Raw genomic sequence first — 52,098 nt, 5'->3', positions numbered from 1 at the left:
TGCCGGCCACGTCATCCATGGCAAAACGGACGAACTTCACGGCGCTCCACGCGCTCGCATCGGACCGCATCCGTTTGCGACTGTGGCACGAATATAGAAAGGAGTGAGAGAAATGAAAGCTCGCATCACTGTATTGACGCTCGGCGTCGACGATCTGGAGGCCTCCCTCAAATTCTATCGCGACGGGCTCGGCCTGCCGACCGAAGGCATCATCGGCCGCGAATTCGAGCACGGCGCGGTCGCCTTCTTCGAGCTTGCCGGCGGCTTGAAATTCGCAATCTTCGAACGTTCCAGCATCGCCCACGATGCGACGGTGCCGCAAAGCGGCCGCAGCCCGACCGAATTGACCATCGGCCATAATGTCGGCAGCGAGGCCGAGGTGGACGCCGTGATGGCCGAGGCCGTCAAGGCCGGCGCGCGTGTGGTCAAGCCGGCGCAAAAGACCTTCTGGGGCGGATATGCCGGCTACTTCCAGGATCCCGACGATCACCTGTGGGAGGTCGTCTACAACCCGGCCTTCGTCCCCGAGGACTGAGTTGAGGCGAAGTAGATCATCGCGAGGAGGCCGCCATGCCTGTTCAAACCGTTCAAGCGCTTGGCGCTCTCCTCATCGGCGGCGTGTTCGTCTTCGCCGGCATCGAGCATTTCGTGAAATTCGCGGCGATGCGCGACTATCTGGCCGCCCGGAAATTCCCGGCTCCGGCCTTGATGCTGGCCGCCGGTTCGGCGGTCGAGGTCGTTGCCGGTTTCCTGCTTGCCGTTGGCGTGGCTAAGCCCTTCGCCGCCGGCGCGCTGATCCTCTTCACGCTGGCGACGAACCTCATGCTGCTGCGTTTTTGGGCGAGCGAGGAACCGGAGCGCCAGGTGCTGCGCAATGCGTTCCTGATCAACGTTGCCGTCATCGGCGGGCTGCTGCTTGCCGGCACGTTTTGATGAGCTGGCGATGAGGGAACGAAGTTTTGCGGAAACCATTGTTTTCGCAACCGCTTGACCGCCGCCAAGCGAATCCGCACAGTGCGCGGAACCGACCTTGAGAGGCTGTCATGACTCGCTTCGCCCATTCCGCCCTTGCCGCCCTTGCCGCGCTCGTTGCGCTATCCACTCCCTTTGCCGCTCCGCTGGGCTTCAGCCAGGCGGCGCATGCCGCCGACCTGTCCATCTACACCGAGGATGACGGCAGCGTCTGCGGCGAGGCCTGGGTGCTGAACAAGATCACCGACCGCTTCTCCTACCAGGTGCATCACGTGCCGCATCTGCCGGACGTGGCGATCACCGATTTCCGCAACATCCGTCAGCATCGCTACGAGCCGGCGAGCGACGAATGGCCGATCGGCCGCCATTATTGCCGCGCCACCGTCAACCTGTCGGACGGCCGCGACCGCTCGATCTTCTACCTTATCGAGGAAGGCCAAGGCTTTGCCTCGATCGGCGACAATGTCGAGTTCTGCGTCTCGGGCTTCGATCGCTGGCTGGTCTATAACGGCCGCTGCCGGGTGCTGCGGTAAGTTCGTCGGCCCCATAGACCGTTGAGGTTGGCGCTCTACGGCGCCCCCTCTATCCTGCCGGACATCTCTTCCACTTGGGGGGAGATGTCGGCTTCGACGTCCAGCTCATTCTCAGCGCTGGCGATTGGCGAAAGCCTGCATGGCATCCGATCTCCTCCCTTTGTGGGGGAGATGTCCGGCAGGACAGAGGAGGGCGCTGTCCCTCCCTATCCTACGCTGGGCTGCTGGCCTCCAGGAGGCTCCGCCGGCGGCCCGCGCAAACAGGCCTCGCTCATGCCTGCTCCGCTTCCGCTGACTCACGCGGCCTTGCCGCCCGATATGTAAGCTTGGATCAGCTCGCCGAGCTGCTTCTGCAGTTCCGGCGCGTCGAGCATGTTGCGCCGTGCCGCGTTGTGGATCACGCCCTCGACCGCCGAGGAGAGCACGCGCGCCATCGTCTCGGTATCCTTGCGGCGCTTGCGGTACTGCGCGACGGCCGCGGCGTAATGTTCGAGATAGCGCGCCTGGAACGAGGCGTGCGCGGCGCGTGAGCCGCGATCGCCGGGCACCTCGTCGAGCAGCACCTGGTGCAGCGTCGGATGGATCGAGTGCGCGCCGATCATGCCGCGCACCAGCTCGCGCGCGAATTGCTTGAGCGGCTTCTCCTCCGCCGACGCTTCGCGAATCACCGACAGCACATGATCGAAGTGACGGCGCCGGATCGCTTCGACCAGGGCCAGCTTGTCGGGGAAATATTGATAGAGCGAGCCGATGCTGACGCCCGCGGCCTCCGCCACCTTGTTGGTGGAGAACCCCGCCCAGCCGAGCTCGCTCAGCACGTGAGCCCCGGCTTCGATGATCGCCTCGACGGTAGCGATCGAACGCGCCTGGCGCGGCAGCTTGCGCATGCGTGCGGCCGGCTTTGCAATGCGAGTAGACATGCTGGCCCGTCTCCCGAGAATATAAACAGGATACTCACATTCATTTCACCAACGCAAATGGGTCGCAACGATGAGTGCCAAGACCTTGCTGAAGGGCATGCTCGCCTACCAGGCCTGGGCGAACGATGAGCTGATAGAGAAGCTTGCCGGGACGGATCCGGCGAGTGACGCCGCACTACGCCACGCCGCGCTCCGCCTGATGAACCATATCCATGTCGTGTCGCGGATCTTTGCCGCGCACCTGAAGGGCGTCACCCACCCATGGCTATGCGAGCGACAATACGCCAGGCACGCCCGAGCCGCGCGAGCTGCGCGGCGCCTTGGCCGAGGTCGATCGCTGGTACCTCGACTACCTGGAAACCGTTTCGGAGCAAGGGCTTGCCGACCGGGTCGCCTTCGTCTTCACCGATGGCGACAAGGGCTGCATGGCGAGGCAGGAGATGCTGACCCATGTCGTCCTGCACGGCAGCTACCATCGGGGTGAGATCGGCCGCATACTGGCCGGGATCGCGGTCTCGCCGCCCTTGGATACCTATGCCGTCCATCTGCATCGCTCCGAACCGGCGCGCCGCCTGCAGAGCGAACGCAAAGCCGGCGGAGATTGATGGCACCGAATATGAGCTTTTAACTCACTTTCAAATGAGTAAGCTTTGATCGTCTCGCCTGGCCGGCTCATCTGTAGATGTTTCGGCTGGACAAGATGAAGCCGGCGTTCGGCGGCGTGTTCTCTATTGTGAGCACTTTGCTCGCATTGTGATATAAGGTTATGGCGCGGACGGATGGATTATCGGGCGATAGAAGCGGGGCGAAAATCTGTGGGCTGGGCCGTCACTTCGAAAGTGAGAGATTCGCTCACAATTTGCATGAGGTGCATCTTCGTGTAACCAAAATTCAATAACTGAAAATCATTGTGTTGCTTCGCTGGCTAGACAGTCGCGAGTCAGATATGCATAGACACGCCGGGTCACTCACGACCATTGGCAAAACGCAAGGGGCATCGCATGGCAAAGACGACAACCAAGGCGCCGGCGGCGAAAGCGCCGGCAAAGAAGCCGGCAGCTAAGGCTGCCGCGAAACCTGCAGCAGTGAAGAAGGCAGCGGCGCCGAAGGCAGCCGCCAAGGCTCCGGCCAAGGCAGCAGCCAAGCCGGCAGCCAAGGCCGCGGCCAAGCCCGCCGCCAAGGCCGCGACCAAGCCCGCCGCCAAGGCAGCGGCCAAGCCGGCTGCAAAGGCAGCAGCCAAGCCCGCCGCCGCCAAGAAGCCGGCAGCGAAGGCCGCGGCCAAGCCCGCCGCCAAGGCTCCGCTGAAGGCCGCCGCCGCCAAGGCGCCGGCAGCCGTGAAGAAGGCAGCTCCGGCGAAGAAGCCGGCCGCCAAGAAGTAATCGCGTAGCTTCGCTTGGCCGGCGCAAACGGGTGACGGTGGGTGCCACCCAGGCACCCCTCTCGCCAATTCGGTGTCAGAGCGAAGTCGGAGCGGACGCTCCTCCTAAAGCTCTCGGAAATTTTGCTGCCAGCAAAACTTCCGGGAGCTTTTTTGTTGCGCTCCGGCGCCGGCAAAGAACATTGGCTAATCCGGATCGGCCTGCTGGCCGTTGCCCTTCGGACGCTGATCGGTCAACAGTGCCGCAAACAACCGGGAACCCAATCATGCCGAAACTGCTCTATGCTTCCACGTCCCCCTACAGTTCGAAGGTCCGCATGGCGGCCGTCTATTCCGGCATCGCCATCGACCTCGTGCCGGTCAAGACGGACGACAGGCCCGCCGACCTGATCTCGGCCAATCCGCTCGGCAAGATCCCGGTGCTGGTGCTGGAGGACGGCCGCTCGATTTATGACAGCCGCGCCATCACCCAGCATCTCAACCGCCTGTCGAAGAACGCGCTGTTTCCGCGCAATCCCGACAAGCGGCTCGACGCGGAGGTTCTGGAGGCGCTTGCCGACGGCATCTGCGACTGTGCGCTGTCGATGGTCTATGAGCGGCGCACGCGGCCGGAGGCGATGGTCTATCAGCCTTGGCTCGACCGGCAATGGACGAAGATCGCCACCGCGCTCGACCTGATCAACGCCAACCCGCCGAAGCTGCCGAAGAAGATCACCGCCGGCCACATGGCGCTGCGCGCAACGCTTGGCTATCTCGCACTGCGCTTTTCCGGCCAATGGGAAAAGGGCCGCGGCCGGCTCGTGCGCTGGGCCGCTAGGTTCGATGAGAAGTTTCCCGAGTTGAAAGCAAGCGTGCCGGGGTAGATACAGCTAATCTCCGCCACGTGGCGGAGATTGGCAGCTTCGGCCTCGCGCACCAACCTTGAACCCCGTGCGCTTCCATGCTTGCCTGACATCACCCAAGTCGGAGTGCTGAGCATGGCAAAGCCCTCAACCAATGTCGCGCCGGACCCGATGGTCGCACGCCTGCGCGCCGCCCTCGGGCAACGCGCCTTCACCGAACAAAAAATGTTCGGCGGCACCTGTTTCATGATCAACGGCAACATGCTGATCGGCACCTCGAAGCGCGGGCTTCTGGTTCGTGTCGGCAAGGACGCGCATGCGGCTGCCGCAGCACTTCCTCATGCGAGCACGATGGAGATGGGTGGGCGCCCGATGGAAGGCTATATCCGCGTCGCGCCGGAAGGCACGACGACGGATGCCGATCTTGCCGGGTGGCTCGATCGCGCTTTGGCCTTCGTCGACACGCTGCCGGCGAAGGTGAAGGCCAAGCCGCCGAACGGGTCGACATGATGGCTGACTGAGGGGCGCACCTTTGTCGGTTTTGCGGGCACAAAAAAAGCCGGGCGCAAGGCCCGGCTTTTCCGTGTCGTGGCTTCTACGACTTAGAACTTCATACCGACGCCGAACGTGACGCGGTTGTCTTTCGACTTGACGCTGCCGATGTTGTCGAAGTCCTTGCGGCCGTAATCGGTATAGCGGTACTCGACACGACCGAACACATTGTCGGTGATCTTGATGTCGGTGCCGACACCGGCCGTCCAGCCCCACATGCCCTTGCTGTCGCTACCGATCGGAGTCGAGATCTTCTGATCCTTGGCGGCGAGACCGCCGGTACCATAAAGCAGGATTTCCGGGGTCACGGCATAGCCGAGGCGAGCGCGCAGCGACCCTTCGAGGCCGCCCTTGGCATTGATGCCAGCGCTGTCGCCTTTGACGCCGTTGTAGCCGAGATCGGCTTCAGCGCCGTAGACGAAGTTCTCCTGCTGCCAGTTGTAGCCGCCGAACACGCCGCCGATGAAGCCCTTGGTCTTCACATTGACGCCGACGTCACGAGCATCTGCATGGCCGCCGAAGCCGTAGCCGAGGCTGATACCGGCATAGGGGCCAGCCCAGGAAGCGACCGGAAGCTCGGCAACCGGAGCGGGAGCCGGCGGCTCTTCGGAAACGACGTCGGCTGCAAAGGCGGTACCACCAAAGGCGAACAGCCCGAGCGCAGCGGCAAGCGGCGCGAATTTGAGATTGGTCTTCATTGTTCTACTCTCCTTAAGCCACAAGACACTTAGGCTTTTTTTGTTTATGAAACGCCCCGGCCCGCCCGGGGGGATAAACGGGCTCGGCGCTCAACGGTTCCAAATGTCGTGCTGAAATGCGGCTGAAGCGAACCTGAACTTGGGTCATTCCCAGGCACGAATAAGGCCGAAAGGTGACGTTGCATCTTCGCAACAGCGAATGTCAGCAGGCTAATCATGTTGCGCTGCACGCCGCTTGGTTCAAGGGGTCCAGCGACATATATTGCCATGGACGGTGCCCCATATCCAGCGGGGCGCAAATGCATCCGGGCCGCTTCGCCACATTCCTGCCCCAGGTGGAAATGGCATTTAACGCTTGGCCCGTCACATTGTGCCGGCTTCCCGGAATCGTGAAGCCGATTGAGGATTGACACCATGAGACAAGCCACAGCCGTCGCGCTGGTGACGGGTGGAGCAAGGCGGATCGGCAAGGCGATCGTCGAGGATCTGGCCGCCAATGGCTTCGCCGTCGCCATCCATGCCAACCGGTCGAGCGGCAAGGCCGAGGTGCTGGCGGATAAGATTACGGGCGAGGGCGGCCACGCCGCCGTGGTCCCCGCCGACCTCACCGACATGGATGCCGTCGGCGATCTTGTCGGCAGGGCGCAAGCCGAACTCGGCCCCGTCACGCTGCTGGTCAACAACGCGTCCTTGTTCGTCGACGACCGCGTGGAGGATTTCGACTGGCGGGCCTGGGACCGCCACTTCGCGATCCATGTGAAGGCGCCGGCGCTGCTGGCGCAGAATTTTGCCCGTGCTTTGCCCGAAGGCGAGGAGGGGCTGATCGTCAACATCGTCGACCAGCGCGTCTGGCGCCCGACGCCGCGCTATTTCTCCTACGCGCTGTCGAAATCGGCGCTCTGGACGCAAACGCAGATGCTGGCGCAGGCGCTCGGGCCGCGCATCCGTGTCAATGCCATAGGCCCCGGGCCGACCTTGAAGAACAAGCGTCAGGATGACGATGATTTCGGCAAACAGGTCAAGGGCCTGATCCTGAAGCGCGGCCCGCAATTGCCCGAATTCGGCGCCACGATCCGCTATCTCTGGCAGGCGCGCTCGGTGACGGGCCAGATGATCGCGCTGGACGGCGGCCAGCATCTTGCGTGGCAGACGCCCGATGTGACAGGCATGGTGGAATGAGTCCCGCAGCCCAAAGACATAAAAGCAACGGAACCGCCGATGATGTGCCGCCCGATGTCGATCTCGACATCGAGGACGAGGCGGCGGAGGAGATTGTCGAGCCGGAGTCAGTCCCGACCGGCCCCGATGTCGCCTTCACGGCCATAGACTGGACGCCGCACGCCGGCGACGCCGACGGCATGATCGGCGCTGAGGTGATCCAGACCTTCGTCAAGCGGCTGCCCAACCAGCCCGGCGTCTATCGCATGATGAACGCGGCCGGCGACGTGCTCTATGTCGGCAAGGCGCGCAGCCTGAAGAAGCGCGTCACCAACTATGCGCAGGGACGTTTCCACACTGCCCGCATCGGCCGCATGGTGCGCGAGACGGCGACGATGGAATTCGTCGTCACCCGCACCGAGATCGAGGCGCTGCTGCTCGAGGCCAACCTCATCAAGCGGCTGAGGCCGCGCTTCAACGTCTTGATGCGGGACGACAAATCGTTCCCCTATATCTTGCTCACCGGCGACCATGTCTCGCCCGGGATCTATAAGCATCGCGGCGCGCGCTCGCGAAAAGGGGACTATTTCGGTCCCTTCGCCTCGGCCGGCGCGGTCGGCCGCACCATCAATTCGCTACAGCGAGCTTTCCTGCTGCGGAGCTGCACGGATTCTTTCTACGAAAACCGCACGCGGCCCTGCCTGCTCTACCAGATCAAGCGCTGCGCCGGTCCCTGCACCGGCGAGATATCGCATCAGGGCTATGCCGAGCTCGTCGCCGAGGCCAAGGATTTCCTCTCCGGCCGCAGCCAGAAGGTGAAGACCGAGATTTCCGCCGCCATGCAGCAGGCTGCGGAAGAACTCGATTTCGAGCGCGCCGCGATCTATCGAGACCGCCTTGCGGCCCTCTCGCATGTGCAGGCGCATCAGGGCATCAATCCGCAGACGGTGGAGGAGGCGGACGTCTTCGCCATCCACCAGGAAGGCGGCCAGACCTGCATTCAGGTGTTCTTCTTCCGCACCGGCCAGAACTGGGGCAACCGCGCCTATTTCCCCAAGGCCGATCCGGCGCTGGAGCCGGCCGAGGTGCTGGGCTCGTTCCTGGCGCAATTCTATGACGACAAGCTGCCGGCGCGTACGCTGCTGCTCTCGCAGACCGCGCAGGAGCAGGAACTACTCGCCGAGGCGCTCTCCACCCATGCCGGCCGCAAGATCACGATCTCGGTGCCGCAGCGCGGCGAGAAGAAGGACCTGACCGATCACGCGCTGCAGAATGCGCGCGAGGCGCTCGGCCGCAGGCTGGCCGAGACCTCGACCCAGGCCCGGCTGCTCAAGGGTTTTGCGGACACCTTCGGCCTGGAAAAGCCGCCGGTGCGCATCGAGGTCTATGACAACTCGCACATCATGGGCACCAACGCGGTCGGCGCCATGGTCGTCGCCGGCCCCGAAGGTTTCGTGAAGAACCAGTACCGGAAATTCAACATCCGCTCGACCGAGATCACGCCCGGCGACGATTTCGGCATGATGCGCGAGGTGATGCAGCGGCGTTTCTCGCGGCTTCTGCGCGAACATGGCGACGAGCAGAAATCACCGGCCTCGGAAGACGCGGAAGCCCAGGACGCCGGCGAGGAGGATCTGGTCACCGGTAATGGCAGCTTCCCAGCCTGGCCCGACGTCATCCTGATCGACGGCGGTCAGGGCCAGATGACGGCGGTGCGCCAGATCCTGGCCGATCTCGGCGTCGAGGACAGGGTCGTCGCTATCGGCATCGCCAAGGGCCCGGATCGCGATGCCGGCCGCGAGCGCTTCTTCGTCAAGGGCCGGGACTCCTTCATGCTGCCGGTGCGCGACCCCGTGCTCTATTTCGTCCAGCGCCTGCGCGACGAGGTGCACCGCTTCGCCATCGGCTCGCATCGGGCGCGGCGCAAGAAGGAGATGGTGAAAAGCCCGCTCGACGAGATCGCCGGCATCGGCCCCGGCCGCAAGCGGGCCCTGCTTCACGCCTTCGGCACCGCCAAGGCGGTCAGCCGCGCCGCGGTCGAAGATCTGGTCAAGGTCGACGGTATTTCCGAACACGTGGCGAAGCTGGTCTACAATCATTTTCATGAGAGCTGACGCGCTCGCGCGCAGGGACGTCCCAAAGGGTGTACCTTACTCCGACCTTCACGCCATTTTTCCCTGTCCAATCGAATCTCGACAGTTGACCCCCTACATTGGCTTCTGATTTGAGTACGACTGGCGGAGGAGATTTCCCGAGACGACATGGCACAACGCGCGTTCAACCTGCCGAACATCCTCACCTATGCCCGCATCGTGGCGGTGCCGCTGGTCGTGCTGTGCTTTTTTCTCGAAGGTCATCTGAAGTCGTCCGACTTCGCCCGCTGGTCGGCGCTGGTCATTTTCCTGCTCGCCTCCATCACCGATTACTTCGACGGCTATTTCGCACGCGCCTGGCAGCAGACCTCCAACATCGGCAAGATGCTCGACCCAATCGCCGACAAATTGCTGGTCGCCACCTGCCTGCTTCTGCTTGCCGCCGACACCGACCGCCATGGCGGCATCGCCGGCTGGTCGCTCTGGGCGGCAATCATCATCCTGTGCCGCGAGATCCTGGTGTCGGGCTTGCGTGAATATCTGGCCGCCTTGAAAGTCTCGGTGCCGGTGACCCAACTCGCCAAATGGAAGACCACCATCCAGATGGTCGCCATCGCCTTCCTGCTGGTCGGTCCGGCCGGCGACAAGATATTTCCGCTGACCACCCAGATCGGCCTCGTGCTTTTGTGGGTTGCGGCCCTCGTCACGCTCTACACCGGCTATGATTATTTCCGCGCCGGCCTCAAGCACATCATGGACGAGTGAAGACAATGTCCACGAAGCTCATCTATTTCGCCTGGGTACGCGAGCGGATCGGCAAGCCGGAAGAGCATGTCGAATTGCCTGCCGGCATCGAGACGGTCGCCGACCTGCTGCGCTGGCTGAAGTCGCGCGGCGAGGAGTATGAGAACGCGCTGCAGTATCCGGACGTCATACGCGTCGCCATCAACCAGGAACATGTCGGCCATCGCGAGAAGATTGCCGGCGCGCGCGAGATAGCGCTGTTTCCACCGATGACCGGGGGCTGAGATGGCCGGCGCGATCGTGCCCGCCATCCGCATCCAGCGCGAGGACTTCGACGTCGCCGCCGAGATCGCCGGCCTGACCGCGGGGCGCGCCGATATCGGCGCCGTGGTCACATTTTCCGGCCTTTGCCGCGACGAACAGGGCGCGCTGTCGGCGCTCGAACTCGAGCACTATCCCGGCATGGCGGAGGCCGAGATCGGCCGCATCGCCGCGCAAGCCCTCGAGCGCTGGCCGCTGCAGGGGCTTACCGTCATCCATCGCCACGGCAAGATCGCGCCGGGCGAGAACATCGTGCTGGTGGTCGCGGCCTCGTCGCACCGCCAGGCGGCCTTCGAGGCGGCGAATTTCCTGATGGATTATCTGAAGTCGCGCGCACCCTTCTGGAAGAAGGAGCACCGCGCCGACGGCTCCGAGGGCGGCTGGGTCGAGGCCAAGGAAGCCGACGATCGCGCCGCGGACCGCTGGAAGAAACAGCGCGAATAATGCATGTCGCCCAGAAGTGTGCAGCGGTTCTGGGGCAACGACATTCATCAGAAAAAACTGCCGTTCGGCCATCGAACGACCGCAATCCTTCCTAAGCCTGCCGGTTGGTTTGATTTGCTTGGCGGAGCAATCTCATGCTGGACCGGATCGCGGAGTTCTTCATCTTCGGGCTGGTGCCGCTGGTCGTCGGCGTGCTTGCCGTGCCGGAAGTGACCAAGGCCGGCGAGAGGGCAATCGCGGGCGAGCTGACCTATCGCGAGCGCATCGCCCTGCCGCCCGATGCCGTTCTCATGGTCGAGCTCGCCGACGTCTCGCTGGCCGATGCGCCGGCGACCGTGATCGCCAAGCGCAGGATAGCGCCCGCCGGCCAGGTGCCGATCAAATTCGAGATCGGTTTCGACCCCAAGGCGATCCGGAAGGGCCGGACCTACGCTCTGCAGGCGCGTATCACGGTCGGCGAACGGCTGATGTTCATCACCGATACAAGCCACCAGCTCGATCCGCTGGCCGGTGGTCGTCAAGGCATCGTGTTGAAACGGGCTGGTTGACCGCGCCGCTGCAACCGCCTAGCCTCGCTTGAAAATGGGGATGGGGTTCCCCCGAAACCGCCCTTGTGGCTGATGACTCCTGCCAGGCGTGCTGTTGCGCGGCAGGTTTGTTTTCCCGCTCGCATCATGCCTGATCTCGTGAAGTGATTCCGGTGCGGAATCGCGTTGGAAAGGCATTGAAGCGATGACCCTTGCGGCTTGCGCCCTGGTCCTGATCGGCGGTTTCCTCGGCGGCGTCTCCCGCTTTTTCCTGTCCGGCGTGGTAGGCCGCGGCGTCGGCGAGACCTTTCCCTGGGGCACGCTGGCGGTCAACGTTTCCGGCGCCCTTGCCATTGGTGCCTTCGCCGGCGCGGCGCGCTCGGTCGGCGGGGTCTTCGCCAGCGATCTCGTGCGCGATCTGGTCGTGGTCGGCCTGTTCGGCGGCTACACCACGGTGTCGTCCTTCTGCCTGCAGACGCTGAACCTCGCGCTCGACGGCGAGGCCCGGCTCGCCGCCTTCAACGTCGCCGCTTCGGCGGCGCTGTGCGTGCTGTTCGTCGCCCTCGGCTTCTGGGCGGTAGTATGGGCTGCGGGCTGAGCAATGGTGGATAGACAGATGGCAATGCGGCTTTATCTGGCGGTCGGCTGCGGCGCGGCGATCGGCTCGCTGGCCCGCTTCCTGTCGGGCTACGTCATCGTCTCGCTGCTCGGTCTGAACGCGCTGTGGTCGACCGCCTTCGTCAATGTCGTCGGCTCCTGGGTGATCATGACCTTCGCCACGCTGACCGGGCCGGATGGCCGCCTGATGGTCGGCCAGTCCGGACGCAATTTCGTCATGGCCGGCTTCTGCGGCGGGCTCACCACGTTTTCGGCGATGAGCCTCGACACCTTCCTGCTGTTCGAGGACGACTGGCCGCTGGCCGCGGCCTATCTCGTCAGTGTGGTCGCTCTGTCGCTGGCTGCCGCATGGCTGGGCTATCTCGTGGCGTCCAGGCTCAACCGTTTGCCGGTCGGCAGGCGATCGGGCTAAAACGTGATCAGGGAGAAGAACATGGAACTTCCCGCGCAATGCGCGCTGCTCAGGATCTTCTTCGGCGAGGACGACAGGGCCGCTGACGGCAAGCCGCTGCACGAGGCGATCGTCATCAAGGCGCGCGAGGCGGGCATGGCCGGCGCCACGGTGCTGAGAGGTCCGCTTGGCTTCGGCCGTTCCAGCGTGCTTCACACCGCCAAGATCCTGCGCCTGTCGCAGGACCTGCCGATCGTCGTCGAGATCGTCGACGCGCCGGAGAAGATCGATGCGCTGATCCCGGCGATCAAGGCGCTGACCAGTGAAAAGAGCTGCCTGATTACCAGGGAGAAGGTGGAGGTCATCCGCTACGGCGACGGGGATTGAACCCGCCGTCTCCCATCACCCGCCACGAAGCCTGCGGCCGATCGTCGTTTCGTCGAAGATACCGGCCGAAAAGAGTTTCATGGCCTCTATCGCCAGGTCCGACGCCTCAGAACTGCCTATGACGATGCCGCGCTCCTCGCAGACCTCGTCATAGATACGCTTCAACAGGGCGAGGTCGTCCGGATAGGCAAGGCCACTTTCAGAAACATGAGGCTTGATCATGCTTCGCTCCCTCGGTTCGGCGGAAGCGCGGCCCACAGCCGCCCAGCGCTATTTTGTCGCCGATTTCGCTGAACCTAGGGCAGGCGGCGGACGTGACCACCCGTCTTAAACAAAAACGGCCCGCCTGGTCGGGCCGTTCCGTAAAACTTGAACTTAAGCCTCAGCCGACGATCTCGGTATCCGAGAACCAGTACTTGATTTCCTGCGCGGCGGTTTCCGGCGCGTCCGAGCCATGCACCGAGTTCTCGCCGATCGACAGCGCGTGCACCTTGCGGATGGTGCCTTCGGCGGCGTTGGCCGGGTTGGTGGCACCCATCACTTCGCGGTTCCTGGCGATGGCGTTCTCGCCTTCCAGCACCTGCACGATGGTCGGCGCCGACGACATGAATTCCACCAGCTCGCCGAAGAACGGGCGATCCTTGTGAACGGCGTAGAAACCTTCGGCCTCGCGGCGGCTCATCCACACACGGCGCGATGCGATGACGCGCAGGCCGGCGTCCTCGAGCATCTTGGTGATGGCACCCGTCAGGTTGCGCCTGGTCGCGTCGGGCTTGATCATGGAGAAGGTGCGTTCGATCGCCATAGAGTCGTCCTTGTTCTGGGAATGGAAATTAGGGTGGCGGGCTCTATACAAGCCGCCCGGCGGCTTGCCAAGGGGAGGCGGGGGTTCTGGTCAAGGAGAACCCTTTGCGGGATAAATAGGCGGCTGCGAAAATCCTTCACATGGAAATCCGGGACGTTGCGGCAGCGGAGTGAAGGCGATGAACTGGCCTTATCTCAGGCGGGGGGATATCCGCGGTATCATCATCATGGCCGCGGTTCTTGCCGCGATCGTCTTCGGCGAGCTGCTCTTTCCACGGCTCGGGCAGCAGAATTTCGGCTTTGGTCCGGAGTGGCAATGCATCCGGATGGAAAAGGGCGACCCGATCTGCGTCAAGCTGGTGGAGAAGGACGGGCCGGCCAACGAGCGCGGGAAGTAGCCGCTAAAACTCAACCTCTATGGTCAATGTCGGCGTATCGCCGGCCTTGAGACCTTCGCGCTGGCGCACCGGGGCCTTGACCGGCAACAGCAGGCTGCCGGAGGTCTTGTCGGGGAAGAGCGATGTCTGCCACCTGGTCTCGCCGATGCTGGCCGTGACGCCGAGCGAGCCCCAAGGGCGCGCCAGTCCCGCCATCGCCGCCTTGATCCGCGCCGCGACGTCCGCCGGCAGCGTCACGAAATGCCAGCCGCCCTTGCCGGGGTAAACCCAGATCTTGGCCCGCATCTCATAGCGCAACATGGCAGTCCGGTGCTCGCCGCGTTCACGCCGCGGCCGCGACCTGCCGGCCGATCCCGCCATGCAGGTCGAGGCAGCGCTCGAACCAGCGGACGATGTTGTCGCTGTCGTCAAGCAGCTGGAAAGGCGAGGCGATGCGCCCCCATTGCAGCGCGCCGAAGACGATGTAGTCGGCAAATAGCGGCGAGGCTCCGCCGATGAAGGGCTGGTAGGTGAGCATCGAGCGCAGCGGCTCCAGCGAGGCGCGGAAGCCGGCGAGCCCGGCATCGCGTCCGGCCACCACCTCTTCCAGCCGCTTGCCATAGCGCCGTTCACGATCCTCGCGGAAGTAGCGGCCATTCGTCTCGTCCTGCATCTCATGCAGGTCGGTAAGGGCCACGGTTGCGATGTAAGGATGGATGGTGAACTGCGACCAGCGTTCGATGAAGCGCGCCATCGCCTTGCCGCCTTCGCCGCCGAACAGCGTCGGCCGCTCCGGATAGGCTTCGTCGAGATAGAGCGCTATAGCGAAGGAATCGGCCAACACGCGCTCCCCGTCGCGGATCACCGGCACCGTCTTCGACACGCCGCCTTCCACCTTGGGCACTTCGAGGAAGCGCGTCGGCACCTTGGTCGCGGTGAGCCCCTTGTGGGCCAGCGCCATCTTCGTCTTCCAGCAATGCGGGCTGAACGGGCGTTCGGTGTCGTGGCCGACGAGGTCATAGAACAGAATGGCCATTACGGTTCCTGCGGGTTACGAAGAGCCGGGATTCATTGTGACCCGGATGGAAGAATGAAACAGCATTTCATGATGTTTGCGGCCTACAATCAATGGGCCAACACGCGCATCTATGATGCCGCCGCCGATCTCGACGAAGAGGAACTCGGCCGCGACATCGGCGCCTTCTTCGGCTCGATGCTCGGAACGCTCAACCATCTGCTCGTCACCGACCGCGTCTGGATGAAGCGCTTTACGGGCGAGGGTGACGCGCCCTCGAATCTTGCGACGATCCTCTATCGCGCCTTCCCGGGCTTGCGCCTGGCACGCGAGGCCGAGGATAGGAGGATCGCCGACTGGGTGGGCGGCATGACCGACAAAGCGTTCACCGGACGTTTTGCCTATATGACGACCGACATGCGCACCGTCTCGCAGCGGCTGGCGCCGGCGCTCAGCCATCTTTTCAACCACCAGACCCATCATCGCGGCCAGGCGCATATGTGTCTTACCGTCCTCGGCCGGCCATCGGTGCCGCTCGACCTGATGCTGTTTCAGCGCTCGGAGGAAGGCCGCGCCTACGCTTGATCGCGGCGATCGCCTACGGCTTTCCGATCGCCGATTGTCGATCACACTCAAACATCAGGGAAAACTTGTATATCCTTTTGAAACAACGAATTTTTCCCTGAAAAAGTGGAACCCTGACCGGGCCCGTTCGTATTCCCCTTGTTCCCTCTCGCACAGTCATCCGCCCGGACACGGCGCTCCGGCGATGCGTTGCGGAAAAATGTGGCAACGAAGGAGAAATACCATGAATGGTATCGTAGAAAAAATCGCCGGCACGTTGGTCGGCGGCATCGCCATTCTAGCCGTGCCGGCCAATGCTGCCGGTCTCGACATCGGCTTTGGCATCGACAACACCGGCGTCGCCGCGGGCAGCCCGAGTGGCGCGGGGGCCGGAGCGGGCTCCTCGATCGGCGGTTCAACCGGTCTCGGCACGGGCTTTGGCAGCAATATCGGTGGCGTCGGTGTCGGCGGCACCGGCACCGGCGGCTTGAACGCCGGCAGCACCGGGTCGATCGGCGCCACCGGCACGACCACCGGCACTTCGTTCGGTGCGACGGGCGGCATCGGCGGCACCGGCACCGTGGCCGGCACCGGCGGCTTGAACGCCGGCACCACCGGGTCGATCGGGGCTACCGGAACGACGGCGACCGGCACCTCGTTCGGTGCGACGGGCGGTATCGGCGGCACCGGCACCATGGGCGGCACCGGCGGCTTGAACGCCGGCGCCAGCGGCTCGATCGGCGGCGCCACCAGCACGACCACCACCGGCACTTCGTTCGGTGCGACGGGCGGCATCGGCGGCACCGGAACCGTGGGCGGCCCCGGCGGCTTGAACGCCGGCACCAGCGGCTCGATCGGCGGCACCACCGGCACGACCAGCGGCACCTCGCTCGGTGCAACAGGTAGCGTCGGCGGCACCGGCACCGTGGGCGGCGCTGGCGGCTTGAACGCCGGCACCAGCGGGTCGATCGGGGGCGTCACCGGCACGACCACCACCGGCACCTCGTTCGGCACGACGGGCGGCATCGGCGGCGCGGGTGGCATCGGCGGCGCGGGCGGCATGACGGCTCACTGAAGCGCTCTCAGGAAGAGGCAGCCCCCGCCAGGGCGGAAGCTGCCTCCGCTTCGCGCCATCGTCGTGCCCTTCGAGCTTGCATCGAGGCCAATCACACGCTCCCCTTCCACATGGGCCGGTCATAGTGGAGCAACTCTATGCGCGCAGCGATGCCGAACGAGCGCGTCGCGACTCGCTAAGCAGGCTCAAATCTCGATCTCATTTACCCATATGGTACTAAATAAAAAACTTAAGAAAATTATTATATAGTCCTAAGTGACGAATATAGATTTTGAAAACCACAACGTGTCAGCGGGAGCGCCTTGGCGAAACCGGGCGAAACTTCGCGCGTAACTCATCCGTGTATTCAGTGTTGGTGTGCAGGCAATGCTTGCATACCCAGTGCTGAATGTGCTGTCGTGAAAAAGGAGAATGTCATGCGCGATATTATTGAAAAAGCCGCCGTTACCCTGACCTTTGGCACGATCGTGGCCATTTTGGCCATGCCTGCGAACGCCGCGGGTCTTGGTGTTGGGGTAGGCGCATCTGTCGGTGGATCCGGCGGTGCCAATGCTGGGGTTGGCGCGTCTGTCGGTGGTGGTGGCGGCATCAACGCCGGCCTTGGCGCCTCGGTCGGTGGCTCAGGTGGCGTCAACGCCGGGGCCGGCGCATCTGTGGGCGGCTCGGGCGGCACCCACGCCGGCGCCACAGCCTCGGTCGGCGGCGCAAACGGCGTCAACGCCGGCGTCGGCGCCAATGTCGGAAACGGCATCAACGCCGGTCTGGGCGCTAGTGTTGGAAGCGGCATCAACGCCGGCGTCGGCGCCAACGTCGGCAACGGCGTCAATGTTGGTCTGGGGCTCGGTATTGGCAGCAACCCATCCAATCCAGGCAACCCCAGTAACCCGTCCAATCCCAGCACCTCCACCAAACCGGGCTTGCCTGGCGCCGCCGCCAGCATGTCCGGCAATCAGTTGGCGCGCATGAAGAAGCGCTGCGTCGATGTGCTTTCGAGCGAGGGGTCTTATGACAGCGACCTCAAGGCTCTCTGCCTGATGATCGCGCGCCGCTGAGACATGTCGCCCGAAAGCGCGGCGGTTTTGGGTGACCCACATGCATCGACAACATTGGCGCACGATCTGAGCCGAAGGTTCGGCAGGATCGTGCGCCAAGTCACAGCGCCATACCGTTCCCGGTGCCGGCGCAACGAGTTCAACCAGGAGTGTCGACCAGCCGTGAGGCTCTGCGGCCCACCGCGTCGCCGGCCGCAGTGGCACGCTGACGAGAAACCTCTGGGCAGTCGAAGAGTCTTTGGTGTGGGCTCCCTGCTTGCCCGTCACCACAGGCGGTCCGACCGCCCATTAACCACACTTGAATTGAAGCTAATATATTAGGACTTCCTTGGCGCCTGCGCTCCACAATAAGCCAGTTGCAGTGGGAGCAATGACATGCGCATCGATTTGTCCCCCACGAGTTGGGGCAGGATCGTGGTGGTCACCGTCGCCGGCACCGCCTTTTTCATTGCGGCCGCCTTCTTCGTCGATTCCTTCAATTTTCCGTCGCTGTCGCCGCAGGCTTTGCTCTGGGCCAAGCTCACCGACCTTTTCCTGCCGCTCGTCCTCGGCGGCTCGTTCCTGTTCTTCTTGATGTGGAAGATGCGCCAGCTGGCGATCGCCCAGAAGGAGCTCAGCATCGTCGCCGCGACCGACAGCCTGACGGCCGTCTTCAATCGCGGCGCCTTCTCGATGCTGGTGGAGGCTTATCTGGAGCAGGCGCGCAGCCATGACGTCGCCGATTCCGGCGCGCTGCTGATCGTCGACGCCGACCATTTCAAATCGATCAACGACCGTCTCGGCCATGACTGCGGCGACCAGGCCCTGAAGCTGATCGCCAGCACGATTCAAGGGCAATTGCGCGGCGCCGACATTGTCGGCCGCATCGGCGGCGAGGAATTCGCGGTCTTCCTGCCGGGCGCCGACGCGACGCGCTCCTTCCTGGTCGCGGAATCGATCCGTCTGCGCATCCGCGAGGCCAGGTTCGCGCCCGGCGGTCAGCCATGGCCGCTCTCGGTCAGCATCGGCGGCATCGCCTTCAGCGGTCCAACCACCTATCACGACATGTTCCAGGTCGCCGACAAGCATCTCTACAAGGCAAAATCGAACGGACGCGACCAGGTGAGCTTCGAAAGCCCGCGCGGTGTGCCGTCGGGCGACATCGCCGGCACGATCCACTGAACGGCTCTTCGCGGCAGGAGCTTGGCTGAACCGCTCTCAGCGGCGGCTGCTGTTGAATCGGCGGCACCTTGTTCATGCCGCAGAAATACGGGGTCGACGAGCCGGTGCCGCAGCTCTGTCACCGGCAGCTCATCATCCCTTCGTCAACGCGGCCGAGCCGGCCGTGCCGATCACCGAAGCTTCGCCGGCGGCCGCCAAGCCGGATGACGGCACGGAAATTCCGCCATCGGGCGAACTGACCTGCGGGTCGGTTCATAGATGGCAGGCTTCCTGAAAAGGAAGTGTCTTGCTGTCAGGCGGCGAAGCCGCCATGGCCGCGCGCCACGGGCTTGGCCGAGACGATCGGCTGCTCCGAGGGCCAGAGCACGCCGGCCGTCACCGCGAAGGTGATCAGCGCGTCGCGCGCGGCCTCGACCGACACTTCTCCGCTCCGCGCGGCCTCGCAGGCCTTCACCGCGGCGCCGTAGCTGAGGCGCCGGCGCGACGGCGGAAACTCGGTCAGGAAGTCATGCATGTCGAACAGCGAGGCGATCATGCGCTTGTGGCCGGCGCCGACGCTGAGGGCGACCGGGGTGAAGAACGTCCTGTCGTACATTCGGACCTCTCGAGATGGAAGGATCGTGGCAGGGCCGCCACCGCTCCGGTTGGGGTAAGACGCTCGACAACGCGGCTCGCGCCAACAGGTTCCAGGACGGTCGCCAGGTGGCCGCTGGTCAACGTGCAACAAGACATGCGTGGGTTGCCGACGAGAAGGTGTCCGGCATGATCATTGTGATCAGTTCGGGACGTCGTCGAGGCGATCGACGAGATAGTCTGTCGAGGTTGCACCGGATCCGTTGCCCCTGATCACTCGCACCAAGGCGACCCGATTACCCGGAGCGACGCCCGTCACAGGCTCGCATCTGCCGATGAACATGGTGCCTTGCAGGCGGGCGGGCAGGGCGGCCGTGCACTGGTCCATCCCGGCATAGATGGCTGGCCGCGTGTCCACCACATGGCAGGCCTGCAATTGCGCGCCGCAGGTAAGCAGGATCATGGCCACAGTTGCTGGTTCCATCCTCACGCCCGTCTAAAGTGCGTCGCGCTGAAAGGGATTCGGGCGACGCGCTTTAAGTCTTTGTTTTGATGCATGTCGTTCTCCCAAAACCGCTCCGCACTTTTGGGCGACATGCATTAAGCGATCTCACAGAAACGTCCTTTAAGCGGCCTGGCGAACCCGCCGTTTCCGAAACGCCGATCCTGGGTCTTGGTTGCAGCCGCGCCGACGGCTATTTCCACATGCCGCGCATGCGGGCGCCGAGATCGACTTTGACGCCCGGCCGCTGGCGCGGGTCGTCCTTGAGCGCAGCACTTGCCCAGGACGATTGCTCGAAAACCGAAAGCATCGAGGCCGGGATGAAGCGGGTGCGCGAGGCATAGACATGGCGGTCGCCGCGCGCCGCCTGGTTGTGCGGATAAAAGCGCTGCGGCACCACCAGATGCAGGCTGTCCTTGGCCCTGGTCATCGCGACATAGAGCAGGCGCCGCTCCTCCTCGATGTCCTCCTTGGTGCCGACGCCGAGATCGGCGGGGATGCAGCCGTCTACCGTGTTGAGCACGAAGACGTTCTTCCATTCCTGGCCCTTGGCCGAGTGGATGGTCGACAGGATGAGATAATCCTCGTCGCGATGCGGCGGACCGGCCTGGTCGCTTGTGGTGTTGGGCGGATCGAGGGTGAGCTCGGTCAGGAAGCGCTCGCGTGACGGATAGGTCGATGCGATCTGCTCGAGCTGGATGAGATCGGCGCGGCGCGTGACCGCGTCCTCGTGGATGCGCTCCATATGCGGCTCGTACCAGAGCCTGATCCGTTCCAGATCCGCCGGCCATTTGGCGCCAGCGCGCAGCCCGTTATAGATGTCGAGGAACACCGGCCAGTCCTGCGCGGCACGCTGCGGCGGCCGGTAGCGGGCAAGGCCGAGGGTCTCGTCCAGCGACGTCGTCATGGCGTCAACGATCTGCGATGCGGCGGACGGGCCGATCCCCGGCATGAGCTGCAGCACGCGGAAACCGGCGACGCGGTCGCGCGGGTTCTCGGCGAAGCGCAGCATCGCCAGCATGTCCTTCACATGCGCGGCGTCGAGGAACTTCAAGCCGCCGAACTTGACGAAGGGGATGTTGCGGCGCGCCAGCTCCACCTCCAGCGGTCCACTGTGGCTCGAGGTGCGGAACAGCACCGCCTGCGCCTTCAGCGCCGTGCCGGCCTCGCGTTCGGCCAGGATCGTCTGGCAGACATAGTTGGCCTGCTCGGGCTCGTCGCGCACGCTGACCAGCTGCGGCTTGTGCGAGGAGCGGCGCTCGGTCCATAAATTCTTGGTGAAGCGCTCGCTGGCTTCCCCGATCACCTTGTTGGCGGCGGCCAGGATCGTCTCGGTCGAGCGGTAGTTGCGCTCCAGCATGACGATCTCGGCGCCTTGCGCGAATTGGTTCGGGAAATCGAGGATGTTGCGCACTTCCGCGGCGCGGAAGGAGTAGATCGACTGCGCGTCGTCGCCCACCACGGTGAGCCCCGCGCCGTCCGGCTTCAGCGCCAAAAGGATCGAGGCCTGAAGCCGGTTGGTATCTTGATACTCGTCGACCAGCACGTGGTCGAAGCGGTTGCCGAGATGCGCGGCGATCTCCGGCTCGGCCGCCATCTGTGCCCAATAGAGCAGGAGGTCGTCGTAATCGAGCACGTTCTGCGCCTGCTTGGCCTCGACATAGGCCGCGAACAGTTCCTTCAACTGGTCCGCCCATGCCGCGCACCAGGGGAAGGCGGAGCCCAGCACCTCCCCGAGCGGCGCCTGCGCGTTCACCGCCCGTGAATAGATCTGCAGGCAGGTGCCTTTGGTCGGGAAACGGCTTTCGGTTTTCGAGAATCCCAGCTCGTGCCGGGCAAGGTTCATCAGGTCGGCGGAATCCTCGCGATCATGGATGGTGAAGGGGGGATCGAGGCCGATCTGCTCGGCATAGTCGCGCAAGAGCCTTGCGCCGATGCCGTGGAACGTGCCGGCCCAGGCGAGCGCGTCGGCGATGATCGTCGCGTCGCGGCCCAGCACCTCGCCGGCGATGCGCTCGACGCGCTTGGCCATCTCGGCGGCGGCGCGGCGCGAGAAGGTCATCAGCAGGATGCGGCGCGGATCGGCGCCCTTGACGATGAGATGCGCGACGCGATGCGCCAGCGTGTTGGTCTTGCCGGAGCCTGCGCCGGCGATCACCAGCAGCGGCGTCGCCACCTTGCCGTCGCCATGCACCACCGCCAGCCGCTGCTCGTCGTTCAGCCGGGCAAGATAGGCAGGTGTCTCGAAGGACGAATCACGGGCGGCGATGTTCATCGCCCATCAAGCATCGTTTCCGCTTTGTTCGCAATAATTTCCTCGCTCCGCGCCGGCAGGGAGAGGTGGCCGGAAAAGGACTGCGCTGTCGTTCTCGCTTCACCGGAATGGGTTATTTTCACCCCAAAAGAGCCGCTACCGCTTCGGCTCGACTCCCATCGCGGCCGACTGTCGCCGCAGCCTGCGCCTTTCGTCGCCCGGCATGTCCAGTGGCGCGACGTCGCCGGGCACCTCGTCGATGATCCTCACGGCGACGCGATAGGCGGTGTAGGCAAAGAGGCCGGCAAGCAGAAGGCGGACCATGATCAATTCCTCATGCGTTCGATTGGCTCGGGATTTCAACCGGACGCGGGCCAGTTGGTTCCGGCTGTCCACGCAACCAAACCGCCACCGCCTCGTTTGCCTTTCATGAAAGGGGCGAACGAGAGGAGGTCGTCATGAAGAAGCTTCCTGTGCTGCTGGCTCTTGCGGCAGGACTCGTCCTCGCCGCCTGCGACAACAACGTGCAGCCCACCAAGGCGCCGGGCGATGAAGTCAACCAGAACCCGCAGGTCGACAAGAACCCGGTGCCGAAATCGACCACCGGCGGAGACCAGCCGGGCACGCCGCCGAAGCAATAGGGCGAGGTAGGTCGAGTGATCGTCGGGCCAAAACGAAGAAGGCCGGCGCTGCTTGGGAGGAAGCTGGGTAGCGCCGGCCAAGCGGGAAATCAGGCCCGCCGCACGATCCAACATAGCTGAGTCTCGACCCTGCGTCATGGCGTGATCGCGGTAGCCGGCTATGCAACTCCGAAGAAATCGCCCAAAATCCTGAAATTCTGCCGGGGTCCAGATGACTTACCTCATCGAAGGGACGCCGAAGCCGAAATACTATCTGCGCGAGTGGCGATCGATGCCGACGGCCGGATACTGGAGGCCGGGCATCGAGCAAGACATACGCGAACGCTGGTAGCCGGCAATCCGACCCCTCACGCCAGCGCCGCGCGGCCCTGTTGTCCGCCGGCGATCTCGATGTCCAGCTGGCGCTGCGTCAGCGCCGCCTCGGCCATGATCCACTGCTTGAACAGCTCCACCTTGCGGGCACCGAGCGCCTTGATGGGGCTGACGAAATACCAGCCCGCGGTGTTGGGATGGTGGACCGCGAAGGGAGCCACCAGCCTTTCGGCGCGGATGTCGCTTGCCATATAGGCGCGGTTGGCGACGGCGAAGCCCATTCCGGCATTGGCCGCTTCGTAGGACATCATGCAGCTATCGAAATAGACGCTTCTCGTCTCGCCCAGCACGAAGCTCGCGCCGGCGAAGCCCAGCCACGACTGCCAGTTCTGCGTGCAGGTGTCGGAGTGCAGCAGCGTGAAGTGGCGCAGGTCCTCCGGCACCACCTTCGACAGCGGCTTGTCGCCCAGCACCTCATGGAAGAGCTTGCGGCTGCACACCGGGGTCAAGTCTTCCTTGAACAGCAGCTCCGAGATGAGGCCGGGGAAATTGCCGTCGCCATAACGGATTTCGAGATCGTATTCGGAGGTCGAGAATTCATGCGTGGCGTAAGAGGTCGACACCCGCATCTCGATCTCGGGACATTGCTGCTGGAACGCCGAAAGCCGTGGAAACAGCCAGCGCGCCGCGAAGGTCGGCAGCACGCAGATCCTGAGCACATGCGCCTGCGATTGCCCGGTGGCCTCCATGCTGGCCGCCACGATGCGCTCCAGCGCCTCGCGCACGCGCGCCACATAGGTCTCGCCTTCCGGCGTCAGCGACACCGCATTGCCGCCGCGCTCGAAGATCTTGAAGCGCAGCTGGTCCTCCAGGCTTTTCACGCGCTGGCTCACGGCGGAAGCGGTGATGAACTGCTCCTCGCCGGCGCGCGTGAAATTCCTGTGCCGCGCGGCGCTCTCCACGATTTTCAGCGAGTTGAGGTTGACCTGACTGAGTTGGCGCACGGCGTTTCGACCTTAAGCTGGGCTTAAGCTACCACTAGCATTCCTAAATTTACAGGGGTAGGCGTTTAAATGACTGTTAACCAAGTGTTGCCCCCACCTTGGAGAAAGTAGAATGAACGCCCATACAATTCCCGAACTGCGCTGTGCAATGAGCCGCGAGGCCATCATTGGTCACGAGACCTCCTGGAAAGTGTCGGGGTTCGGTGTCGCCCAGTATCGCCACGGTTACGACCCCGCTCTGCTTGCCGCCATCGAGGAAGCCGCCCTGAAATTGAAGGCCAGCCATGCTGTGCACAAGCATCTCGACCTCACCTTCATCACCGGCGCCGACCGCTATATTCCGGAGATCAAGGAACTTTTGCACGACAAGCTGCGCCTGGAAAGACTGTCGGACATGATGGGAACCAAGCTTGAGCCCTATCCGCTGTCGATCGTCGGCTCGACCGTCACCTTCATGAATCCGAAGGACGGCGCGGTCGAATGGCATTGCGACGGCGTTCCGGTGACGGAGCTCATTCCGCTGTCGATCAGCGATCCGCTCATCGGCGGCCATCTCGAGATCTATTGCGACGATTCCGAGACCGGCCGCTCGATCCTGGAATCCGGCCGCGACCTGCCGCGCAACAAGATCATGCGCATTGACCACAAGATGAACTACGCCACGCTCGGCCAGTTCCTCGGCGTGCTCCACCGCACGGCGCCGATCCAGCTCGGCGAACGCGTCACGCTGGTGCTCAACCAGCGTTCGGCGACCAAACCCTATGTCGATGACAACCGCATGTTCTACCTCGCCGCCGATAACGACCATGACCGTGCCTGGGTGAACGAGCTGGCTGAGGATGTCTGGACCAACCAGCTGCCCGCCTATCGCCGCCATGCCGATGAGCATCCCGTGCCGCAGCCGACGGCGGAAGCGGTTCCTGGCGGGGCGAGGGAGTCTTGGTAATGACCGACGATCCGATCGAGTGTCAGCCGCCCTCAGTGTCGCTGAGCCTCGGTCCGGTCGTGTCGGAAAGCCAAAGCCGTTCCGGCGCCGTGGGGTCGGCGCTTGCCTTTGCTCTGGGTGCCGTGGCGCTGTGGGCGACCAACGCCCTGGTCGGCAAGACGCTGCTTGCCCTCTACCCGGTATCGCAAGTGCAGTTCCTGCAATTTTGCGGCGCGACCCTGGTCTTCGCGCTGATCCGGCTCTTTCCCTCCCCCTTTGTGGGGGAAGGTGGCCGAGCGAAGCTCGGTCGAATGAGGGGCGCTGGAGGGGTAGCCGACGCTGGAGTTTCTTCCAGCACCCCTCATCCGTCTCGGCGCTTTGCGCCGATCCACCTTCTCCCACAAGGGGAGAAGGGAAAAGCCGCGTTCGCCTACACCGTCGGCTTCCTGGGCCTGGTCGGCACTATGGTGCTGCAATATATCGGCTTCGCCTCGATGTCGGTTATCGAGGCGAACCTCGTCGCCTACACCTGGCCGCTGATGATCGCCGCGGCGGTCATCCTGCTTGGCCGCCCGCGCCGTCCGCTGCTGCTCGGGCTGGCTGCGGCGCTTGGCTTCGTCGGTGTGGTGCTGGTGATTTCCGGCGGCCGCGCGCAGAGCTGGTTCGATGGTAGCCTTGTCGGCTATCTCGCCGCTTTCGGCTCGGCGCTCTGCATGGCCTTCTACTCGCTCACCGTCGGCCGCCTTGCCGTGTCGCCGGAGCGTCTGCTTTTGCCCTCGGCGCTGATCGGCGTCGCACTCACCTTCGCTTGGTGTCTGCATGACGGCATCGTGCGCCCGAGTGGCGCGCACCTTCTGCTCGGCCTCTATCTCGGCGCCGGTCCGATGGGGCTCGGCTACTATTTCTGGTCGCGCGCGGCAAAGCTCGACCACGGCGGCAGGATAGCGGTCGTCGCCTATCTGACGCCGATCGCTTCCACGTTTCTGCTGACGCTCTCGGGCGAAAGCCTATCGATGACAGCAATTGCCGGCGCCGTCCTCGTCATTGGCAGCTGCCTCGCGGTCGGTATCGAGGGCACGGAGACCAGGCACAATGTCCAAAATGGCCGTTGACGAGGACGAACGCCGCGCCAGGCAGGAGGCGCATTGGCTGGTCAGGGAGTTTGGCGCGGAGGCGCCCCTCTATGCGGCCATGAAGGCGGAAAAGGCCATCGAGCAGAAGGATTTCGGCCGCTGCGCCCGCTGGAAGCGCGTGCTGGAGATCCTCGCTGACAAGCCGGCCGCGGATGTCAGGCGCGATGTCGCCGGCAGATGAGTGATTTGCCACGAGACCGCCGAATCGCACATCGTTGACTGTCCGGCCGGCGGATTTTCGCTGCCGTGCCAGAACTTGGCGTGAACTTCGATTTTTCAGCAACTACTACCGCAAGTCGAAGTGCTATAGCCCTTTTTACGCATCAAGGCGGGCAGCCGGTGCTATAAAGCGTTGGCTATAGCTATTAGAATTCCTAACTTGCACGTTTCCAGTCCGTGTAGAAACATCGCCCGGTATTGAGTCTCGTAGCTTTACTGACTCTGGACGGTCCGTTGGGGGACAGGTCCAATTCGATACACCGACGAAAGTCTTGAAAAAGAGCTGGCGATTTGAGGCCAGCAGAAGGTGAAAAAATTGTCCAACATCGACGACAAGACTGCAATCGAACTGACCGCCGACATTGTCTCGGCCTATGTCGGCAACAATCCGCTCCCTGCCTCTGGCCTGCCTGACCTGATCGCCAGCGTCAGCGCCTCGGTGCGCAAGCTCGCCAGCAGCAGCGTTGTCAAGGAGGCGGTGGCGCTGACGCCCGCCGTCAATCCGAAGCGCTCGGTTTTCCCCGACCACATCGTGTGCCTCGAGGACGGAAAGAAGTTCAAGTCGTTGAAGCGCCACCTTGCGACGGATCATGGCCTGACGCCGGATGAATACCGCGCGAAATGGGGCCTGCCCGCCGACTATCCGATGGTGGCGCCGAGCTATTCGGCGACCCGCTCGGCGTTGGCCAAATCGTCCGGCCTCGGCCGCAAGCCGGCCGGCGGCGATGCAGGCAAGGGCAAGCGCAAGACCAAGGCCTGAGGCATGGTGCTTGCAACGGGGGACGTCGCGCCAACGCCATGGCGCGACCGTCAGGCTGCCCTCGGCGATTTGCGCCGCAGGGTGGCCATCCAGTCCTCGGTAGATGCGGCCGACGGCGTCAGGGCGCGGCGCATCCTGTTTGCCTTGGGCGAGCCGCCCGCCGACCTGCTTGCCGCGCTCGATGCGCTCGACCGGTTCGAGCGCGCGATCGTCGAATGCGACGATCCGTCGGTTATCGAGGCGCGCAGGCTGAACTGCCTGGCCGTTCTGGACCGCCTTGCGGCAAACGGCCAGCCACGCGCAAGCTGTTAGGCAATTCAGGAGAGCGTGAAACACTACAGCCGGAACGCTATCGCGAAGGCGCCGATCCTAAGCGCTCACGCTTTCCTGGGATCTAGCGGCTGGCCTGAGATGGCTTGACCGGCCGGGTGCGTTTGGGATCCTGCTCGCCGGCAAGGCTCTCCGCCTCCACCGCTGTCATTTCAAGAAGATAGACAAGCATCTGATAGCGCGTACGCGAGAGCATTTTCGCCAGTTTGCGCGTGATCTCCGCGACATATCTCAACGTTCGTAAATCGCTGGGCGCTCCGTCCATCGTGAGCTCCTGACACGGCCAAGTTATTGGGCCAAGTTACGGGGACCAAGTTATCGTTGGCGCCACTCCCGACTCACGGCGCGTCTACAGATTTGCAGGTTTGCGATAAAACTGAAATCGATTTTTGATAAGCATCAAGCTTGGCTCGCAAGTTTTCGCCGTCCTTTTTTGGTGGCATCGTCGCTTGCCCGCCAATATTAGCCAGCGCCGAACTTGGAGTTGTCTTGCCACGCCAGGTTGATTTTCCGTAACGGAATGTTGATCGCAGCCGGCCGGCTGTGGCGGTGATGCCGCTACAGCCGGCCGGCTGTGGCGGTGATGCCGCTCAGCCTTTATAGGCAGAGCAGAATCCCGGCGGGTTGTCCTTGCCGATCATGGCGCAGCCGCGCTTGATCTCGTCGATCATCATGCTGCAGGCATTCTGCCCGTTGCAGGGCGGATTGGTCGCCGGCGACACCTGGATGCACTGCGAAACATACTGGTCCGATTTAGCCTTGCCGGCGGATTGCACGCATGGCTTTGTGTCGTCCTGATTAGCCTGGGCTGCGGCGGGTTTCGCAGGCGCGGCCTTGGCCGTCGCAGGCGCGTTCTTCGTGGGCGCGGCATTGCCGCCGCCTTGCGGCACGCAGGAGAGGTCGCCTTCCGGGCATTGCAATTGGTGCTGCAACTGCGCCAGCCGCACCTTGGTCAACTCCGTCTTGCAGGTCTCGACCAGGGTCGCATACGCCGAGCCGTCGGCATAGGGCTGGGTGCGGAAGGCGCATTCCTTGTCGCGGAACGGGATCCAGGCGCGCTGCGCGTCGCGCAAGCGCTTCAGGTCGGCAGGCGCGAGACGTCCCGCCAGCGCCTTGTAGACCGCGTTGAGCCCCGCATCCGCCGAAGCGGCATTCGCGGCCGTGCAGGTGGCAAGGTCGGCCTGTGTCTTCGCTGCCACGCAGTCGATGGCTGCCGCACGGGCCGCGGGGGTGGTGAGAAGCATCGCCAACCCGGCGGTGACTGCGAAAATAGCGACCGCCAGCGAGGCCGAAAGGAGCGTGGTCTTGCCCGACATCTGATCTCCCTCTGTCTGAATCGCCCCGTCGTTCGCCAGCATAGGTTGAGGCGACAGGCGCGATCAACGACAAACCGGTGACGTGGCAAGCAAAGTGTGACCCGCGCTTACCGGCTCCGGCAAAGGCGCGCCCAGCCCCGGAACGGTGACCTGCTATGGAGAATGGAAGGGCAGGGTGCTGTCCCGGGCGGCGACGCCTAAAACGCCTTCCCGGAATCGATCTGGATCAGCAGGTGTTCCGGCGCCCATGTCTCTGGCCTGTTCGCAATCTTTCCCGCTTGCGGAGAGTTTGGCTTTCCCGCTTGCGGAGAGTTTGGTTGGGCCTGCGGCCCAAGCGCGGGCTCAGCGAGGACCGCAATTCGAGCGGCCTGGTCTTCGAACAGAACCACCTGCGTCGCCAGCGCGGTGGTCGTGGCGACCTGGAACAGGATGAAGGCGAGGGCGAGATAACGGATCACGGGCCTGCCAACGTTTCGGTCGGCAACTGGTTCCGGCCCCGTCGCGTTTTTTGCCGAACGGCCGCAGACCGCGCGCGGCAGGCCTCGTCCAGGCGCTGGCTCTTGCGAAGCGCCGATCTCCCGTGCAAAAGCCCGCTCATGCTTATCATCAACGACCTCACGCTGCGCATGGCGGGGCGGCTGCTTCTCGATCATGCCTCATTGACCCTGCCGGCCGGCACCAAGGCCGGTCTCGTCGGCCGCAACGGCACCGGCAAGACCACGTTGTTCAAGGCGATCACCGGCGATTTCCCCTCGGAGACCGGCTCGATCAGCCTACCGAAGAACACGCGCATCGGCCAGGTGGCGCAGGAAGCGCCGGGCACCGAGGAGCCGCTGATCGAGATCGTGCTGAAAGCCGATGTCGAACGCCAGGCCTTGCTCGAAGAGGAAAAGACCGCGACCGACCCGCATCGCATCGCCGAGATCCATACCCGGCTGGCCGACATTGACGCCCATTCCGCCGAATCCCGCGCCGCCACCATCCTGGCCGGCCTCGGCTTCGACGATGCCGCGCAGAAGCGGCCTGCCTCGTCCTTCTCCGGCGGCTGGCGCATGCGCGTGGCCCTCGCCGCCGTGCTGTTCTCCGAGCCCGACCTTCTGCTGCTCGACGAGCCGACCAACTATCTCGACCTCGAAGGCACGCTCTGGCTGGAGAATTATGTCTCCAAATATCCGCACACGGTCTTGCTGATCTCGCACGACCGCGACCTGCTCAACCGCGCCGTCAATTCGATCGTCCATCTCGACCAGAAGAAGCTGACCTTCTGGCGCGGCGGCTACGACCAGTTCGAGCGCCAGCTCACCGAACAGCGCGAGCTGCAGGAGAAGAGCCGCGCCAAGCAGGAAGCGCAGCGCAAGCATATGGAATCCTTCGTCGAGCGTTTCCGCGCCAAGGCGTCCAAGGCAAGGCAGGCGCAGTCGCGCCTGAAGGCGCTTGAGAAGCTGAAGCCGATCGCCGCGGTGGTGAACGATACGGTGCGGCCATTCTCATTTCCCGAACCGGTGAAGACGGTCGCTTCGCCGATCGTGGCGCTGAGCGGCGTCAATGTCGGCTACACCGAAGGCAATCCGGTCTTGAAGAAGATGACGTTGCGCATCGATGCCGATGACCGCATCGCGCTGCTCGGCGCCAACGGTAACGGCAAGTCGACCTTCGCCAAATTGCTCGCCGGCCGGCTGAAGCCTGAGACCGGTTCGATGACGATCGCGCCGGGGCTGAAGGTGGCGATCTTCGCCCAGCACCAGCTCGACGATCTGCGCCCCGAGGAAAGCGCTTACGAGCATGTGCGCCGGCTGATGCCGGATGCGCCGGAAGCCAAGGTGCGCGCCCGCGTCGCCCAGTTCGGCCTCTCGACCGAGAAGATGAACACGGCGGCCAAGGACCTGTCCGGCGGGGAGAAGGCGCGCCTCCTGATGGGCCTGTCAGCCTTCGAAGGCCCGAACCTCTTCATCCTGGACGAGCCGACCAACCATCTCGACATCGACAGCCGTGAATCGCTGATCCATGCGCTGAACGATTTCCCGGGCGCCGTCATCCTGATCTCGCACGACCGCCACCTCCTGGAGGCGACGGCCGACCGGCTGTGGCTGGTCAAGGATGGCGCGGTCAATCCGTATGACGGCGACCTGGAGGACTATAAGACGCTGGTCACCGGCGTCTCGTCCAACCGCCGCGAGCAGAAGGAAGCCGACAAGGCCTCCAAGGCCGACCGTCGCCGCGAGGCGGCGCAGCGCCGCGCCGCGCTCGAGCCTTTGGCCAAGGAGATTCGTGCCACCGAGGCGCTGATGGACCGCATCCGCAAGCGTATCGACCTGATCGAGGACGAGCTCGCCAATCCGGCGGTCTACGAAAAGGATCCCTCGACCGCGACACGGCTTGCTAAGGAACGCTCGCAACTGGCGCACACGCTGGCGCTCAACGAGGACAAGTGGCTGACGATGTCGGCGGAATATGAAGAAGGGATCGCGGAGTGATTAGCTGATCTCCCCCACAAGGGGGGAGATTGGCTAATTGTCTCTGGCTCTACACCTCTCTTCGAAAACCCGCTAAACACGCGCCATGAACCAGCACGCCAAGCTTCGGATCGGCCATTCGGCCTGTCCGCATGACTGCCCTTCCACCTGCGCGCTCGAAGTCGAGCTGCTCGACAACAATCGTATCGGCCGCGTGCATGGCGCCAAGGCGAACAGCTACACGGCAGGCGTCGTCTGCGCCAAGGTCGCGCGCTATGCGGACCGGGTGCATCATCCCGACCGCCTGCTGAAGCCGCTGGTGCGCGCAGGCGCCAAGGGCGAGGGCACCTGGAAGGAAGCCTCTTGGGAAGCCGCGCTCGACCTGGTCGCGGAAAAGTTCATCGCGGCGGAAGAGAAATACGGCTCGGAGACGGTCTGGCCCTATTTCTACGCCGGCACGATGGGGCTGGTGCAGCGCGACGGTATCGAAAGGCTGCGGCACGCCAAGAAATATTCCGGCTTCTTCGGCTCGATCTGCACCAATCTGGCCTGGACCGGCTGGATGATGGGAGCGGGCGCGCTGCGTGGCCCCGATCCGCGCGAGATGGCGAAGTCCGATTGCGTGGTGATCTGGGGCACCAATGCGGTGGTGACACAGGTCAACGTCATGACCCATGCCACCAGAGCGCGCAAGGAGCGTGGCGCCAAGATCGTCGTCATCGACATCTATGACAACGCCACCATGAAGCAGGCCGATCTTGGCCTTGTGCTGAAGCCCGGCACCGACGGCGCGCTCGCCTGCGCGGTGATGCATGTGCTGTTCCGGGACGGCATGGCCGACCGCGCCTATCTCGAGAAATACACCGACGATCCGCGTGGGCTGGAAGAGCATTTGCGCACCCGCACTCCGGAATGGGCAGCCGCCATCACGGGCTTGAGCGTCGATGAAATTCAAGCTTTCGCACATTTGGTCGGCACGACGAAGAAAACCTACTTCCGCCTCGGCTACGGTTTCGCGCGCCAGCGCAACGGCTCGGTCAACATGCACGCCGCGGCCTCGATCGCCGCCGTCACCGGCGCCTGGCAATATGAGGGCGGCGGCGCCTTCCATTCCAATTCCGGCATCTTCAAGCTCAACCAGGATGTGCTCGAAGGCACCGCGATGCGCGACCCGAACATCCGCTATCTCGACCATTCGCGCATTGGCCCGGTGCTGACGGGTGCCGAGGACGCGCTCTATGGCGGCCCGCCGGTGACGGCGATGCTGATCCAGAACACCAATCCGGCCAATGTCGCGCCCGAGCAGCGGCTGGTGAAAAAGGGTTTCCTGCGCGAGGACCTGTTCACCTGCGTGCACGAGCAGTTCATGACCGATACGGCCAAGCTCGCCGACGTCGTGCTGCCGGCGACGATGTTTTTGGAGCATGACGACATCTACAAGGGCGGCGGCAACCAGCACATCACGCTCGGCCCCAAGCTGATCGAACCGCCGGAAGGGCCGCGCACCAACCACTACGTCAATGAAGAACTCGGCAAGCGTCTGGGCGTCGGCGACCGTCCGGGCTTCGGCCTGACCGAGCGCGAGCATATCGACATCATTCTCGGCAAGCGCGGGCTCGGCAGCTTCGACAGTTTGAAGGCCGAGAAGTGGGTGGACCTGCAGCCCGACTTCGACGACGCGCATTTCATCAACGGCTTTGGCCATGCCGACAAGAAATTCCACTTCCGCCCCAACTGGACAGGGCAGTCGGCGCCCAACCGGCCGCCGAAAAGCATGGGCCTGTTCGGTCCGGTGGAGCGGCTGCCTGAATTCCCCGATCATGTCGAACTGATCGAGGTCGCGGACGAGGAGCATCCGTTCCGGCTGGCGACCTCTCCGGCGCGCAACTTCCTCAATTCGAGCTTTGCCGAGACGCCGGTGTCAAAGGCCAAGGAAGGCAGGCCCGAGCTGCTCATCCACCGCGAAGACGCAGCGGCGCTCGGCATCGAAGACGGCGGCCGCGTCGAAGTCGGCAACCGGCGCGGCGACGTAGTGCTGCACGCAAGGTTCTTCGACGGCGTGAAGCGCGGCGTGGTGATCGCCGAAGGCATCTGGCCGAACAGCGCGCATGAGCGCGGCGAGGGCATCAACGTGCTGACGGGCGCCGACGCGCCCGCGCCCTATGGCGGCGCTGCGGTCCACGACAACAAGGTGTGGCTCAGGGCACTTTGACCATTTCGCGGTCGGGCTTTGCTCGGCGGCTCACCAAGTGGGGTCTCGGCCTTCGAGATTATCGTCCGGGATGATCTGCGATTGGCGACCAAGAGTGGCGCAAGGGTCCACGTAAGCCATCCTGAGCGCATCGCCTACCACGCCGGCGCCCATCCTGACGATGCCGTCATTGTAAAGCGCGATGCGGTTGGTGATGCCTTCGCGCAGCGTCGTCGGATTTTTCGGAAGACGCCTGCGCCCCCAGGGCCACTGCGGCAAGGGGCGTCAAGGCAGGAAAGAACCAGGGCATCCACTGGCCGCAGCATGAGCGCCCCTCTCGGATTTGGGCGTGGGCGCAGCCGGACACACGAACGCTGAATTAGCATGTCGCGTCGGCGGTGATGAGTGAGGCTTCACATTCGCCTGCAATTCGGCCTTCGTATCGCCCTGCAGTCGTTTGAATCACTTTGCCAATGCGACGTGCTAGAGGATTGTTCCGACTCGAGCTTTCGACAATGATCGCTATGCCGCAGCCGCTCAAGATCGCCATTGCCGGTGCGCTAGGCCGTATGGGCCGGGAGATGACGGAGACCGTCGCTGCCGATCCGCGGCTGCGGCTCGTCGCGCGATTCCATCGGCCGGGCAGCAAGGGCGAGGGGCTGGTCGAGCGCGATGAAGCGCTGGCGCTTGCCGATGTGGTGGTCGACTTCACCACGCCCGCGGCATCGGCCGAACTGGCCAAGGCGTGCGCGGCGCGCGGCGGTCCGGCGCTGGTCATCGGCTCGACCGGTTTTGACGTCGCCGAGCTGGAGGCCGTAGCGGAAGCGGCGAAAGAGATCGCCATCGTCCGCTCAGGCAGCTATTCGCTGGGGCTGAACATGCTGACTGGGCTGGTCGAGCAGGCGGCGCGGGCCCTCGGCCCTGATGATTGCGACATCGAGATCTTCGAAGCGCATCACCGCTTCAAGGTCGACGCGCCGTCGGGCACGGCGCTGATGTTGGGCGAGGCGGCCGCGCGCGGCCATGGCGTCAGGCTGGACGATGTGGCGAAGCGCGCCCGCGACGGCCTCGTCGGTCCGCGCCCGACCGGAGAGATCGGCTTTGCCGTTGCGCGCGGCGGCGGCATCGTCGGCGAGCACAGCGTGAGCTTCCTAGGTCTGGGCGAGACGCTCACGCTCTCGCATGCCGCCGGCGACCGCTCGATGTTCGCGCGCGGCGCCATCGCGGCGGCGCTCTGGATCGCCGGCCGATCGCCGGGCGAATATGACATGTGCGATGTGCTGGGCTTCACCGCTTCGTGACCGGAAAACCGAGCCGGATTTTGTTCCGCAGCCGCTAAAACGGCTGAAAGCCAGCTGAAAGGTTGGCCATGCCATGACGGTTTTGTGGCGTCGCCACATAAGCGGCTGGGAGTGGCCGCAAGGAGGAATGCGGCGCGCCGCGCCGCCCAGTGGAGGAAGTTACGTGACCCGTTTCATCTCTAGACGCGTCCTGCGCTCGGTGGCGCTGACGCTTGCCATCGTTGGCGCTGGCGCATCGGCGGCCTCGGCTGCCGACAAGATCACCATCATCGTCGGCGGCATGGAAAAGCAGATCTATCTCCCGGCCGTGCTCACCCAGCAGCTCGGCTATTTCAAGGATGAGGGGCTGGACGTGGAGCTGGTGAACTCCCGCGCGGGCGTCGAGGCCGAGAATGAATTGCTGGCCGGCGCCGTGCAGGGCGTCGTCGGCTTCTACGATCACACCGTCGACCTGCAGTCGAAGGGCAAATACATCCAGTCGATCGTGCAGTTCAGCCAGGCGCCGGGCGAGGTCGAGCTGGTCTCGGCCAAGCATCCGGAGATCAAGTCGCCGGCCGACTTCAAAGGCGCGACGCTCGGCGTCACCGGTCTCGGCTCCTCGACCGATTTCCTCACCCAGTATCTCGCCGTCCGCAACGGCCTGAAACCCGGCGATTACACGCTGCTTCCGGTCGGCGCCGGCAACACCTTCATCGCCGCCATCAAGCAGGACCAGATCCAGGCCGGCATGACCACCGAGCCGACCATCGCCAAGCTGCTCCAGACCGGCGAGGCCAAAGTGCTGGTCGACATGCGCACGCCCGAGAAGACCAAGGCAGCGCTGGGCGGTGATTATCCGGCGGCCTCCTTCTACGTTCAGTCGAGCTGGCTCGAAGGTCATAAGGACGAGGCGCAGAAGCTCGCCAATGCCTTCGTCAAGACGATGAAATTCATCGCCGGCCACTCGGCCGAAGAGATCGCCGGCAAGATGCCGAAGGACTATTACGCCGGCAGCAAGGACCTCTATGTGCAGGGCCTTGCCGGCGGCAAGGCGATGTTCACGCCGGACGGCCGCATGCCGGCCGACGGACCGGAGACGGTGCTGAAGGTTCTGTCGACCTTCTCCAAGAGCCTGCAGGGCAAGCAGATCGACCTGTCGAAGACCTACACGACCGAGTTCGTCGACGCGGCGAAGTAAGCGCCGACAGGCAAGGGCGGGCCGATCGGTCCGTCCTTGAAAAACAACAGCTTGCGCCGGCCGCCTGAATCAATTCGGCAGCGGCGCCTTTCCGGATGCCGAGCCGAGTCAGGCCCATGAGCTTGACCCGCCGGCATCCCCGCGCCACCACAACAGGAGTGTGCCATGCAATCCCAGACCATGGCGGCCGAGAAACTGTCTCCCGCCGCGCCGCCGGCCGATGCCGCCATAGCCATCGACGATGTGACGCTGCGCTTCGTCACGCCGGACGGCCACATGATGACGGCGATCCGCGATTTCACCATGACGGTGGCGCGCGGCGAATTCGCCTGCGTCGTCGGCCCGACCGGCTGCGGCAAGTCGACGACGCTCAACCTCGTCACCGGCCTACTCAGGCCCACCACTGGCAATGTCCGCGTCATGGGCAATCCGGTCACCGACATCAGCCGCGACATCGGCTTCGTCTTCCAGGCCGACGCGCTGTTTCCGTGGCGCAGCGTCATCGATAATGTCGCCGCCGGTCCGCTTTTCCGCGGCACGCCGAAGCAGGAAGCCTACGACAAGGCGCGCGACTGGATCGGGCGCGTCGGCCTTTCGCGTTTCGAAAAGCATTATCCGCACCAACTCTCGGGCGGCATGCGCAAGCGCGTGGCGCTTGCACAGACCTTCATCAACCAGCCCAAGATCCTGCTGATGGACGAGCCCTTCAGCGCGCTCGACATGCAGACCCGCACCGCCATGCAGGACGAGCTCTTGGGCCTATGGTCGGGGCTGAAGTCCTCCGTCGTCTTCGTCACGCATGATCTCGAGGAAGCGGTGGCCCTGGCCGACAAGGTCTATGTGCTCACCGCCGGCCCAGGCACGGTGAAGAGCGTCTACCGCATCGACCTGCCGCGCCCGCGCGTCATGGCCGACATCCGCTACGACCCGAAATTCATCGAGATCGCCAAGGTGATCTGGAACGATCTTCGCGAGGAAGTGCAACTCGGCCAGAGCCGTGGCCTTCAGACCGGCCATTGAAAGGAGAAACCGCATGACCGCCATCTCTCCGACCGAACAGGCTGCCTCCCGCGCGACGTCGATCGTCGCCGCCGAAGCGCAGGCAAGGGCGCGGCTGCGCAAGCGCCACGCCTTGGTCATCGCCCTGCGCCTCGCGATCCTCATCGCTTTCCTCAGTCTTTGGGAACTCGGCGCCGATTACAACATCATCGACCCGTTCTTCTTCTCCAGCCCGTCGGGCATCTGGGAGCAGATCTGGTCCTGGGTCACCGAGGGCACCTCGCAGGGGCCGCTCTGGCAGCAGATCTACGTGACGCTTGAGGAAACCTTCCTCGGCTTCGCCATCGGCGCCGTCGGCGGCATCGTGGCGGGCATCATCCTCGGCCGCAACAAGCTGCTGGCGGACGTCTTTTCGATCTACATCAAGATAGCGAACTCGGTGCCGCGCGTGGTGCTTGGCTCGGTCTTCATCATCGCGCTCGGGCTAGGCATGGCATCCAAGGTGGCGCTGGCCGTGGTGATGGTGTTCTTCGTCGTCTTCGCCAACGCTTTCCAGGGCGTGCGCGAGGCCGACAGGGCGATGATCGCCAACGCCCAGATCCTCGGCGCCTCGCCGATGCAGATCACCACATCGGTGATCATTCCCTCGGCGATGAGCTGGATCCTCGCCAGCCTGCATGTCTCGTTTGGCTTCGCCCTTGTCGGCGCCGTGGTTGGCGAGTTCCTCGGCGCCAAGCAGGGCATGGGCCTCCTGATCTCGACGGCACAAGGCGCCTTCAACGCCAATGGCGTCTTCGCGGCCATGATCATCCTGGCGGTGATGGCGCTGGTCGTGGAGTTCCTGATCACCCGCTTCGAGAACTATGTGGTGAAATGGCGCCCGGCGCCGTTCAACGAGCAGGGGACGTGATCAGGCAGCGGAGTCTTTTGCCGCAGCCAGCGGCAGCCGCACCTCGACCTTGAGCCCGCCCGCGGCGGCGTCACCCAGTGTGACGCTGCCGCCGGCATTCTCGACCACCTCGCGCACGATCGCCAGGCCGAGCCCGCTGCCTTCCTCGGTCGCGCCGGCAATACGGTAGAAGCGCTCGAAGACATGTTCCCGCTCTTCCACCGGGATTCCCGGTCCGGCATCGCTGACTGTGAGCTCGGCCTCGCCATCCGAGGCGGTGAGTTTTACGGTAACGCTGCCGCCCGGTTTGGAATAGCGCAGCGCATTGTCGACCAGGTTGACGATCATCTCGCGCAGCATTGTGCCGTCGCCGATCACCGGCACTGGTCCATTCTCGTCGAGACCGAGGTCGATGTCGCGCTTGATCGCCGCCGGCGCCTGCGCTTCCAGCACGTGGCGCGCGGCTTCGGTGAGGTCGATCAAGTCGGCGCGCGGCCGCCGGCTGCCGGGTTCAGCCCTGGACAGGGTGAGCAACTGTTCGGCCAACCGCGCCAATTTGCCTGAGCTCGCCTGCAGCGCCACAAGTGCCTCCTGCCGCTGGTCGGCCTTGGTCTCCCGCAAGGCGTAGCTCGCCTGCGTCGACAAGAGCGCCAGCGGTGTGCGCAGCTGATGCGCGGCGTTGGCGATGAAGCGCCGTTGCGCCGCCATCTGGGCCCGCACGCGCTCCATATAGGCGTTGAGTGCCTCGATCAGCGGCCGGATCTCGCTTTGCGCGCCTGAAATCTCGACCGGTTCGAGGTCGCTGCGGCTGCGCGAGCGCACCGCGTCGCGCAACCGGATGAGCGGCGCCAGCCCGCGGCGCAGGCCGAGCAGCACGAACACGCCCGCAATAGCCACCAGCGCAAGCTGCTGGGCGAAGGCGCTGAGCCATAGGCGCTTCACCATCGCGTCATGGCCTGCGAGTGTGACGCCGACCGTGACCTTGATCGGTGAGTCCGTGCCGGCGCCGATCACCGCATGGCCGAGCGTTGCAAGGCGCAGCGGGTGATCGCGATAGGAGGCTTCAATGCTGCCGCGCTCAGGCGCTACGGGCAGGTCGGGATAGCCGGTCAGCAGGCGCCCGCCGGCAGTCTCGACGCGATAATAGACGCTGTCACGGTCGCCAGTGTCGAACATCTCGATCGCTGCCGGTGGCACGGTGGCGTCGAGCGCGCCGTCGGCCATCGCCACCTGCTCGGCGATGGCGCGCGCCGAGCCGACCAGCATGCGGTCGGTGACGAGGTCCGCTGTCGCCATCGCATTGCGATGACTGGTCCACAGATTGATGGCGGCGAGTCCGGCCAGCGGCAGCACCACCCAGGCCAGCAATTGCAGGCGAAGGCTGCCGATCCGAAGCCTGCCGATCCTCATGGCGCCGGATCGTCGTGGCGCAGGAGGTAGCCGAGGCCGCGCAAGGTGGCGATCTGGACTCGCGATCCCTCGAGCTTCTTGCGCAGCCGGTGCACGTAGATTTCGATGGCGCTGGGGTCGGCGTCGGTCTCGAAGTCGTAGATCGCGGTCGATAGCGCTGCCTTGCTCACGGTGCGCCCGGACTTGACGACGAGCTGCTCCAGCACGGCGTGTTCGCGCGGCGTTAGCGACAGCGTCACGCCGGCGAGCGAAAACAGGCGGGTGTTGGTGTCGAAGACAAGATCGCCGCAGGCAATGACGGGCGCGGTGCGGTCGTTGGCGCGGCGCAGCTGCACGCGGATGCGGGCTTCCAACTCCTCGATCTGGAAGGGTTTCGCCAAATAGTCGTCGGCGCCTTCGTTAAGGCCCTTGACCCGGCCGTCGAGGCTGGCGTTGGCGGTAAGCACGATCACCGGCACCGGGTTGCCGCGCGCCCGCAGCTTTTTCAGCACCTCCATGCCGCCCATGCGGGGCAGGGCAAGGTCGAGGATGATCAAGGCGTGGTCGCCGGCGGCCAAAGCATGCTCGACATCCTCGCCGTCATGCACGACGTCGACGACATAGCTTGCCTGGCGCAGCGTCTTGCTCAGCCAATCGGCCAGTTCGCGATTGTCCTCGACAAGCAGCAGCCGCATCGTATGTCGTAATTTCCTCCCAATGGCGCCGGTCTTCGCCAAAAGGCGGCGGGCGGCGTCCAAATTGGTCCCTGAGGCAACCGATAGTATCGATCAGTCCGCAAGGCAAACGTGGTTTCCCGGCGGTCGCCACCCCGATCATGGCGTCTGCCGAGCTGCGTGTTAGGCCGTGCAGCCAATGAAACCGAACCGTTCGGTTCAATTAACGTTGACGGTTCGTGTAGCGAAGGTGAACACCGGCATCCCATGCCAGGGTACTGCATCTGGCGGCGATGTATATAAGGCTTTGATACTGAAAGGTAAAAATGTGACCGCTGCGTCGCTCACGTAATTTCAAGATCGAACCGAACGGTTCGGTTCACAACTTTTCGTGATTGGAAATGGCAACAGAGCCGACCCATTTCAGGGTGGTCCGAGCGACGCGAATTTCCATCAAGGCACGCCACTAGACGGACACGACTTTTGAAATCTGGAGTACCTAAAATGAACAAGATTGCTTTTGCCGCCGCTGCCTTCCTCATTGCCACGGGCAGCGCTTTCGCCGGCAGCGACCACTTCAACCCCAACGATGCCAACCAGTCGGCCGTGACGGCCCCGGCGGGCAACGTCGATCGCGCCGTCACCGGTTCGATCCGCAAGTTCGAACAGCGCTTCATCAAGAATGCGCCCAGCTCGAACCAGCAGGAATCCGGCCAGGGCCTCTGGGGCAACCACTAAGCTGGTTCCAGTCCCGACCAATATCTGACCATCAACCCAATCATCGACTTTGAATTTGGAGTAACTCAAATGACCAAGATCGCTCTTACCGCCGCCGCCCTGCTTGTCGCCACTGGCGCCGCTTTCGCCGGGTCGGACCACTACAACCCGAACGAAGCCAACCGGCCGGCCGCTTCAGTCGACACCTCGGTCACCGCTTCGATCAAGAAGTCGGACGCGAATGTCCAGAAGCCGGCGGCTCAGGCTCCTGCCCAGGATTTGTTCGGCAACCGCTAAACGGCCCAGTTTCCCAAGACTTCAAAGCGGCGGGCTTGTCCCGCCGCTCTGTTTTTCTACAGCGGCTGCCTTTTGAGGCCGCTTTTGCCGGGTTGATCAAGCATTCATCACGAAGCGGTGATGCCTGTAACGACGCCCCCGGTGCCGTCGAAGTGGGAGCAAGGGCCGGTAGACGGGGCCGATGCCAGGAAATTCAAGCGAGTGGAGCGAGCGGGCGGCACCCGGGCGATTGTCCGAGGCTGTCCCATGCCGATCCACCAGGTCATCGGATCGCCAATCGCGCCCGACCAAACAGCTCAACCCGAAACCAGGAGTATTGAAATGACCAAGATCGCTCTTACCGCTGCCGCCCTGCTTGTCGCCACTGGCGCCGCCTTCGCCGGGTCGGACCACTACAATCCCAATGAGGCCAACCGGCAGGCTGCTTCGGTCGACACCTCCTTCACCGCGTCGATCAAGAAGTCGGACGCGAATGTCCAGAAGCCCGCCGCCCAGGCCGAGGCCCAGGATCTGTTCGGCAACCGCTGAACCGCCCGGTCTTCCAAGACTCTCTTCCAAGACCTTGAGCGGCGGGCTTGTCCCGCCGCTCTGCTTTTGACAGTCGGCTATCGCCGGTTTGAATCGATTACGAGGATTTGTCATCACAAGCAGTTGTAATCGTTCACCTTTTTTCCAGGCGAAATCCAGGCCGAGCCTGCTGTGCTGGTTGAAAAAAACGGATGCGCCGGGAATAAATCCCGGACGCCATCGGTCTTGTCGGCAGCGGGGCCATCCTCCCAAAGCCACCGCCTCGACGAACCAAACGAACTAGGAAACCGAAATGACCAGGATCGCTCTCACCACCGCCGCAATGCTTCTCGCCATGGGCTCCGCCTTCGCCGCGAGCGACCACTACGACCCCAATGACGCCAACCGGCCGACCGTCTCTGTAGACAGCAGCCCCACCGCTTCGATCCGTAAGCATGAGGCTGCCAAGCCGGCCGACGTCGACACCTCGATGACGACTGGCCCTGCCGGCTCCAAGGCTTGGCCGGACCCGGGTCAGGGCATCTGGGGCAACTGATTTCACGCCTCGGATAAGTCAAAGGGCGGCGGACTTGTTCCGCCGCCCTTTGTATTGAGCGGCAAAGAAGCGCCTGCCTTGCAGGGAGTTGGCTGTGCCCTCTACGCTAAGTCTTTCGGCCTCACGCAATGCGTTAGCCGGGCGCCGCGAAAGTCGAGATCCGCCCAATCGTCGTCCAGCGTGAAGCGAGCAAGCGCCGCCGTCGGAAACTTCGCTTCGATCTTCTTGAAGACGCTCTCATCCGATCCGGCGTCGGCCAGCCGCAGCGCAAAGTGCTGCAGGCCGGGATTGTGGCCGATCACCAGCACACACCTTGCCCTGACCTGCCGCACGCGCGCCAGGATGGTACCGGCGGCCGCCTCGTAGAGTTCTTCCGCGAATTCCGCCTGCACATGTTTCGGCAGTTCCTGGGCGACCAGCCGCCAGGTGTCGCGGGTGCGCAGCGCCGGCGAGACCAAGGCGAGGTCGGGCAGCCAGCTGCGCCGGGCAAGCTCCCGCCCCATCAGCGGCGCCGTCTTCAAGCCGCGTGGGGCGAGAGGGCGGTCGAAATCGGCAAGTGCGGGATCGCTCCAGCTCGACTTGGCGTGGCGTAGGATAAGCAGTTGTTTCAGGGGCATTGACGCCTCTACGGCGTGATCCGCGCCAGCTGTTCGAGGTCCGTCTCCTCGCGCAGCGGGTCGGGCGCCATCACCATCGAGGTGGCGTTGTCGGCGTCGTCGGCGAAGTGGGCGAGCACGGTGTGGCCCTTTTCCACGCGCGCCTTGCCTTCGGCGACGAGGCCCAGCGCCAACGGATAGAGCCGGTGCTCGACCTTCAGCACGCGCGCGGCAAGCGTGTCCTCATTGTCGCCGACCATCACCGGCACCGCGGCCTGCGCGATGATCGGCCCGTCATCCATTTCGGGCGTGACGAAATGCACCGAGCAGCCATGGATGCGAACACCGGCGCGGATCGCGCGCGCGTGCGTGTCCAGCCCCTTGAAGGCCGGCAGCAGGGCAGGGTGGATGTTGACCATGCGCCCTTGCCATTTTTCGACGAGGCCGCGGCCGAGGATGCGCATATAGCCGGCGAGCGCGACGATGTCGGCGCCGAAGCCGCTGAGCGCGGCGTCGATCGCGGCATCATAGGCGTCCTTGCTCGGATGATCGGCGCGCTGGATGACCTTGGTGGCGACGCCGCGCGACTGGGCGATGCCGAGGCCGGCAGCATTGGCGCGGTCGGAGATGACGCCGACGATCTCGGCCGGATAGGTTGGGTCGCTGGCCGCCGCGATCAGCGCCGTCATGTTGGAGCCACGTCCCGAGATCAGGACGACCGTGCGTTTCCTGCTCATAGGCCGATCGAGCCCCTGTAGATGACGCCGGCGTCGCGGCGCGGCACGATGCGGCCGATCGGCGTCACAGTTTCGCCGGCCTCCTGCAGCACCGCCGCAACCTGCGCCGCCTGGCCCGAGGCGACGGCGAGGATCATGCCGATGCCGCAGTTGAAGGTGCGCATCATTTCTTGCGGCGCGACGCCGCCGGTCCTGGCCAGCCACGAGAACACCGGCGGCACGTCGATCGCCTCGAGGTCGAGCTCGGCCGAAAAATCCTTGGGCAGCACGCGCGGAATGTTTTCCGGGAAGCCGCCGCCGGTGATATGGGCGAGCGCCTTGATGCCATGCGTATTGCGGATCGCCTTCAGGATCGACTTCACATAGATGCGCGTCGGCTCGAGCAGCGCCTCGGCGAGGCTGAGTTCCTCGTTGAACGGCGCCGGATCGCTCCAGCCGAGGCCGCTCGCGGCAACGATGCGGCGCACCAGCGAAAAGCCGTTGGAATGCAGCCCGGACGAGGCAAGGCCGAGCAGCACGTCGCCCTCGACGATGTCGTCGGTCGGCAGCAACTGCCCGCGCTCGGCCGCGCCCACGGCGAAACCGGCAAGGTCATAGTCCTTGTCGTGATACATGCCGGGCATCTCGGCCGTCTCGCCGCCGATCAGCGCGCAGCCGGCCTGTCGGCAGCCTTGCGCGATGCCGCCGACGATCGCAGCGCCCTGCTCGGGGTCGAGCTTGCCGGTGGCGAAATAGTCGAGGAAGAAGAGCGGCTCCGCGCCCTGCACGACGATGTCGTTGACGCACATGGCGACGAGGTCGATGCCGATCGTGTCGTGCTTGCCGGAATCGATGGCGATCTTGAGCTTGGTGCCGACGCCGTCATTGGCGGCGACCAGCACCGGATCGGTGAAGCCGGCCGCCTTCAGGTCGAACAGCCCGCCGAAGCCGCCGATCTCGCCGTCGGCGCCCGGCCGGCGCGTCGCGCGCACCAGCGGCTTGATCTTCTCGACCATCAGATTGCCGGCATCGATATCGACGCCCGCTTCGGCATAGGTGAGCCCGTTCCTGCGCTTGGCCTTATCGCCTTTGCTCATCGTCGGCTCGTCCCTGTTTGTCATTGCGGGCTCTTCGCATGAATGGTTTCGGGGGGCAAGGATGACGGCCGTTCCCGCCGATAAAAGCGTGGAAAGTGGGCGAGGCGCCGAAGCTGCCCCGCTACTTGCGCCAATCTCCCATCTCCCTCATCTTTTCTCAACAAAAGACACGACGGGACCTCACGTGACCCTTCCCAACATGATCACGATCATGCGGCTGCTGCTCGTGCCTGCCGTCGTGCTGGCCATGCTGCAGTCGCTTTGGGGTTGGGCCTTCGCCGGTTTCCTCGTCGCCGGCATTTCCGACGGCGTCGACGGCTTTATCGCGCGCCGCTGGAACCAGTCGTCCCGCCTCGGCGCCTACCTCGATCCGGTCGCCGACAAGCTCCTCCTGGTCTCCGTCTTCGTCGTCATGGGCTTTGCCGGCGAGCTGCCGCTCTGGCTGGTGGTGACCGTGGTCTCGCGCGATGGGTTGATCGTCTGCGCCGTGCTCCTGTCCAGCGTGATGAACCATCCGGTCGAGGTGAAGCCTCTCTTGGTGTCGAAGGCCAACACCGCCGCGCAGATCGTGCTGGCGGCGCTTGTGCTGGGCGAACTTGCCTTTTCCGTGCATCTCGGCCCGCTGCGGACTGCGCTCATATTGCTGACCGGGGTCTTGACCGTGGCTTCGGCCGCGGCCTATCTCGTGGCTTGGCTAAGGCATATGAGCGGCTATGGCGAAGGCTCCAGGACGAGCAACTCCCAGAACGACAACACCAATTCCGGCGACATCAAGTCGGGCATCGGCAAGTCGGGCGGCCCCAGCGCGGACGCCTGAGAGCGATGGCGCGGTGATCGCCGCCGCCGACAGCTCCGGTGGGCTTCGTCGCCAGGTCTTCTTCTGGCTGGCGACGGCCGTCCTGCTTGCGCTGTTCCTCTATGTCTTCTCGGGTATCCTCCTGCCGTTCGTGGCCGGCATGGTGCTCGCCTATTTTCTCGACCCCGTCGCCGACTGGCTGCAGCGGCTCGGCCTCTCACGCCTGATGGCGACGGTGGTGATCCTGATCGCTTTCATCGTCGTCGTGGTGCTGGCCTTCGTCATCCTGGTGCCGGTGCTGGCCACGCAGATGGCCGATTTCGCCCGCAAGCTGCCGGAATATCTCACGCGCCTGCAGTCGCTGATCACCAGCTTCGACCCGAAATGGCTGGAACAGCGTTTCGGCGTCAACGCCGCCGGCCTGCGCGACGGGCTGAACTCGCTCTTGACCTCCGGCTTCAGCCTGCTCACCACCGTCTTCACCTCGATCTGGAGCTCGGGCGTGGCGCTGGTCTCGGTGGTCAGCCTGTTCGTCGTCACCCCGGTCGTTGCCTTCTACATGCTGCTCGACTGGGACCGGATGGTGGCCGAGGTCGACGGCTGGGTGCCGCGCGACCATGTCGAGACGGTGCGCGCGCTTGCCCGCGACATCAACACCGCCACCGCGGGCTTCGTGCGTGGACAGGGCACGCTCTGCCTTGTGCTCGGCGCCATGTACGCCACGGGCTTGACGCTGACCGGCTTGAACTTCGCCATCCTCATCGGCTTCTTCGCCGGCCTGATCTCCTTCATCCCCTATGTGGGTTCCTTGACCGGGCTGGTGCTCGCCGTCGGCGTCGCTTTCGTCCAGTTCTGGCCGGACTGGACCATGGTGGTTGCGGTTGCCTGTGTGTTCTTCGTCGGCCAGTTCATCGAGGGCAACATCCTGCAGCCGCGGCTGGTCGGAAAGAGCGTCGGCCTGCATCCGGTCTGGCTGATGTTCGCGCTGTTTGCTTTCGGCGCGCTGTTCGGCTTCGTCGGCCTCTTGATTGCCGTGCCGGCCTCGGCGGCGATTGCCGTGCTGGTCCGCTTCGCGATCGGCCGCTATCTCGAATCACCGCTTTACAAGGGCCACGCCACCGAACCCGCGCCGCCATTGCCGGCCGATCGCGGCGGCGGCCACCGCTCGAAGCGGGGCTGAAATGGCCGCTCAGCCAGCAGATACGCCGCGCCAGCTGCCGCTCGATCTCGGCCACGGCACCGGCTATTCGCGCGACGAGCTCGTCGTCTCGGGCACCAATGCGCAAGCCGCGTCGCTGATCGACAGCTGGCCGGACTGGCCGTCGCCGGTGGTGGTGCTGGCCGGGCCGCCCGGCTCCGGCAAGACGCACCTCGCCCGGATCTGGCAGGATCGAGCGCATGCCGTCGCTATCGATCCCAGCCGGATCGGCGACCACATAGCCGCACTCGGCAACAGGCCGGCGCTAATCGACGACATCGACAAGGCGGCGATCGACGAGCCGGGCCTGTTCCACCTGATCAACGCCGTGCGCGGCGCGGGCTCGACGCTGCTGCTCACTGCGCGGCGTTTTCCCTCGGCCTGGCGTGTCGCGCTGCCCGACCTCGTCTCGCGGCTGAAGGCGGCGGCGACGGTCGAAATCCACGAGCCCGACGACCTCTTGCTTGCCGGCGTCATCACGAAGCTCTTCGCCGACCGTCAGGTCGAGGTCGAGCCGCATGTGGTGCAATATCTGGTGCGCCGCATCGAGCGCTCGCTCCGCACCGCCATGCGCGTCGTCGAGCGGCTCGACCGCGCAGCCCTCGAGCGCAAGACGCCGATCACCCGCGCGCTAGCCGCCGAGACCGTAAGCGCCATGGACGAAGGGCAGGGCGAGTTCGACATTTAGCCACCGATAGGGGCCCGGCGGTTACGCCCATAGCCCGGCCAGATGCTGGGCCAAAAGATACACGCCAGTGTGCGCCGCGATGTAACCGGCGGCGACAAGGACGAAAAACATCAGGCCGGCGGACCGCGACCGCGCGATGCCGCCCGGTCTCTTGCTCGGCCGGTTGTTCCAAACCCAGAGCGCAGCGCACAGAATTGCCCAGATCACCATGACCGGAACGGCAAAGCCGTAATAGGCTAAATAGGCCGGGCCGATCAGCGACAGCACCGCCTCGACGACAGGCATCGGAAATCCCCCTTTTTGTTCAAAGCTTAGACCGGCGACAAAGTTGGAAGCGAGGGGTTATTCAAGCCACAGCCGGTGTGTCCGTGATCAATCCGTGGGAGCCCGCGGCCTAGAGCAATTCCAGGAAAAGTGTGATCGGTTTTCCGTCCGGAATTGCGTAAAAACAAAGAGATAGAGCGGTTCGCCGTTTCCGTGAAACGGTGAAACGCTCTAGCCGTCCCATTTCGGAACAGTCTTTCCGGCATCGCTCTTGCAAGGCAGACAATGCCGGTTGATCCCGGTCCCGGTCGCGTTCCTGATCGGGTTGTAGGCTCGCCGGGCTCGAGGTGTTGGGGTTCTCGCCCGGCGGGTTTACCGTTCCAGCGGCCAAATGGGCTAGATACGCTTCCCCTTCAGCCTGTCTCGCAGCCGGCGCAGTTGCCGCCGCCACCACGGCTTCGGCTTGCGCGGGACCAGGACCATCTTGCCGTCGATGACGGCGTCGTCCACCCAGTCATGCACCCGCATGCGCCAGTTGGTCGAGACGCGGGCAAGCAGGGGCAACGGATCCTCACCCGTGATCCGCACCAGTTCCGGATCCTTCAGCACGAGGCGGAAATCGAAACCCTGGGCAAGGAGCGCGCGCAGGAACACGATCTGGCGTCGCATGCGGTGGAAGTCGCTTCCCTGTCCGTTGACCATCGTGCGGGCGCCGATCCATTGATGGAGGCGGGCGCCCATTAATGTTTCGGCGGGCGGCCGGAAGGAAACCTGTTGGCGTCCGTCCTCGATGCGGCTTGTTGGCGTCAGCGGATACCAGAAATCGAGCGGCGCGCGGATCGGCACCCTGACGCTGGCGCTGGCGAGCGCGGCCTCGGTCGCGCCGCGCCGGAGGCAGATCGCGCTGTCTGCCATAAATCCCAGTCCCGCCAGCGCGTCGAGCAGCAACTTGCCGCCACCCATGCCGAAGCCCGCATTGACGCGGTCATTTATGACGCGAGACCACAAGTCGCGCGGCACCCATGTCAGCCGCCGCCCAGCGCCATCCACGATGACGATGATGTCGGTGTTGGCGTCCCAATTGTCCCTGTCGAGGATTGCTACGACCACGGTTGCCAAGATGAGACCCCCTCTGGCCGGAATGCAGGGACGCAGAGACCGGCTTGGTTCTGTCGAGGAAGGAAGTAATGGTCGGAGTGGCGTGATTCGAACACGCGACCCCCTGATCCCAAATCAGGTGCGCTACCAGGCTGCGCTACACTCCGACGTCCCGGGGCGTATAGGGGGCGCACGCCCGGAAGGCAACACAAAAACGGAGGTCAAAAGCGACCGTTCCGCTCAGCGATTCCTGCTGGCGATCTTCCTGGCGATCGCGGCGCCTTGGATTCTTGCATTGGCAAAGCAGCCGCGAATGCTCGGCCGCATGCCGGTGAACCAGAGTCCGGGGAGCTTCGGATCGTTGGCGGCGCCGTTGAACAGCGGCACGCCCTTGGCGTCGAGCACGCCAAGCCCACCCAGCATCGTCTCCAGCCCGGTGCGGTAGCCGGTGGCCGCAATGACGATGTCGGGCGCGATCGTCTGGCCATTGTCGAGCACGATGCCACCGGGCCTGAATTCGCGCAGTTGCGGCACCACGATGATGCGCCCGGCCTTGATGGCGTCGACCGCGCCATCATCCGCGGCGATCGCCGTATAGTCGGAACCGAGCCGGCTCGCGCCGCCCGCCGGGGCAGGCGGCAGGCCGTATTTCGTAAGATCGCCGAACACCAGGCGCTGCGTTGCCGCCATTGCCGCGTCAGCGAGCCTTGTCGGCAGTCTGGCCATGAGCGGCGATATGCGGTGCACGGCGATCTTGCGGATGCGTTTGGGCAGCAGCGAGGGTCCGTTGCGCGCCGAAAGCCACATCTGGCCCGTCTCGACGCCGGAAAGATGGTTGAGCGCGTCGAAGCCGGAATTGCCGGCGCCGACCACCAGCACCTTCTTGCCAGCATAGTCGCTTGCCTTACCGAAATCGGCCGAGTGGATGATCGATCCCGAAAAATCCTCCATGCCCTTCCAGGCGGGAATGAAGGGTTGCCGGTCGCGCCCGGTGGCTATCACCACATGCCGCGCCGCCATCAAACCCGTATTTGTCCGCAGCAACCAGTGGTCGTCGCGAAATTCGATCTCGTCGACCACGACACCGAAGGCGATGGGCAGCCGGTGCGTTTGGGCGAAATCGTTGAGGTGACGGATGACGGCGCTGCGATGCGGGAAAGCCGGCGTCCCTGCCGGATAGGAAACGCCGGGCAATGCGGAGAGGTCGCGATGCGTGTTGAGATGCAGATTGTCGTGGCGGCGATGCCAGGGCCCGGCCAGCCGCCCCTCGCGCTCCAGGACTTGCACCGTCACGCCGGCTGTTGCCAGCGCATGTGCGGCGGCAAGCCCTGCGGCGCCCGCGCCGATGACAATCGTGCCGTCCAATATCGCTGGCTCGCCGACCCCCGACGGCAAGACTTTCGCTTCCGCGCCCATTCGTGTCTTTATCGTCGTCATCATGCCTTCAAGTGGCATGATCATGTATCTGACATATGCCGCCCACCGGCCAAAAGGAATAGGTGGCTGTTGCAAAAACCTCCGGCATTGTGTCGCGGATTTTACAAGCGCCGGCTAATGAACCGGGTCGGCGTGGCGATGCACCAGCTTGAAGGCGCCGTCCTCCAGCCGGAACACTTCCGTCACCCGCAAGGTCATCTCGGTCGCCTCGCCGTTCCTGCCCATGCGCGCCTTGGCATGCTGCAGGCCGGTCCAGAAGGCCAGATCGCCGCTCGCTGAAGCCTGCAGCACCTCCAGGTCGGTGCTGCCGCCCTTCTGGAAGCTCGCAGCATCACGCTCGTAGCGGCCCGCAACTGCGTCGGCGCCTTCGAGATGGTCGCCGCGCGGCGAAAAGAACGTCGCCGGCCCGGCATGGGTGACGATCGCCTTCAGCGAGGTCGCATCGCCGTTGACATAGTCCTCGGCGATCTTCTCGCGCTGCTTCATGAAGGCATCGAAGGACGAACTGCCGGGATGCACTCTCCTGATCCAGCTTTCCAGGCCGGCCATGAAATTCTCGAGGAAGGCGGCGGTGTCGGCATTGGTGACGGCGCCCTTGTCGTCGAGCAGCTCCGCGACATTGCCGATATAAGCCTCCGGCTGCTGCATCACCGGCATGTCGAGGAAGACGAAGGTCTGCCGAAGCGCCTGGTTGGAGCCGAAGGCGCCGATCTTGCTCGGGCTAACGCTGACGACCCCGGCGGGCAGGCCCTTGAACACGCTCTTGCCCGACGGCCGCGAGCCGACATCCAGCGCGTTCTTCAGACAGCCCGGGATCGAGCGGTTGTATTCCGGGGTTACGAACAGCACCGCGTCGCATTCGCGCATCGCCGCGCGGAAGGCCGACCACGTTGGGGGCGGGCTGTCGCCGTCCAGATCCTCGTTGTAGAGCGGCAACTCGCCGATCTCGACGAAGCGGCAGCGCACCGAATCCGGCGCGCGGGCAGCCAGCGCCTTGGCGATCTTGCGGCTGAAGGATTGGGCGCGCAGGCTGCCGACAAGCACGGCGAGCTGCAGGACGGCATGTTCGGTTGCATCGGTCATCGCGAAACGTCCGTTTTGTTGGTGGCTCACAGGGAAGGCCGGCACGGCTCGGCCCGCCCGACGTTTCGATAATGTCGGCGGCGGAGTGAGGTTCCCTCGCGCCGTCGCGCGCGCCCGAGGCGCTTGCGGCCTTGCCGCCGCGGTGATTGCACAGTAATGACGGGTTGGCGCGAGGTTTCAGGCTCCCGATGGACCCTGGAAATGGCGCTGAACAACGGTGCCCGGTTTTCGGGCTGCAAAGAGGTGGTCATGTCCGCGCGCATTTTCAGTCCAGCCAAAACCGCGATGCAGTCCGGCAAGGCCAAGACCGGATATTGGGTGCTGGAATTCGATCCCGCCCAGCGCAAGAAGATCGACCCGCTGATGGGCTACACCAGCTCGGGCGACATGCTGAGCCAGGTGAAGCTCACCTTCGACACGAAGGAAGAGGCGATCGCCTACGCCGAGAAGGAAAAGATCGCCTATCGCGTCGAAGAGCCGAAGGAAGCCAAGCGCCGGCAGATTTCCTATTCGGACAATTTCCGCTATGACCGTAGGACGCCCTGGACGCACTGACTTTCGAGTCTTGCCTCACGCGGCATGATTGACCAGCCGGCTTGGCCGGCCGACGGTCCCGTAGCTCAGCTGGATAGAGCACCGGCCTTCTAAGCCGATGGTCGCAGGTTCGAATCCTGCCGGGATCGCCAAGGTTCAATGACCTATGAGATCTAGCTGAGCCCGGATCTAAACTTTCGAGCCCGATTTCCCGGACGTGCTGCCGAAGATCGCCGTCGTTCGCGAGGCCCTGCACAGGGCGCTCCCACCCAAGGTCGTCGTGCTGTCGACCATCGGCGCCGATGCGGAGCAACCCAATCTGCTCAACGTGTTGCGCCTGCTGGAGGAAGCACTCGCCGATCTGCCCGTGGCCGTGACGTTCCTGCGCGCCGCCTGGTTCATGGAAAATGCCCAGTGGGACATCGCTTCGGCGCGCGACGAGGGCGTCATCGACAGTTATCTCCAGCCGCTCGATCGACCGGTTGCGATGGTCGCGACCGCCGGTGTCGGCAGGACCGCGGCGGAATTGCTGCTGGTGCTCGACGGCTTCAACGAAGGCTGGATCGATTTTCGCGACGCCGATGGGCAAAGGCGCAAGGGGAGGATTGGGATAGACGAGGCAATTGTAAAGATCATCGTCCAGGCCGGACGCTGACTTGACGTTTTCGGCCATGCAGCCCCGGGTCAGGTGGCTCGGGTTGAGCGAAACATCAAGCTGCTTGGAATGCGAGGGGACTTGAGCTAAGCGAAGGTGCATGCAGGCAACCAGTGCAAGGGGGTGTTTTTGACCGACAGTGGCGCAAAGCCGATAATTCTTGCGCTTACGCACAATGAAAAACTCGGCGA

The 52,098-nt window shown here is 64.1% G+C and carries 66 protein-coding genes, 2 tRNA genes and 1 riboswitch; of the genes, 43 read left to right on the top strand and 25 right to left on the bottom strand.

Translation table 11 applies throughout. The annotated features are described in order from the left end of the window. The first annotated feature begins 112 nt into the window (after positions 1-112). The 3 genes from FJW06_RS18680 to FJW06_RS18670 all read left to right on the top strand — a co-directional run bounded on the left by FJW06_RS18680 (position 113) and on the right by FJW06_RS18670 (position 1,505). On the top strand, positions 113-535 hold the full coding sequence (locus FJW06_RS18680) for a VOC family protein (RefSeq protein WP_140753682.1): 423 nt from the start codon (positions 113-115) through the stop codon (positions 533-535). 35 nt (positions 536-570) lie between these two features. Beyond that, a complete protein-coding gene (locus FJW06_RS18675) occupies positions 571-933 on the top strand; it encodes a DoxX family protein (protein ID WP_140753681.1) in 363 nt (120 codons plus the stop codon). Between the two features lie 110 nt (positions 934-1,043). Then, entirely contained in the window at positions 1,044-1,505 is a 462-nt protein-coding gene (locus FJW06_RS18670) for a hypothetical protein (protein ID WP_140753680.1), read from the top strand. 296 nt (positions 1,506-1,801) lie between these two features. On the opposite strand, the gene FJW06_RS18665 is transcribed toward FJW06_RS18670, so the two are convergent. Continuing rightward, complete coding sequence (locus FJW06_RS18665; protein WP_348644057.1) at positions 1,802-2,425, bottom strand: TetR/AcrR family transcriptional regulator; 624 nt, start codon at positions 2,423-2,425, stop codon at positions 1,802-1,804. 320 nt (positions 2,426-2,745) lie between these two features. Between FJW06_RS18665 and FJW06_RS30960 the strand changes: the two genes are divergently transcribed. From FJW06_RS30960 to FJW06_RS18640, 4 genes are all read left to right on the top strand, one after another. After that, entirely contained in the window at positions 2,746-3,030 is a 285-nt protein-coding gene (locus FJW06_RS30960; RefSeq protein ID WP_348644056.1) for a DinB family protein, read from the top strand. 396 nt (positions 3,031-3,426) lie between these two features. Next, positions 3,427-3,804 carry a hypothetical protein gene (locus tag FJW06_RS30210; protein WP_181178421.1) on the top strand — a complete coding sequence of 126 codons (378 nt, stop codon included), beginning with the start codon at positions 3,427-3,429 and terminating at the stop codon, positions 3,802-3,804. A 265-nt stretch (positions 3,805-4,069) separates the two neighbouring features. After that, on the top strand, positions 4,070-4,666 hold the full coding sequence (locus tag FJW06_RS18645; RefSeq protein WP_140753679.1) for a glutathione S-transferase family protein: 597 nt from the start codon (positions 4,070-4,072) through the stop codon (positions 4,664-4,666). 114 nt (positions 4,667-4,780) lie between these two features. Beyond that, the gene (locus tag FJW06_RS18640) at positions 4,781-5,155 is read left to right on the top strand and encodes a TfoX/Sxy family protein (RefSeq protein ID WP_181178419.1); all 375 of its coding nucleotides are present in this window, start codon (positions 4,781-4,783) and stop codon (positions 5,153-5,155) included. A 92-nt stretch (positions 5,156-5,247) separates the two neighbouring features. On the opposite strand, the gene FJW06_RS18635 is transcribed toward FJW06_RS18640, so the two are convergent. Next, the gene (locus FJW06_RS18635; protein ID WP_140753678.1) at positions 5,248-5,895 is read right to left on the bottom strand and encodes an outer membrane protein; all 648 of its coding nucleotides are present in this window, start codon (positions 5,893-5,895) and stop codon (positions 5,248-5,250) included. Positions 5,896-6,309: 414 nt separating this feature from the next. Here FJW06_RS18635 and FJW06_RS18630 point away from each other — a divergent pair, with 414 nt between their 5' ends. The 9 genes from FJW06_RS18630 (at position 6,310) to FJW06_RS18590 (ending at position 12,578) form a co-directional block, all read left to right on the top strand. After that, the gene (locus FJW06_RS18630; RefSeq protein ID WP_140753677.1) at positions 6,310-7,074 is read left to right on the top strand and encodes an SDR family oxidoreductase; all 765 of its coding nucleotides are present in this window, start codon (positions 6,310-6,312) and stop codon (positions 7,072-7,074) included. Beyond that, a complete protein-coding gene (gene uvrC, locus FJW06_RS18625) occupies positions 7,071-9,167 on the top strand; it encodes an excinuclease ABC subunit UvrC (RefSeq protein ID WP_140753676.1) in 2,097 nt (698 codons plus the stop codon). Before FJW06_RS18630 ends, uvrC begins: the two co-directional genes overlap by 4 nt. 147 nt (positions 9,168-9,314) lie before the next feature. Next, a complete protein-coding gene (pgsA, locus tag FJW06_RS18620; RefSeq protein WP_040984724.1) occupies positions 9,315-9,911 on the top strand; it encodes a CDP-diacylglycerol--glycerol-3-phosphate 3-phosphatidyltransferase in 597 nt (198 codons plus the stop codon). Between the two features lie 5 nt (positions 9,912-9,916). Then, a complete protein-coding gene (gene moaD, locus FJW06_RS18615) occupies positions 9,917-10,174 on the top strand; it encodes a molybdopterin converting factor subunit 1 (protein WP_040972157.1) in 258 nt (85 codons plus the stop codon). A 1-nt stretch (position 10,175) separates the two neighbouring features. Further along, a complete protein-coding gene (locus FJW06_RS18610; protein WP_140753675.1) occupies positions 10,176-10,655 on the top strand; it encodes a molybdenum cofactor biosynthesis protein MoaE in 480 nt (159 codons plus the stop codon). A 134-nt stretch (positions 10,656-10,789) separates the two neighbouring features. Then, entirely contained in the window at positions 10,790-11,203 is a 414-nt protein-coding gene (locus FJW06_RS18605) for a YbaY family lipoprotein (RefSeq protein ID WP_140753674.1), read from the top strand. A 27-nt stretch (positions 11,204-11,230) separates the two neighbouring features. Then, a riboswitch (Fluoride riboswitch) is annotated at positions 11,231-11,292 on the top strand. 95 nt (positions 11,293-11,387) lie between these two features. Next, the gene (gene crcB, locus FJW06_RS18600) at positions 11,388-11,780 is read left to right on the top strand and encodes a fluoride efflux transporter CrcB (RefSeq protein WP_140753673.1); all 393 of its coding nucleotides are present in this window, start codon (positions 11,388-11,390) and stop codon (positions 11,778-11,780) included. An 18-nt stretch (positions 11,781-11,798) separates the two neighbouring features. Then, the gene (crcB, locus tag FJW06_RS18595; RefSeq protein WP_246674689.1) at positions 11,799-12,212 is read left to right on the top strand and encodes a fluoride efflux transporter CrcB; all 414 of its coding nucleotides are present in this window, start codon (positions 11,799-11,801) and stop codon (positions 12,210-12,212) included. Between the two features lie 21 nt (positions 12,213-12,233). Further along, complete coding sequence (locus tag FJW06_RS18590) at positions 12,234-12,578, top strand: DUF190 domain-containing protein (RefSeq protein ID WP_042638010.1); 345 nt, start codon at positions 12,234-12,236, stop codon at positions 12,576-12,578. Between the two features lie 15 nt (positions 12,579-12,593). Here the strand turns inward: FJW06_RS18590 and FJW06_RS18585 are convergent, their stop codons facing one another. Both FJW06_RS18585 and ndk read right to left on the bottom strand, forming a co-directional pair. Continuing rightward, positions 12,594-12,800 (bottom strand): hypothetical protein, encoded by a 207-nt coding sequence (locus tag FJW06_RS18585; protein WP_140753672.1) that lies wholly within the window; start codon positions 12,798-12,800, stop codon positions 12,594-12,596. A 160-nt stretch (positions 12,801-12,960) separates the two neighbouring features. Further along, positions 12,961-13,383, bottom strand: a complete 423-nt coding sequence (gene ndk, locus FJW06_RS18580) for a nucleoside-diphosphate kinase (protein WP_140753671.1) — start codon at positions 13,381-13,383, stop codon at positions 12,961-12,963. Between the two features lie 178 nt (positions 13,384-13,561). On the opposite strand from ndk, the gene FJW06_RS18575 reads away from it, so the two are divergent. After that, positions 13,562-13,780 (top strand): hypothetical protein, encoded by a 219-nt coding sequence (locus tag FJW06_RS18575; RefSeq protein ID WP_140753670.1) that lies wholly within the window; start codon positions 13,562-13,564, stop codon positions 13,778-13,780. A gap of 3 nt (positions 13,781-13,783) precedes the next feature. Here FJW06_RS18575 and FJW06_RS18570 read toward each other — a convergent pair whose 3' ends face one another. Beyond that, positions 13,784-14,080, bottom strand: coding sequence for a DUF1905 domain-containing protein (locus tag FJW06_RS18570; protein WP_140753669.1), 297 nt, complete (start codon positions 14,078-14,080; stop codon positions 13,784-13,786). Positions 14,081-14,102: 22 nt separating this feature from the next. Then, positions 14,103-14,795 (bottom strand): glutathione S-transferase family protein, encoded by a 693-nt coding sequence (locus FJW06_RS18565; protein WP_140753668.1) that lies wholly within the window; start codon positions 14,793-14,795, stop codon positions 14,103-14,105. A 54-nt stretch (positions 14,796-14,849) separates the two neighbouring features. On the opposite strand from FJW06_RS18565, the gene FJW06_RS18560 reads away from it, so the two are divergent. The 4 genes from FJW06_RS18560 (at position 14,850) to FJW06_RS18545 (ending at position 18,626) form a co-directional block, all read left to right on the top strand. Continuing rightward, positions 14,850-15,359, top strand: coding sequence for a DinB family protein (locus FJW06_RS18560; RefSeq protein WP_140753667.1), 510 nt, complete (start codon positions 14,850-14,852; stop codon positions 15,357-15,359). Between the two features lie 223 nt (positions 15,360-15,582). Further along, positions 15,583-16,413, top strand: a complete 831-nt coding sequence (locus FJW06_RS18555; RefSeq protein ID WP_140753666.1) for a hypothetical protein — start codon at positions 15,583-15,585, stop codon at positions 16,411-16,413. A gap of 416 nt (positions 16,414-16,829) precedes the next feature. Further along, positions 16,830-17,465 (top strand): hypothetical protein, encoded by a 636-nt coding sequence (locus tag FJW06_RS18550; RefSeq protein WP_140753711.1) that lies wholly within the window; start codon positions 16,830-16,832, stop codon positions 17,463-17,465. A gap of 375 nt (positions 17,466-17,840) precedes the next feature. Then, positions 17,841-18,626: a GGDEF domain-containing protein gene (locus FJW06_RS18545; RefSeq protein ID WP_140753665.1), complete on the top strand. Its 786-nt coding sequence runs from the start codon at positions 17,841-17,843 to the stop codon at positions 18,624-18,626. Between the two features lie 292 nt (positions 18,627-18,918). Here FJW06_RS18545 and FJW06_RS18540 read toward each other — a convergent pair whose 3' ends face one another. From FJW06_RS18540 to FJW06_RS30205, 4 genes are all read right to left on the bottom strand, one after another. Beyond that, positions 18,919-19,221, bottom strand: a complete 303-nt coding sequence (locus FJW06_RS18540) for a DUF982 domain-containing protein (protein WP_140753664.1) — start codon at positions 19,219-19,221, stop codon at positions 18,919-18,921. A gap of 180 nt (positions 19,222-19,401) precedes the next feature. After that, complete coding sequence (locus FJW06_RS18535) at positions 19,402-19,662, bottom strand: hypothetical protein (protein WP_140753663.1); 261 nt, start codon at positions 19,660-19,662, stop codon at positions 19,402-19,404. Between the two features lie 232 nt (positions 19,663-19,894). Then, a complete protein-coding gene (locus FJW06_RS18530) occupies positions 19,895-21,976 on the bottom strand; it encodes an ATP-dependent helicase (protein WP_140753662.1) in 2,082 nt (693 codons plus the stop codon). A 135-nt stretch (positions 21,977-22,111) separates the two neighbouring features. Beyond that, entirely contained in the window at positions 22,112-22,279 is a 168-nt protein-coding gene (locus FJW06_RS30205; protein WP_181178417.1) for a hypothetical protein, read from the bottom strand. A gap of 134 nt (positions 22,280-22,413) precedes the next feature. Here FJW06_RS30205 and FJW06_RS18525 point away from each other — a divergent pair, with 134 nt between their 5' ends. Next, on the top strand, positions 22,414-22,596 hold the full coding sequence (locus FJW06_RS18525; protein WP_140753661.1) for a hypothetical protein: 183 nt from the start codon (positions 22,414-22,416) through the stop codon (positions 22,594-22,596). Positions 22,597-22,943: 347 nt separating this feature from the next. On the opposite strand, the gene FJW06_RS18520 is transcribed toward FJW06_RS18525, so the two are convergent. Next, positions 22,944-23,912 (bottom strand): LysR substrate-binding domain-containing protein, encoded by a 969-nt coding sequence (locus tag FJW06_RS18520; protein WP_140753660.1) that lies wholly within the window; start codon positions 23,910-23,912, stop codon positions 22,944-22,946. A gap of 112 nt (positions 23,913-24,024) precedes the next feature. On the opposite strand from FJW06_RS18520, the gene FJW06_RS30200 reads away from it, so the two are divergent. The 5 genes from FJW06_RS30200 (at position 24,025) to FJW06_RS18490 (ending at position 27,261) form a co-directional block, all read left to right on the top strand. Continuing rightward, the gene (locus FJW06_RS30200; protein ID WP_181178416.1) at positions 24,025-24,858 is read left to right on the top strand and encodes a hypothetical protein; all 834 of its coding nucleotides are present in this window, start codon (positions 24,025-24,027) and stop codon (positions 24,856-24,858) included. Continuing rightward, positions 24,858-25,949, top strand: coding sequence for a DMT family transporter (locus FJW06_RS18505; RefSeq protein ID WP_140753659.1), 1,092 nt, complete (start codon positions 24,858-24,860; stop codon positions 25,947-25,949). The genes FJW06_RS30200 and FJW06_RS18505 overlap by 1 nt, the downstream gene beginning before the upstream one ends. Then, positions 25,930-26,151, top strand: a complete 222-nt coding sequence (locus tag FJW06_RS18500; protein ID WP_246674688.1) for a hypothetical protein — start codon at positions 25,930-25,932, stop codon at positions 26,149-26,151. The genes FJW06_RS18505 and FJW06_RS18500 overlap by 20 nt, the downstream gene beginning before the upstream one ends. Before the next feature lie 354 nt (positions 26,152-26,505). Further along, the gene (locus FJW06_RS18495) at positions 26,506-26,949 is read left to right on the top strand and encodes a MucR family transcriptional regulator (RefSeq protein ID WP_140753658.1); all 444 of its coding nucleotides are present in this window, start codon (positions 26,506-26,508) and stop codon (positions 26,947-26,949) included. Between the two features lie 3 nt (positions 26,950-26,952). Beyond that, on the top strand, positions 26,953-27,261 hold the full coding sequence (locus FJW06_RS18490) for a hypothetical protein (RefSeq protein WP_140753657.1): 309 nt from the start codon (positions 26,953-26,955) through the stop codon (positions 27,259-27,261). Between the two features lie 82 nt (positions 27,262-27,343). On the opposite strand, the gene FJW06_RS18485 is transcribed toward FJW06_RS18490, so the two are convergent. The 3 genes from FJW06_RS18485 to FJW06_RS18475 all read right to left on the bottom strand — a co-directional run bounded on the left by FJW06_RS18485 (position 27,344) and on the right by FJW06_RS18475 (position 29,053). Next, a complete protein-coding gene (locus FJW06_RS18485) occupies positions 27,344-27,544 on the bottom strand; it encodes a hypothetical protein (protein ID WP_140753656.1) in 201 nt (66 codons plus the stop codon). 325 nt (positions 27,545-27,869) lie between these two features. Further along, a complete protein-coding gene (locus FJW06_RS18480) occupies positions 27,870-28,595 on the bottom strand; it encodes a lysozyme inhibitor LprI family protein (protein ID WP_181178414.1) in 726 nt (241 codons plus the stop codon). 197 nt (positions 28,596-28,792) lie between these two features. Next, positions 28,793-29,053: a hypothetical protein gene (locus tag FJW06_RS18475; protein WP_140753654.1), complete on the bottom strand. Its 261-nt coding sequence runs from the start codon at positions 29,051-29,053 to the stop codon at positions 28,793-28,795. Between the two features lie 138 nt (positions 29,054-29,191). Here FJW06_RS18475 and FJW06_RS18470 point away from each other — a divergent pair, with 138 nt between their 5' ends. Together FJW06_RS18470 and FJW06_RS18465 are read left to right on the top strand one after the other, a co-directional pair. Further along, the gene (locus tag FJW06_RS18470; RefSeq protein ID WP_140753653.1) at positions 29,192-31,069 is read left to right on the top strand and encodes an ABC-F family ATP-binding cassette domain-containing protein; all 1,878 of its coding nucleotides are present in this window, start codon (positions 29,192-29,194) and stop codon (positions 31,067-31,069) included. Between the two features lie 85 nt (positions 31,070-31,154). Continuing rightward, the gene (locus FJW06_RS18465; RefSeq protein WP_140753652.1) at positions 31,155-33,260 is read left to right on the top strand and encodes a molybdopterin oxidoreductase family protein; all 2,106 of its coding nucleotides are present in this window, start codon (positions 31,155-31,157) and stop codon (positions 33,258-33,260) included. A gap of 30 nt (positions 33,261-33,290) precedes the next feature. Here FJW06_RS18465 and FJW06_RS18460 read toward each other — a convergent pair whose 3' ends face one another. Beyond that, positions 33,291-33,518 (bottom strand): hypothetical protein, encoded by a 228-nt coding sequence (locus tag FJW06_RS18460; protein ID WP_140753651.1) that lies wholly within the window; start codon positions 33,516-33,518, stop codon positions 33,291-33,293. A gap of 245 nt (positions 33,519-33,763) precedes the next feature. Here FJW06_RS18460 and dapB point away from each other — a divergent pair, with 245 nt between their 5' ends. From dapB to FJW06_RS18440, 4 genes are all read left to right on the top strand, one after another. Then, positions 33,764-34,540, top strand: a complete 777-nt coding sequence (gene dapB / locus FJW06_RS18455) for a 4-hydroxy-tetrahydrodipicolinate reductase (protein ID WP_140753708.1) — start codon at positions 33,764-33,766, stop codon at positions 34,538-34,540. A 175-nt stretch (positions 34,541-34,715) separates the two neighbouring features. Beyond that, entirely contained in the window at positions 34,716-35,717 is a 1,002-nt protein-coding gene (locus FJW06_RS18450; RefSeq protein WP_246674696.1) for an ABC transporter substrate-binding protein, read from the top strand. 165 nt (positions 35,718-35,882) lie between these two features. Beyond that, the gene (locus FJW06_RS18445) at positions 35,883-36,737 is read left to right on the top strand and encodes an ABC transporter ATP-binding protein (protein ID WP_140753649.1); all 855 of its coding nucleotides are present in this window, start codon (positions 35,883-35,885) and stop codon (positions 36,735-36,737) included. Between the two features lie 13 nt (positions 36,738-36,750). Continuing rightward, entirely contained in the window at positions 36,751-37,626 is an 876-nt protein-coding gene (locus tag FJW06_RS18440; RefSeq protein WP_140753648.1) for an ABC transporter permease, read from the top strand. On the opposite strand, the gene FJW06_RS18435 is transcribed toward FJW06_RS18440, so the two are convergent. Then, entirely contained in the window at positions 37,627-39,015 is a 1,389-nt protein-coding gene (locus FJW06_RS18435) for a sensor histidine kinase (RefSeq protein ID WP_140753647.1), read from the bottom strand. Beyond that, positions 39,012-39,689, bottom strand: a complete 678-nt coding sequence (locus tag FJW06_RS18430; protein WP_140753646.1) for a response regulator — start codon at positions 39,687-39,689, stop codon at positions 39,012-39,014. Before FJW06_RS18430 ends, FJW06_RS18435 begins: the two co-directional genes overlap by 4 nt. A 483-nt stretch (positions 39,690-40,172) precedes the next feature. Between FJW06_RS18430 and FJW06_RS18425 the strand changes: the two genes are divergently transcribed. The 4 genes from FJW06_RS18425 (at position 40,173) to FJW06_RS18410 (ending at position 41,745) form a co-directional block, all read left to right on the top strand. Further along, entirely contained in the window at positions 40,173-40,406 is a 234-nt protein-coding gene (locus FJW06_RS18425; RefSeq protein WP_140753645.1) for a DUF680 domain-containing protein, read from the top strand. 69 nt (positions 40,407-40,475) lie between these two features. Continuing rightward, a complete protein-coding gene (locus FJW06_RS18420; RefSeq protein WP_041010800.1) occupies positions 40,476-40,682 on the top strand; it encodes a DUF680 domain-containing protein in 207 nt (68 codons plus the stop codon). 321 nt (positions 40,683-41,003) lie between these two features. After that, the gene (locus FJW06_RS18415; RefSeq protein WP_140753644.1) at positions 41,004-41,210 is read left to right on the top strand and encodes a DUF680 domain-containing protein; all 207 of its coding nucleotides are present in this window, start codon (positions 41,004-41,006) and stop codon (positions 41,208-41,210) included. 292 nt (positions 41,211-41,502) lie between these two features. Beyond that, the gene (locus FJW06_RS18410) at positions 41,503-41,745 is read left to right on the top strand and encodes a DUF680 domain-containing protein (protein ID WP_140753643.1); all 243 of its coding nucleotides are present in this window, start codon (positions 41,503-41,505) and stop codon (positions 41,743-41,745) included. A gap of 101 nt (positions 41,746-41,846) precedes the next feature. Here the strand turns inward: FJW06_RS18410 and FJW06_RS18405 are convergent, their stop codons facing one another. From FJW06_RS18405 to purM, 3 genes are read right to left on the bottom strand one after another with little or no spacing between them, the layout of a single operon-like run. Beyond that, on the bottom strand, positions 41,847-42,362 hold the full coding sequence (locus FJW06_RS18405) for a histidine phosphatase family protein (RefSeq protein WP_140753642.1): 516 nt from the start codon (positions 42,360-42,362) through the stop codon (positions 41,847-41,849). A gap of 8 nt (positions 42,363-42,370) precedes the next feature. Then, positions 42,371-43,078 (bottom strand): phosphoribosylglycinamide formyltransferase, encoded by a 708-nt coding sequence (gene purN, locus FJW06_RS18400; protein WP_140753641.1) that lies wholly within the window; start codon positions 43,076-43,078, stop codon positions 42,371-42,373. Further along, positions 43,075-44,154 carry a phosphoribosylformylglycinamidine cyclo-ligase gene (gene purM / locus FJW06_RS18395; protein WP_140753640.1) on the bottom strand — a complete coding sequence of 360 codons (1,080 nt, stop codon included), beginning with the start codon at positions 44,152-44,154 and terminating at the stop codon, positions 43,075-43,077. Before purM ends, purN begins: the two co-directional genes overlap by 4 nt. 184 nt (positions 44,155-44,338) lie before the next feature. On the opposite strand from purM, the gene FJW06_RS18390 reads away from it, so the two are divergent. From FJW06_RS18390 to hdaA, 3 genes are read left to right on the top strand one after another with little or no spacing between them, the layout of a single operon-like run. Further along, complete coding sequence (locus FJW06_RS18390; RefSeq protein WP_140753639.1) at positions 44,339-44,971, top strand: CDP-alcohol phosphatidyltransferase family protein; 633 nt, start codon at positions 44,339-44,341, stop codon at positions 44,969-44,971. Positions 44,972-44,984: 13 nt separating this feature from the next. Further along, entirely contained in the window at positions 44,985-46,130 is a 1,146-nt protein-coding gene (locus FJW06_RS18385) for an AI-2E family transporter (protein WP_181178412.1), read from the top strand. A 1-nt stretch (position 46,131) separates the two neighbouring features. Beyond that, positions 46,132-46,836, top strand: a complete 705-nt coding sequence (gene hdaA, locus FJW06_RS18380) for a DnaA regulatory inactivator HdaA (protein ID WP_140753638.1) — start codon at positions 46,132-46,134, stop codon at positions 46,834-46,836. Between the two features lie 21 nt (positions 46,837-46,857). Here hdaA and FJW06_RS18375 read toward each other — a convergent pair whose 3' ends face one another. From FJW06_RS18375 to FJW06_RS30845, 5 genes are all read right to left on the bottom strand, one after another. Beyond that, a complete protein-coding gene (locus tag FJW06_RS18375; protein WP_140753637.1) occupies positions 46,858-47,121 on the bottom strand; it encodes a hypothetical protein in 264 nt (87 codons plus the stop codon). A gap of 375 nt (positions 47,122-47,496) precedes the next feature. Continuing rightward, complete coding sequence (locus tag FJW06_RS18370; RefSeq protein WP_140753636.1) at positions 47,497-48,219, bottom strand: hypothetical protein; 723 nt, start codon at positions 48,217-48,219, stop codon at positions 47,497-47,499. Positions 48,220-48,288: 69 nt separating this feature from the next. Further along, positions 48,289-48,365, bottom strand: a tRNA-Pro gene (locus FJW06_RS18365). Between the two features lie 73 nt (positions 48,366-48,438). After that, entirely contained in the window at positions 48,439-49,614 is a 1,176-nt protein-coding gene (locus FJW06_RS18360) for an NAD(P)/FAD-dependent oxidoreductase (RefSeq protein WP_140753706.1), read from the bottom strand. A 135-nt stretch (positions 49,615-49,749) separates the two neighbouring features. Further along, positions 49,750-50,718, bottom strand: coding sequence for an NAD(P)H-dependent oxidoreductase (locus tag FJW06_RS30845; RefSeq protein WP_181178410.1), 969 nt, complete (start codon positions 50,716-50,718; stop codon positions 49,750-49,752). Positions 50,719-50,967: 249 nt separating this feature from the next. Between FJW06_RS30845 and FJW06_RS18350 the strand changes: the two genes are divergently transcribed. The 3 genes from FJW06_RS18350 (at position 50,968) to FJW06_RS18340 (ending at position 51,907) form a co-directional block, all read left to right on the top strand. Then, entirely contained in the window at positions 50,968-51,273 is a 306-nt protein-coding gene (locus FJW06_RS18350) for an ETC complex I subunit (protein ID WP_041001802.1), read from the top strand. Positions 51,274-51,327: 54 nt separating this feature from the next. Next, positions 51,328-51,404 (top strand) — tRNA-Arg (locus tag FJW06_RS18345). Between the two features lie 65 nt (positions 51,405-51,469). Next, positions 51,470-51,907 (top strand): hypothetical protein, encoded by a 438-nt coding sequence (locus tag FJW06_RS18340; RefSeq protein ID WP_210238974.1) that lies wholly within the window; start codon positions 51,470-51,472, stop codon positions 51,905-51,907. The last annotated feature ends 191 nt before the right edge of the window (positions 51,908-52,098 follow it).

The sequence above is a fragment of the Mesorhizobium sp. B4-1-3 genome, assembly GCF_006439355.1.
Classification (GTDB): domain Bacteria; phylum Pseudomonadota; class Alphaproteobacteria; order Rhizobiales; family Rhizobiaceae; genus Mesorhizobium.
Note: the sequence above shows the minus strand (reverse complement) of the source record. Positions and strands in the feature narration are given on the sequence as shown.

Excerpts from the sequence above, each read along its gene's own strand:
- FJW06_RS18680 (WP_140753682.1), top strand. The coding sequence starts at position 113 with ATGAAAGCTCGCATCACTGTATTGACGCTCGGCGTCGACGATCTGGAG.
- FJW06_RS18675 (WP_140753681.1), top strand. The coding sequence starts at position 571 with ATGCCTGTTCAAACCGTTCAAGCGCTTGGCGCTCTCCTCATCGGCGGC.
- FJW06_RS18670 (WP_140753680.1), top strand. The coding sequence starts at position 1,044 with ATGACTCGCTTCGCCCATTCCGCCCTTGCCGCCCTTGCCGCGCTCGTT.
- FJW06_RS18665 (WP_348644057.1), bottom strand. The coding sequence starts at position 2,425 with ATGTCTACTCGCATTGCAAAGCCGGCCGCACGCATGCGCAAGCTGCCG.
- FJW06_RS30210 (WP_181178421.1), top strand. The coding sequence starts at position 3,427 with ATGGCAAAGACGACAACCAAGGCGCCGGCGGCGAAAGCGCCGGCAAAG.
- FJW06_RS18645 (WP_140753679.1), top strand. The coding sequence starts at position 4,070 with ATGCCGAAACTGCTCTATGCTTCCACGTCCCCCTACAGTTCGAAGGTC.
- FJW06_RS18640 (WP_181178419.1), top strand. The coding sequence starts at position 4,781 with ATGGCAAAGCCCTCAACCAATGTCGCGCCGGACCCGATGGTCGCACGC.
- FJW06_RS18635 (WP_140753678.1), bottom strand. The coding sequence starts at position 5,895 with ATGAAGACCAATCTCAAATTCGCGCCGCTTGCCGCTGCGCTCGGGCTG.
- FJW06_RS18630 (WP_140753677.1), top strand. The coding sequence starts at position 6,310 with ATGAGACAAGCCACAGCCGTCGCGCTGGTGACGGGTGGAGCAAGGCGG.
- uvrC (WP_140753676.1), top strand. The coding sequence starts at position 7,071 with ATGAGTCCCGCAGCCCAAAGACATAAAAGCAACGGAACCGCCGATGAT.
- pgsA (WP_040984724.1), top strand. The coding sequence starts at position 9,315 with ATGGCACAACGCGCGTTCAACCTGCCGAACATCCTCACCTATGCCCGC.
- moaD (WP_040972157.1), top strand. The coding sequence starts at position 9,917 with ATGTCCACGAAGCTCATCTATTTCGCCTGGGTACGCGAGCGGATCGGC.
- FJW06_RS18610 (WP_140753675.1), top strand. The coding sequence starts at position 10,176 with ATGGCCGGCGCGATCGTGCCCGCCATCCGCATCCAGCGCGAGGACTTC.
- FJW06_RS18605 (WP_140753674.1), top strand. The coding sequence starts at position 10,790 with ATGCTGGACCGGATCGCGGAGTTCTTCATCTTCGGGCTGGTGCCGCTG.
- crcB (WP_140753673.1), top strand. The coding sequence starts at position 11,388 with ATGACCCTTGCGGCTTGCGCCCTGGTCCTGATCGGCGGTTTCCTCGGC.
- crcB (WP_246674689.1), top strand. The coding sequence starts at position 11,799 with ATGGCAATGCGGCTTTATCTGGCGGTCGGCTGCGGCGCGGCGATCGGC.
- FJW06_RS18590 (WP_042638010.1), top strand. The coding sequence starts at position 12,234 with ATGGAACTTCCCGCGCAATGCGCGCTGCTCAGGATCTTCTTCGGCGAG.
- FJW06_RS18585 (WP_140753672.1), bottom strand. The coding sequence starts at position 12,800 with ATGATCAAGCCTCATGTTTCTGAAAGTGGCCTTGCCTATCCGGACGAC.
- ndk (WP_140753671.1), bottom strand. The coding sequence starts at position 13,383 with ATGGCGATCGAACGCACCTTCTCCATGATCAAGCCCGACGCGACCAGG.
- FJW06_RS18575 (WP_140753670.1), top strand. The coding sequence starts at position 13,562 with ATGAACTGGCCTTATCTCAGGCGGGGGGATATCCGCGGTATCATCATC.
- FJW06_RS18570 (WP_140753669.1), bottom strand. The coding sequence starts at position 14,080 with ATGTTGCGCTATGAGATGCGGGCCAAGATCTGGGTTTACCCCGGCAAG.
- FJW06_RS18565 (WP_140753668.1), bottom strand. The coding sequence starts at position 14,795 with ATGGCCATTCTGTTCTATGACCTCGTCGGCCACGACACCGAACGCCCG.
- FJW06_RS18560 (WP_140753667.1), top strand. The coding sequence starts at position 14,850 with ATGAAACAGCATTTCATGATGTTTGCGGCCTACAATCAATGGGCCAAC.
- FJW06_RS18555 (WP_140753666.1), top strand. The coding sequence starts at position 15,583 with ATGAATGGTATCGTAGAAAAAATCGCCGGCACGTTGGTCGGCGGCATC.
- FJW06_RS18550 (WP_140753711.1), top strand. The coding sequence starts at position 16,830 with ATGCGCGATATTATTGAAAAAGCCGCCGTTACCCTGACCTTTGGCACG.
- FJW06_RS18545 (WP_140753665.1), top strand. The coding sequence starts at position 17,841 with ATGCGCATCGATTTGTCCCCCACGAGTTGGGGCAGGATCGTGGTGGTC.
- FJW06_RS18540 (WP_140753664.1), bottom strand. The coding sequence starts at position 19,221 with ATGTACGACAGGACGTTCTTCACCCCGGTCGCCCTCAGCGTCGGCGCC.
- FJW06_RS18535 (WP_140753663.1), bottom strand. The coding sequence starts at position 19,662 with ATGATCCTGCTTACCTGCGGCGCGCAATTGCAGGCCTGCCATGTGGTG.
- FJW06_RS18530 (WP_140753662.1), bottom strand. The coding sequence starts at position 21,976 with ATGAACATCGCCGCCCGTGATTCGTCCTTCGAGACACCTGCCTATCTT.
- FJW06_RS30205 (WP_181178417.1), bottom strand. The coding sequence starts at position 22,279 with ATGGTCCGCCTTCTGCTTGCCGGCCTCTTTGCCTACACCGCCTATCGC.
- FJW06_RS18525 (WP_140753661.1), top strand. The coding sequence starts at position 22,414 with ATGAAGAAGCTTCCTGTGCTGCTGGCTCTTGCGGCAGGACTCGTCCTC.
- FJW06_RS30200 (WP_181178416.1), top strand. The coding sequence starts at position 24,025 with ATGAACGCCCATACAATTCCCGAACTGCGCTGTGCAATGAGCCGCGAG.
- FJW06_RS18505 (WP_140753659.1), top strand. The coding sequence starts at position 24,858 with ATGACCGACGATCCGATCGAGTGTCAGCCGCCCTCAGTGTCGCTGAGC.
- FJW06_RS18500 (WP_246674688.1), top strand. The coding sequence starts at position 25,930 with ATGTCCAAAATGGCCGTTGACGAGGACGAACGCCGCGCCAGGCAGGAG.
- FJW06_RS18490 (WP_140753657.1), top strand. The coding sequence starts at position 26,953 with ATGGTGCTTGCAACGGGGGACGTCGCGCCAACGCCATGGCGCGACCGT.
- FJW06_RS18485 (WP_140753656.1), bottom strand. The coding sequence starts at position 27,544 with ATGGACGGAGCGCCCAGCGATTTACGAACGTTGAGATATGTCGCGGAG.
- FJW06_RS18480 (WP_181178414.1), bottom strand. The coding sequence starts at position 28,595 with ATGTCGGGCAAGACCACGCTCCTTTCGGCCTCGCTGGCGGTCGCTATT.
- FJW06_RS18470 (WP_140753653.1), top strand. The coding sequence starts at position 29,192 with ATGCTTATCATCAACGACCTCACGCTGCGCATGGCGGGGCGGCTGCTT.
- FJW06_RS18465 (WP_140753652.1), top strand. The coding sequence starts at position 31,155 with ATGAACCAGCACGCCAAGCTTCGGATCGGCCATTCGGCCTGTCCGCAT.
- dapB (WP_140753708.1), top strand. The coding sequence starts at position 33,764 with ATGCCGCAGCCGCTCAAGATCGCCATTGCCGGTGCGCTAGGCCGTATG.
- FJW06_RS18445 (WP_140753649.1), top strand. The coding sequence starts at position 35,883 with ATGCAATCCCAGACCATGGCGGCCGAGAAACTGTCTCCCGCCGCGCCG.
- FJW06_RS18440 (WP_140753648.1), top strand. The coding sequence starts at position 36,751 with ATGACCGCCATCTCTCCGACCGAACAGGCTGCCTCCCGCGCGACGTCG.
- FJW06_RS18435 (WP_140753647.1), bottom strand. The coding sequence starts at position 39,015 with ATGAGGATCGGCAGGCTTCGGATCGGCAGCCTTCGCCTGCAATTGCTG.
- FJW06_RS18430 (WP_140753646.1), bottom strand. The coding sequence starts at position 39,689 with ATGCGGCTGCTGCTTGTCGAGGACAATCGCGAACTGGCCGATTGGCTG.
- FJW06_RS18425 (WP_140753645.1), top strand. The coding sequence starts at position 40,173 with ATGAACAAGATTGCTTTTGCCGCCGCTGCCTTCCTCATTGCCACGGGC.
- FJW06_RS18420 (WP_041010800.1), top strand. The coding sequence starts at position 40,476 with ATGACCAAGATCGCTCTTACCGCCGCCGCCCTGCTTGTCGCCACTGGC.
- FJW06_RS18415 (WP_140753644.1), top strand. The coding sequence starts at position 41,004 with ATGACCAAGATCGCTCTTACCGCTGCCGCCCTGCTTGTCGCCACTGGC.
- FJW06_RS18410 (WP_140753643.1), top strand. The coding sequence starts at position 41,503 with ATGACCAGGATCGCTCTCACCACCGCCGCAATGCTTCTCGCCATGGGC.
- FJW06_RS18405 (WP_140753642.1), bottom strand. The coding sequence starts at position 42,362 with ATGCCCCTGAAACAACTGCTTATCCTACGCCACGCCAAGTCGAGCTGG.
- purN (WP_140753641.1), bottom strand. The coding sequence starts at position 43,078 with ATGAGCAGGAAACGCACGGTCGTCCTGATCTCGGGACGTGGCTCCAAC.
- purM (WP_140753640.1), bottom strand. The coding sequence starts at position 44,154 with ATGAGCAAAGGCGATAAGGCCAAGCGCAGGAACGGGCTCACCTATGCC.
- hdaA (WP_140753638.1), top strand. The coding sequence starts at position 46,132 with ATGGCCGCTCAGCCAGCAGATACGCCGCGCCAGCTGCCGCTCGATCTC.
- FJW06_RS18375 (WP_140753637.1), bottom strand. The coding sequence starts at position 47,121 with ATGCCTGTCGTCGAGGCGGTGCTGTCGCTGATCGGCCCGGCCTATTTA.
- FJW06_RS18360 (WP_140753706.1), bottom strand. The coding sequence starts at position 49,614 with ATGGGCGCGGAAGCGAAAGTCTTGCCGTCGGGGGTCGGCGAGCCAGCG.
- FJW06_RS30845 (WP_181178410.1), bottom strand. The coding sequence starts at position 50,718 with ATGACCGATGCAACCGAACATGCCGTCCTGCAGCTCGCCGTGCTTGTC.
- FJW06_RS18350 (WP_041001802.1), top strand. The coding sequence starts at position 50,968 with ATGTCCGCGCGCATTTTCAGTCCAGCCAAAACCGCGATGCAGTCCGGC.